The following is a 57,457-nucleotide window of genomic DNA, read 5'->3' on the forward strand; positions in this document are numbered from 1 at the left end:
GTTGACTACTCGGCCTGGTTCTGGGTCGGAGGCTGCTAGTACTGCTCGTAAGAGCGTGGAACGCACGATCTCCGGACAGAGGCTGGTCGGGCACGCTGTTGGGTATCTGAGGGTTCGGCCGCGAGGTCGCCTTCAGTGCCGGCCCCGGTAAAAATCTGCTTCGGTGGGTTGTGACGGGTGGTTGGTCGTTGTTTGAGAACTGCACAGTGGACGCGAGCATCTGTGGCCAAGTTTTTAAGGGCGCACGGTGGATGCCTTGGCACCAGGAACCGATGAAGGACGTGGGAGGCCGCGATAGTCCCCGGGGAGTCGTCAACCAGGCTTTGATCCGGGGGTTTCCGAATGGGGAAACCCGGCAGTCGTCATGGGCTGTCACCCACTGCTGAACACATAGGCAGTGTGGAGGGAACGAGGGGAAGTGAAACATCTCAGTACCCTCAGGAAGAGAAAACAACCGTGATTCCGGGAGTAGTGGCGAGCGAAACCGGATGAGGCCAAACCGTATGCGTGTGAGACCCGGCAGGGGTTGCGCATGCGGGGTTGTGGGATCTCTCTTCTGTCGTCTGCCGGCGACAGGACGAGTCAGAAACCGTTGATGTAGGCGAAGGACATGCGAAAGGTCCGGCGTAGAGGGTAAGACCCCCGTAGTCGAAACGTCAGCGGCTCGTTTGAGAGACACCCAAGTAGCACGGGGCCCGAGAAATCCCGTGTGAATCTGGCGGGACCACCCGCTAAGCCTAAATATTCCCTGGTGACCGATAGCGGATAGTACCGTGAGGGAATGGTGAAAAGTACCCCGGGAGGGGAGTGAAATAGTACCTGAAACCGTGTGCCTACAAGCCGTGGGAGCGTCGGACATCAGCTTGCTGGTGTCTCGTGACTGCGTGCCTTTTGAAGAATGAGCCTGCGAGTTTGCGGTGTGTTGCGAGGTTAACCCGGGTGGGGAAGCCGTAGCGAAAGCGAGTCCGAACAGGGCGATTTTAGTAGCACGCTCAAGACCCGAAGCGGAGTGATCTAGCCATGGGCAGGTTGAAGCGGAGGTAAGACTTCGTGGAGGACCGAACCCACCAGGGTTGAAAACCTGGGGGATGACCTGTGGTTAGGGGTGAAAGGCCAATCAAACTCCGTGATAGCTGGTTCTCCCCGAAATGCATTTAGGTGCAGCGTCGTGTGTTTCTTGCCGGAGGTAGAGCACTGGATAGGCGATGGGCCCTACCGGGTTACTGACCTTAGCCAAACTCCGAATGCCGGTAAGTGAGAGCGCGGCAGTGAGACTGTGGGGGATAAGCTCCATGGTCGAGAGGGAAACAGCCCAGAGCATCGACTAAGGCCCCTAAGCGTACGCTAAGTGGGAAAGGATGTGGAGTCGCACAGACAACCAGGAGGTTGGCTTAGAAGCAGCCACCCTTGAAAGAGTGCGTAATAGCTCACTGGTCTAGTGATTCCGCGCCGACAATGTAGCGGGGCTCAAGCGTACCGCCGAAGTCGTGTCATTGCAGCATTAAGGGCCAACGCCTGCTGTGATGGGTAGGGGAGCGTCGTCTGCCGGGTGAAGCGGCACCGGAAGGTAGTCGTGGACGGTTGACGAGTGAGAATGCAGGCATGAGTAGCGATACAAACGTGAGAAACGTTTGCGCCGATTGACTAAGGGTTCCTGGGTCAAGCTGATCTGCCCAGGGTAAGTCGGGACCTAAGGCGAGGCCGACAGGCGTAGTCGATGGATAACCGGTTGATATTCCGGTACCCGCTGTGAAGCGTCAAACATCGAATCCAGTGATGCTAAGCCCGTGAAGCCGCCCCGGATCCTTCGGGTGAAGGGGAGTGGTGGAGCCGGTGACCCGAGCTGGTAGTAGGTGAGTGATGGGGTGACGCAGGAAGGTAGTCCATCCCGGGCGGTGGTTGTCCCGGGGTAAGGGTGTAGGACGGTGTGTAGGCAAATCCGCACACCATGTGTCTGAGACCTGATGCCGAGCCGATTGTGGTGAAGTGGATGATCCTATGCTGTCGAGAAAAGCCTCTAGCGAGTTTCATGGCGGCCCGTACCCTAAACCGACTCAGGTGGTCAGGTAGAGAATACCGAGGCGTTCGGGTGAACTATGGTTAAGGAACTCGGCAAAATGCCCCCGTAACTTCGGGAGAAGGGGGGCCATTCCTGGTGATCGGATTTACTCCGTGAGCTGGGGGTGGCCGCAGAGACCAGCGAGAAGCGACTGTTTACTAAAAACACAGGTCCGTGCGAAGCCGTAAGGCGATGTATACGGACTGACGCCTGCCCGGTGCTGGAACGTTAAGGGGACCGGTTAGCTCACTTTCGGGTGGGCGAAGCTGAGAACTTAAGCGCCAGTAAACGGCGGTGGTAACTATAACCATCCTAAGGTAGCGAAATTCCTTGTCGGGTAAGTTCCGACCTGCACGAATGGCGTAACGACTTCTCGACTGTCTCAACCATAGGCCCGGTGAAATTGCACTACGAGTAAAGATGCTCGTTTCGCGCAGCAGGACGGAAAGACCCCGGGACCTTTACTACAGTTTGATATTGGTGTTCGGTTCGGCTTGTGTAGGATAGCTGGGAGACTGTGAAGCTTGGACGCCAGTTCAGGTGGAGTCGTCGTTGAAATACCAGTCTGGTCGTGCTGGATGTCTAACCTGGGTCCGTGATCCGGATCAGGGACAGTGTCTGATGGGTAGTTTAACTGGGGCGGTTGCCTCCCAAAGGGTAACGGAGGCGCCCAAAGGTTCCCTCAGCCTGGTTGGCAATCAGGTGTTGAGTGTAAGTGCACAAGGGAGCTTGACTGTGAGACCGACGGGTCGAGCAGGGACGAAAGTCGGGACTAGTGATCCGGCGGTGGCTTGTGGAAGCGCCGTCGCTCAACGGATAAAAGGTACCCCGGGGATAACAGGCTGATCTTCCCCAAGAGTCCATATCGACGGGATGGTTTGGCACCTCGATGTCGGCTCGTCGCATCCTGGGGCTGGAGTCGGTCCCAAGGGTTGGGCTGTTCGCCCATTAAAGCGGTACGCGAGCTGGGTTTAGAACGTCGTGAGACAGTTCGGTCCCTATCCGCTGTGCGCGTAGGAGTCTTGAGAAGGGCTGTCCCTAGTACGAGAGGACCGGGACGGACGAACCTCTGGTGTGCCAGTTGTTCTGCCAAGGGCATGGCTGGTTGGCTACGTTCGGGAGGGATAACCGCTGAAAGCATCTAAGCGGGAAGCCTGCTTCGAGATGAGGACTCCCACCCACTTGATGGGGTAAGGCTCCCAGTAGACGACTGGGTTGATAGGCCGGATATGGAAGCACGGTAACGTGTGGAGTTGACCGGTACTAATAGGCCGAGGGCTTGTCCTCAGTTGCTCGCGTCCACTGTGTTGGTTCTGAAACCACGAACAACCGTTGTAGTCATGGCTACGGCTCCGGTTGACAGTTTCATAGTGTTTCGGTGGTCATAGCGTAGGGGAAACGCCCGGTTACATTCCGAACCCGGAAGCTAAGCCTTACAGCGCCGATGGTACTGCAGGGGGGACCCTGTGGGAGAGTAGGACGCCGCCGAACAATTATTACAAGGGTTGGACCTGGAACTTCTGTTCCGGGTCCAACCCTTTTTTGTTGCGCGTCACTTGACGTTCACGTTGCGCGCTCAGCATCCCACTCATGGGTACTGCTGCGATGCTCAGGGCCGCCGGTGTCGGACTCGGTGACGAGGTGATCGTGCCGGCCTTCGGGAATGTCGAGGTCGCGGAGGCCGTGACACTGGCCGGAGGGCTTCCGGTGTTCGCGGACATAGATCCGGTGACGTACTGCCTCGATCCGGTGGCTGTCGAGGCGGCGGTCACGTCGCGGACCGCGGCCGTGGTGGTCGTCCATCGGTTCGGGCGGCCCGCGGATGTCGCGGGACTGCACGCCGTGGCGCAGCAGCGGGGGCTGCTGGTGCTGCAGGAGGGCGAGTCGGAGGCACCGTACGACGAGATCGCGCAGCGCCGGCAGCGTGCTGCGTACCTCGACGAGCGGTTGAAGGGCGTGGTCACGCCGGAGAGTTCGGTGGGGCACACCTATCAGCAGTACGTCGTCCGGGTGCCGGGGAATGGGCGGCCCGACCGGGATGCGTTCGCTCGTGCCGTGCGCGGCAAGGGAATTGACTGCCGGGTACCGGTGAAGACGCCTGTGCATCGGCTTCCTGAGTTCCGGCGGTGTGTGTCTTTGCCGGAGACGGAGAGGGCGGCCGACGAGACGTTGGCGCTGCCGGTGGACGCGTCGTTGACCAAGCGGGACATGCAGCGGATCGTGGCGGCCTGCAATGCGCTCGGGGGGCTGCTCCAGCCGGCTGTCTGAACGAGTTTGGGAGTTCGGCTTCGTTCGGGGTATGATCTATTCAGTTGCTGCGGGGGAAACCCCGAGAAAAAGCGACCGGCCCCTATAGCTCAGTCGGCAGAGCGTCTCCATGGTAAGGAGAAGGTCAACGGTTCGATTCCGTTTGGGGGCTCAGAAGAAACGGCCTCCGCCCTTGTGGGCGGGGGCCTTTCGCATGTCCGGGGTGTGTTCTGGAGTTTGTTCCGGGAAAAGCCCCGGGCCGGTCCGGCCCGGGGCATCGGCTCAGGTGTTGTGCAGACCGGGGACGCGCATGGCCAGGATCGCCATGTCGTCGGAGGGGGCGTCGGAGGCGAAGCGTTCCACGGCGCGCATGATCCGGGCGGCCACCGCGCCGGCCGTGAGGCCCGTGCAGGTCGTCAGGACGTCGGCGAGGCCGTCGTCGCCCAGCATGCGGCTGCCCTCCCGGCGTTCGGTGACACCGTCGGTGACGCAGAGCAGGACGTCGCCGGGGTCGAGGGTGACCGTCTGCTCGTAGAGCTCCAGGTCCTCCAGGACGCCCAGCAGAGGCTGGGGTTCGGCGGCGGCCTCGACCGTGCCGTCCTGGCGCAGGCGCAGCGGGAGGGGGTGGCCGGCGCAGACGACCTTCAGCTCGGCGCTGCCGTCGGGCTGCGGGCGCAGCTCCCCGTAGAGGAGGGTGAGGAAGCGGCTGCGGGCTCCCTCGTCGAGGATCGCGGAGTTGAGCCGCTCCAGCACGGCCGGGCCGCTGAGGCCCTCGCGGGCCAGGAGGCGCAGGGCGTGCCGGGCGAGGCCCGTGACGGCCGCCGCGTTGGGTCCCGTACCGCAGACGTCGCCGATGGCGAAGCCGTAGGCGCCGTCGCTGATGGGGAAGACGTCGTAGAAGTCGCCGCCGACCTCGTTGCCCTCGCCGGCCGCGCGGTAGATGACCTCGACCTCGACGCCGTCGATCTGCGGGAGTTCGGGCGGCAGGAGGCTGCGCTGGAGGGACTGGCTGATGGCGGTGCGCTCGGAGTAGAGGCGGGCGTTGTCCAGGGCGAGGGCGGCCCGGCGGGACAGGTCCTCCGCCAACTCCAGGATCTCTTGGCGGAAGTGTTCGTCGGTGGGCTTGCCGAGGGTCAGCATGCCGATGACGCGGTTGCGGGCGACCAGGGGCAGGACGACCGTCTCGCCGCCGACCGCTCCGGCGGTGGCGAGGGTGGTGCCGATGCCGGAGCTGACGGTGGCCGGTTCGCCGAGGCCGAGGCTGCGCATGGAGGTGCGCAGGGCGGCCTGGTGGGCGACTTCGGCGGGGGCCGTCCAGACGCGGGCGCCGGGGGTGGGGACCGGGTCCGGCGGGGGGATCTTCGAGAGCAACGACTTGATGCCGTCGATGAGTTCCTCGTCCTCGTGCAGGACGTACGACAGATACGGCTCCGATGCCTGGTCGGCGATGGTGTAGACGGCGCACCAGGTGGCCAGGGTGGGGACCGTCATCTGGGCCATCAGGGCCAGGGTCTGGTCGCGGTCGAGGGTGCCGGCGAGGAGGTCGGACGCCTCGACGAGGAAGCTGAGGGAGCCGCGGCGCAGGCGTTCGAGTTCGCCGAGGCGGGCGGACTCGACGGCGAGGGCGATGCGGTCGGCGGCGAACTGGAGGCGGAGGGCCTCTTCGTTGCTGTAGCGGCCGGGGGACTCGGCGGCGACGCCGAGGGAGCCGGTGAGGCGGCCCTCGACCTTGAGGGGCACGGTGACGACGGAGCGCATGCCGGTGCCGTCCAGCAGGGGCACGGCGCCGGGGACCGCGGTGAGGTCGTCGTGGACGGCGGGCATGCGGGCGGAGCCGTAGCGGCCGGGGCCTGCCTCGACGGGGACGCGGGCGAAGCGCTGGCGGGCGGAGGGCAGGCCGGTGGAGGCGCGGACCTCCAGTTCCGTCTCGTCGTCGGTGGCGAGGAGGAGGAAGGCGGAGTCGCCGTCGAGCATGTCGCGGGCGCGTTCCACCGTGCGCTGGAGGAGGCCGTCGAGGTCGTCGGGGGCGGGGGAGCCGATGAACACCTCGAAGGGGTCGGCGTTCTGGCCCTCGCCGGAGGGGGTGGAGTCGCTGGAGCCGCCGCGCAGCGGGGTCTGCAGGACGGCGCGTTCGTGGTCGCGTACGAGAAGGCAGACCGTGGAGGGTTCGCCGCCGGTGTCACGGACGCGCAGGTGGGAGGCGTAGACGGAGACGACCCGGCCGGCGGCGTCGCGGATGCCGTAGCTGCCCTCCCAGCGGGAGAGCTGGAGCGCCTCGGCGACGCCGGTGCCGGTGCCCGGGGTGTGCGGCCAGGCGGTGAGGTCGGTGAGGGGTTTGCCGCTGACCTGGTCGGCCTTGTGGCCGAAGAGTTCCTCGGCGTCCTCGTTCCAGGCGGTGATGGCGCCGGTGCGGTCGATCTGGACGACGGCGACGCGGACGCGGCCGTCGGCGAGCGGCAGCAGGTCGGCCGGCAGGGAGGGGCCGGCGGCGCGGGTGCCGACATGGCGTCCGGGCAGGACGAGCTGGAACCAGACCGTCTTGTGCGTGGGCGTGTACTCCACGCCCCAGCGGCCGGCGAGGGCCGCGCAGAGCTGGAGGCCGCGGCCGCCCTCGCGGTCGGGGCTGCCCATGGAGACGGCGGCGCCCTGGAGCGGGATCTCCCGCTCGGGATAGCGGTCGGCGACCTCGATGCGTACGCCGTCGTCGGTCCGCAGGCACAGGACGTCCGCGGCGGTGCCCGCGTGGACGACGGCGTTGGTGACCAGCTCGCTGGTGAGGACCACGGCGTCGTCGACGATGTCGGCGAAGCCCCAGCCCTGGAGGGTGTCGCGGACGAAGGAGCGGGCGGAGGCGACCGAGCGCCCGACGGGCTCGAAGCTGGCAGCCGCGCGCGCGGTGATCACGGAACTCCTCGGCCGGTCGTCGTCGGTGTGCTGGGCTGCCCGGTCGGCGGGCTCGTGGCGCGTCTGTGCGGGCAGAGCGCTTGCCGGCCGGGGTTCCGGGGGTTGCGCCCCCGGGATCAGTCCGGTGGTCATGTGTGCGGCCGCCCCTCCGATGCCCGCTCGTCTCCGTGCCACCGCCCAGGCCGGACGGACCGGCGCGGCTGGACAGCCGCATGCAAGGTTACTTACCTTCCCCGTCCATGCGGATGCCGGTCGCCGGTGTTTTACGTCCGGAGGGTGTGCGGACGGTGTGCGAAGCTGCCGAACTGTTATGGCCTGGTTCGGGCGGGGTGAAACACTGGGCAGGCTTGTGGAGGAAGTCCGGACGGCCGGAGTGGCGTCCGGATTCGGCGGGCAGTGGTTCTTGATGGGCTCGTTCGCCGACCGGTGACTGTCCGTGACAAACAGCACTTGGTCAGCACCGGAGCACAGCAGTGACGGTCGACCCCTGCGGGAGGGACACAGTGGAGTCTGGCGCAGCGACGCGGGGCACGAAGACGCGCGATCCGCGCAAGGCACGCGGTGGGACCACCGCGGTGGACACGGCTGCCCTGAACCGGCTGCTGGCTGCTCTGGTGGCGATGCGGGACGGGAACTTCCGCAGGCGGCTGACGGTGTCCGGCGACGGTGTGATGTCGGAGATCGCCGCGGTCTTCAACGAGGTGGCCGACCGCAATCTGCATCTGACCGGTGAGCTGTCGCGGGTGCGGCGCGTGGTGGGACGTGAGGGAAAGCTCACGGAGCGGCTGGAGACGGGGGCGTGTGAGGGGTCGTGGGCGACCGCGATCGACGCCTCGAACGCGCTGGTCGACGAGCTGGTCTGGCCCGTCTCCGAGGTGGGGCGGGTGCTGTCGGCGGTGGCCGAGGGCGATCTGTCGCCGCGGATGGAGCTGCGGACGCAGGGGCCGGACGGCAGCGGGCATCCGCTGCGCGGGGAGTTCCTGAAGGTCGGGCGGACCGTGAACAACCTGGTCGACCAGCTGTCGACGTTCACCGACGAGGTCACGCGGGTGGCCAGCGAGGTGGGCACCGAGGGCAAGCTCGGCGGTCAGGCGCAGGTGCGCGGTATGTCGGGTTCGTGGAAGGACCTGACGGAGTCGGTCAACACCATGGCGGACCGGTTGACCGCGCAGGTGCGGGACATCGCGCTGGTGACGACGGCGGTCGCCAAGGGCGATCTGTCACGCAAGGTGACCGTGCATGTGGCCGGCGAGATGCTGGAGCTGAAGGAGACCGTCAACACGATGGTCGACCGGCTCTCGGCGTTCTCCTCGGAGGTGACGCGGGTCGCCCGTGAGGTGGGCACCGACGGCATCCTGGGCGGGCAGGCGCAGGTGCCGGGCGTGGACGGGGTGTGGAAGGAACTCACCGACTCGGTGAACACCATGGCCGGCAATCTGACGGCCCAGGTGCGCGGGATCGCCGAGGTGACCACGGCGGTGGCCAACGGTGATCTGTCGCGGAAGGTGACCGTCCCGGCGCGGGGCGAGGTCGCGCAGCTCGCCGAGACGATCAACCAGATGACCGAGACGCTGCGGATCTTCGCGGACGAGGTCACGCGGGTGGCCAACGAGGTCGGTTCCGAGGGGCGGCTCGGCGGTCAGGCGAATGTGCCCGGTGCCGCGGGGACCTGGAAGGACCTCACCGACTCCGTCAACACGGTGTTCCGGAACCTGACGATCCAGGTGCGGGACATCGCGGCGGTGACGACGGCGGTGGCCAACGGTGATCTGTCGCAGAAGGTCACGGTGGACGTGGCCGGCGAGATGCTGGAGCTGAAGAACACCGTCAACGGCATGGTGGACCAGCTCTCGGCGTTCGGTGCCGAGGTGACGCGGGTCGCGCGGGAGATCGGCGTCGAGGGTGAGCTGGGCGGTCAGGCGCAGGTGCCGGGGGCCGCGGGGACGTGGAAGGACCTCACGGACAGCGTCAACACGGCGTTCCGGAATCTCACCGGACAGGTGAGGAACATCGCCCAGGTGACGACGGCGGTGGCCAACGGTGATCTGTCGCAGAAGGTCACCGTGGACGTCTCCGGTGAGATGCTCCAGCTGAAGAACACCGTGAACACGATGGTGGACCAGCTGTCGAGCTTCGCCGACCAGGTCACGCGGATGGCGCGGGAGGTCGGCACCGAGGGCCGGCTGGGCGGGCAGGCGCGGGTCGACGGGGTGTCGGGCACCTGGAAGGAGCTGACGGACTCCGTCAACTCCATCACCGGCAATCTGACCGCTCAGGTGCGGCAGATCGCTCAGGTGACGACGGCCGTGGCGCGCGGTGATCTCTCGCAGAAGATCACGATCGACGCGCGCGGCGAGATCCTGGAGCTGAAGAACACCATCAACACGATGGTCGACCAGTTGTCGAGCTTCGCCGACCAGGTGACCCGAGTGGCCCGCGAGGTGGGTACGGAGGGCCGGCTCGGCGGTCAGGCGCAGGTGCCCGGCGTGGCCGGTGTGTGGCGTGACCTGACCGACTCGGTGAACGGCATGGCCGGCAATCTGACGGCCCAGGTGCGGCAGATCGCTCAGGTCGCCACCGCGGTGGCCCGCGGTGACCTGTCCCAGAAGATCACCGTCGACGCGCGCGGCGAGATCCTGGAGCTGAAGAACACCCTGAACACCATGGTCGACCAGCTGTCCTCCTTCGCGGAGGAGGTCACCAGGGTGGCCCGCGAGGTGGGCACCGAGGGCAAGCTGGGCGGTCAGGCCGAGGTGCAGGGCGTCGCCGGCACCTGGAAGGACCTGACGCAGTCGGTGAACTTCATGGCGAACAACCTCACCGTGCAGGTGCGGTCGATCGCCGACGTCACGACCGCGGTCGCCAAGGGCGACCTGTCGAAGAAGATCACCGTCGACGCCAAGGGCGAGATCCTTGAGCTGGTGACCACCGTCAACACGATGGTGGACCAGCTGTCGTCGTTCGCCGAGCAGGTGACGCGCGTGGCCCGCGAGGTGGGTACCGAGGGCATCCTGGGCGGCCAGGCGCACGTACCGGGTGTCACGGGCATCTGGGAGGACCTCAGCGACAACGTGAACCTGATGGCCAAGAACCTGACCATGCAGGTGCGCAACATCTCCCAGGTCGCGGCCGCGGTCGCCAACGGTGACCTGACGCGGACGGTGACGATCGAGGCGCGCGGTGAGGTCGCGCAGCTCGCGGACACCTTCAACACCATGGTGAAGACGCTGAGTTCGTTCGCCGAGCAGGTCACCAAGGTGGCCCGTGAGGTGGGTACGGACGGCATCCTGGGCGGTCAGGCGCATGTGCCGGGTGTGGCGGGGACGTGGAAGGACCTCACCGAGTCGGTGAACCAGATGGCGTCCAACCTGACCGGCCAGGTGCGCAACATCGCGATGGTCACGACGGCCATCGCCAAGGGTGACCTGACGAAGAAGATCGACATCGACGCCCGCGGTGAGATCCTCGAGTTGAAGACGACGATCAACACGATGGTCGACCAGCTGTCCAGCTTCGCCGAGGAGGTCACGCGGGTGGCCCGCGAGGTGGGCACCGAGGGGCAGCTCGGCGGTCAGGCACGCGTGCGTGACGTGGACGGCACCTGGCGGGACCTGACGGAGTCCGTGAACGAGATGGCCGGGAACCTGACCCGGCAGGTGCGTGCCATCGCGCGCGTGGCGACCGCGGTGACCCGCGGCGACCTGAACCTCAAGATCGACGTGGACGCGTCCGGCGAGATCCAGGAACTCCAGGACTACATCAACAAGATGATCGCCAACCTGCGCGACACCACGATCGCCAACAAGGAGCAGGACTGGCTCAAGGGCAACCTCGCCCGGATCTCCGCGCTGATGCAGGGCCGCCGTGATCTGCAGGACGTCGCCTCGCTGATCATGAGCGAGCTGACGCCGGTGGTCTCCGCGCAGCACGGGGCGTTCTTCCTGGCGATGCCGCTGGCCGACGAGCAGGACCTGAGCGCGGAGAACGAGGACCAGTACGAGCTGCGGATGCTCGGCAGCTACGGCTACTCGATGGGCTCGATGCCGACCTCGTTCCGGCCCGGCGAGGCGCTGGTGGGCACGGCGGCCCTGGAGAAGCGCACGATCCTGGTGGAGAACGCCCCCAGCGGCTATCTGAAGATCTCCTCCGGGCTGGGCGAGGCCCCGCCGGCGCAGGTCATCGTGCTGCCGGTGCTCTTCGAGGGCAAGGTGCTCGGCGTGATCGAGCTGGCCTCCTTCACGCCGTTCACGCAGATCCAGAAGGACTTCCTCAACCAGATCGCGGAGATGATCGCCACCAGCGTCAACACCATCTCCGTCAACACCAAGACCGAGGTCCTGCTCAAGCAGTCGCAGGAGCTGACCGAGCAACTGCGCGAGCGGTCCGCGGAGTTGGAGAACCGGCAGAAGGCGCTCCAGGCGTCCAACGCCGAACTGGAGGAGAAGGCCGAGCTGCTGGCGCGGCAGAACCGCGACATCGAAGTGAAGAACACCGAGATCGAGGAGGCGCGGCAGGTCCTGGAGGAGCGCGCCGAGCAACTGGCCGTCTCCATGCGCTACAAGAGCGAGTTCCTGGCCAACATGTCGCACGAGCTGCGCACCCCGCTGAACTCGCTGCTGATCCTGGCCAAGCTGCTCGCCGACAACGCCGAGGGCAACCTCACCCCGAAGCAGGTGGAGTTCGCCGAGACGATCCACGGGGCGGGCTCCGACCTGCTCCAGCTGATCAACGACATCCTGGACCTGTCGAAGGTCGAGGCGGGCAAGATGGACGTCTCCCCGACGCGTATCGCGCTCGTCCAGCTCGTCGACTACGTGGAGGCCACCTTCCGGCCGCTGACCGCGGAGAAGGGTCTGGACCTGTCGGTGCGGGTCTCGCCCGAGCTGCCGGCCACCCTGCACACCGACGAGCAGCGGCTGCTGCAGGTGCTGCGCAATCTGCTGTCCAACGCGGTGAAGTTCACCGACTCCGGGTCGGTGGAGCTGGTGATCCGGCCGGCGAGCGCGGATGTGCCGGTGGCGATCAGGGAGCAGCTGCTGGAGGCGGGGTCGCTGACCGATCCGGACGCGCCGCTGATCGCGTTCTCGGTGACGGACACCGGCATCGGCATCGCGGCCAGCAAGATGCGGGTGATCTTCGAGGCGTTCAAGCAGGCCGACGGCACGACCAGCCGCAAGTACGGCGGCACCGGGCTCGGCCTGTCGATCTCGCGGGAGATCGCCCAGCTGCTCGGCGGCGAGATCCACGCGCAGAGCGAGCCGGGCCGCGGCTCGACGTTCACCCTGTACCTGCCGCTGCACCCGGCCGAGCTGCCCCCGCACGGCTACCAGCAGGCGGCCCTTCCGCCGGGGGAGTCGGCGGGCGAGCAGGAGCTGCTGCCCGAGCAGGCGATCGAGACGCCGGCCGAGGTGAAGTCGTACCACGAGACGCAGAACGGTGCCGCCGCGCTGTTCCGGCGCCGGCGCCGGGCCTCCGCGAACGGGCACGGCGGGGAGCAGGGCGAGCGCTGGTCGGCGGCCGATCAGGAATCGGCGCCGCAGCCGCGCGGTGGCATCCGGTTCGCCGGCGAGAAGGTCCTCATCGTCGACGACGACATCCGCAACGTCTTCGCGCTGACCAGCGTCCTGGAGCAGCACGGCCTGTCGGTGCTGTACGCCGAGAACGGCCGTGAGGGCATCGAGGTGCTGGAGCAGCACGACGATGTCGCGGTCGTGCTGATGGACATCATGATGCCGGAGATGGACGGCTACGCCACGACGACCGCGATCCGCCGGATGCCGCAGTTCGCGGGGCTGCCGATCGTGGCGCTGACGGCGAAGGCGATGAAGGGCGACCGGGAGAAGGCCATCGAGTCGGGCGCCTCCGACTATGTGACCAAGCCGGTCGACCCCGATCACCTGCTGTCGGTGATGCAGCAGTGGATGCGAGGCGAGTGAAGGGCCCCGATGCGGCCGCGTGAAGGGGCCGATGGGATCGCGTGAGGGGGCCGGTGGGATCGCGTGAGGGGCCGGTGGGACCGCGTGAGGGGCCCCGCCGGGGTGTCCGGCGGGAACCCGGCACGTTCACGCGGAGTTGCTGACGGAGTGTGCCCGGCGCCGTGTAGAAGTGCGGGATTCGGGGAACCTTCTGGTCTCACGCTGCGTTTCTGCTACGTACACAGTGACATCGCGGTGACAGGGTGTGGCGATGGGTGGGGTGCGGCTACCATGACCGGCACGAGGACGGGCGGCGAAAGGGAGTCGTCCCCTGGGGCGGCGCCGACCGGTGTCACCCCGAGTCCTGAGGACAGGGGAGGCCCCACGCCGGGGCGAGGAGGGCGGGCCATGGTGCAGAAGGCCAAGATCCTCCTGGTCGATGACCGGCCGGAGAATCTGCTGGCGCTGGAGGCGATCCTCTCGGCGCTCGATCAGACGCTGGTTCGGGCATCGTCCGGGGAGGAAGCGCTCAAAGCACTGCTCACGGACGACTTCGCGGTCATCCTGCTGGATGTCCAGATGCCGGGGATGGACGGCTTCGAGACGGCCGCGCACATCAAGCGCCGCGAGCGCACCAGGGACATCCCGATCATCTTCCTCACGGCCATCAACCACGGCCCGCACCACACCTTCCGCGGCTACGCGGCCGGTGCGGTCGACTACATCTCCAAGCCGTTCGACCCGTGGGTGCTGCGGGCGAAGGTGTCGGTGTTCGTCGAGCTGTACATGAAGAACTGCCAGCTGCGTGAGCAGGCGGCGCTGCTGCGGCTGCAGTTGGAGGGCGGCGGCAAGAGCGGCGCGGCCGTCCCCGGCAAGGAGTCGGCGGGGCTGCTGGCCGAGCTGTCGGCGCGGCTCGCGGCGGTCGAGGAGCAGGCCGAGGCGCTGTCCAAGCAGCTGGAGGGCGACTCCGCGGACGCCGCGGCGGTGGCCACGGCCGCCCATCTGGAGCGCAAACTCACCGGACTGCGGCGGGCGCTGGACGCGCTGGAGCCCGGTGCGGGCGGTTCGCCCACGCTGCCCTCGCAGAACTGACGCCCGGCAAGGGCTTCTTGGCCGGACGTCAGTTCCGGGTGTCCGCAGGAGCGACACGAACGGGTGAAGCACCGGGCACACGTGTCCGCTGTCGCCTCCGCAGGTAACCTCACACCTATGGCCTCACGTCCCTCCGCAGCCAAGAAGCAGCCCGCCAAGAAGGCGGCCGCTCCCGCGAAGGCTCCGGCGAGGAAGGCCGCTGCGAAGAAAGCCCCCGCGAAGAAGGCCGCGGCGAAGAAGGCACCGGCCAAGAAGGCGGCGGCGAAGAAGCCGGCCCCGGCACCGGCGCCGAGCCCCACCGGGGGCCTCTACCGGCTGGTGCGCGCGATCTGGCTCGGTCTCGCGCACGCGGTCGGCGCGGTGTTCCGCGGCATAGGGCAGGGCGCCAAGAACCTCGACCCGGCCCACCGCAAGGACGGCGTCGCCCTGCTGCTGCTCGGGCTCGCCCTGATCGTCGCCGCGGGCACCTGGTCGAATCTGCGCGGACCCGTCGGCGATCTGGTCGAGATACTGGTGACCGGTGCCTTCGGCCGCCTCGACCTGCTGGTGCCGATCCTGCTCGCCGTCATCGCCGTGCGGTTCATCCGGCACCCGGAGAAGCCGGAGGCCAACGGCCGGATCGTGATCGGGCTGTCAGCCCTGGTCATCGGCGTGCTCGGGCAGGTGCACATCGCCTGCGGCTCACCCGCGCGCGAGCACGGCATGCAGGGGATAAGGGACGCCGGCGGTCTGATCGGCTGGGGCGCGGCCACACCGCTGACCTTCACCGTGACCGAAGTGCTCGCCGTACCGCTGCTGGTGCTGCTGACGATCTTCGGGCTGCTGGTGGTCACCGCCACCCCGGTCAACGCCGTCCCCCAGCGGCTGCGGCAGCTCGGGGTGAGACTGGGCGTGCTGCACGACCCGGAGCAGGACGAGTTCATCGAGTACGGCGACGACGACGCGCGCTACGACGAGCAGTGGCGCGAGGCCCTGCCCGCGCGCCCCCGCCGCCGCGGACCCGCACCCGAGACGTACGACCCCGATGCCGCGGAGGAGCAGGCGCTCTCCCGGCGCCGCGGCCGTCCCCGGCGATCCTCGGTGCCGCAGCCCGCGATGGACCGGCGGCCCGACCCCGTGGACCTGGCGGCGGCCGCCGCGGCGGACCTGGACGGGGCCGTGCTGCACGGCATGCCGCCCTCGCCGCTGGTCGCCGACCTCACCCAGGGCGTCAGCGTGGCCGACCGCGAGGACACCGCGCCGACCCCGGTCCCGGCCCCGGCCTCCCGGCGACAGGACAAGCCCGGGGCCGGGACCGTGCCCGACCTCACCAAGGCGCCGCCGGAGGAGACCCGCGACCTGCCGCCGCGCGCCGAGCAGCTCCAGCTCTCCGGCGACATCACCTACGCGCTGCCCTCGCTGGACCTGCTCACCCGCGGCGGCCCCGGCAAGGCGCGCAGCGCGGCCAACGACGCCGTCGTCGCCTCGCTGACCACCGTCTTCTCCGAGTTCAAGGTCGACGCCGCCGTCACCGGCTTCACCCGCGGCCCCACGGTCACGCGCTACGAGGTGGAGCTCGGCCCGGCCGTCAAGGTCGAGCGGATCACCGCGCTCACCAAGAACATCGCGTACGCCGTCGCCAGCCCGGACGTGCGGATCATCAGTCCGATCCCCGGCAAGTCGGCGGTCGGCATCGAGATCCCGAACACCGACCGGGAGATGGTCAACCTCGGCGACGTGCTGCGGCTCGCGGAGTCCGCCGAGGACGACGACCCGATGCTGGTCGCCTTCGGCAAGGACGTCGAGGGCGGCTACGTCATGCACTCGCTGGCGAAGATGCCGCACATGCTGGTCGCCGGCGCCACCGGCTCCGGCAAGTCGTCCTGCATCAACTGCCTGATCACCTCGATCATGATGCGGGCGACCCCGGAGGACGTGCGGATGATCCTGGTCGACCCCAAGCGGGTCGAGCTGACCGCCTACGAGGGCATCCCGCACCTGATCACGCCGATCATCACCAACCCCAAGCGGGCCGCCGAGGCGCTGCAGTGGGTCGTCCGCGAGATGGACCTGCGCTACGACGACCTGGCCGCGTACGGCTACCGGCACATCGACGACTTCAACAAGGCCGTGCGCGAGGGCACCGTCAAGCCGCCCGAGGGCAGCGAGCGCGAGCTCCAGCCGTATCCGTATCTGCTGGTGATCGTCGACGAGCTGGCCGACCTGATGATGGTGGCGCCGCGGGACGTCGAGGACGCGATCGTGCGGATCACGCAGCTCGCGCGTGCGGCCGGCATCCACCTGGTGCTGGCCACGCAGCGGCCGTCGGTCGATGTCGTCACCGGTCTGATCAAGGCGAACGTGCCCTCGCGGCTCGCGTTCGCCACCTCCTCGCTCGCCGACTCGCGGGTCATCCTCGACCAGCCCGGTGCCGAGAAGCTGATCGGCAAGGGCGACGGGCTGTTCCTGCCGATGGGCGCGAACAAGCCGACCCGTATGCAGGGCGCGTTCGTCACCGAGGCCGAGGTCGCGGCCGTCGTGCAGCACTGCAAGGATCAGATGGCGCCGGTCTTCCGGGACGACGTCACCGTGGGCACCAAGCAGAAGAAGGAGATCGACGAGGACATCGGCGACGACCTCGACCTGCTGTGTCAGGCGGCCGAGCTGGTGGTCTCCACGCAGTTCGGGTCGACGTCCATGCTCCAGCGCAAGCTGCGGGTGGGCTTCGCCAAGGCGGGGCGGCTGATGGACCTGATGGAGTCGCGGAACATCGTGGGGCCGAGCGAGGGGTCCAAGGCTCGTGACGTTCTTGTGAAGCCTGACGAGCTGGACGGAGTGCTGGCGCTGATCCGTGGGGAGTCTGACGGGTAGGGAAAAACGAGACCCGCGCGGGAGGCTGTTGTGGATCCGAGACCGTGCGGGTGTTCGATCGTGACTCACCCGTAAGGGATCATTGGGCAACCGTTTCCCTTCGCCGTACGTCAAGTTGAGCGAAGCGACAAAGAGGTACCCGACCATCGGCATGACCGGCCATTCCGATGGCGTACAAAGTCCCACCGCCCGGTTGCCCCAGCCCTTTTGCACCCCCCTAGACTGAACCTCCAGCACAGGCGGCTACACGCTCGAAAGGCGCCCCCGTGTCCATCGGCAACTCCCCTGAAGACGAGCGTCCGTTCGAAGACGTTTCCGAGGAAGCCCGCCCCTCCATCGGCCGTGCGCTGCGCGAGGCGCGGATCGCGGCCGGGATGACCGTCGACGACGTCAGTACCGCCACCCGGGTCCGTATCGCCATCGTGCACGCGATCGAGGCGGACGACTTCGCGCCCTGTGGTGGCGACGTGTACGCCCGCGGTCACATCAAGACCCTCGCCCGTGCCGTCCACCTCGACCCGGCGCCGCTGCTCGAGCAGTACGACGCCGCCCACGGCGGCCGGCCGGCGCCGACCCCCGCCGCGCCCCTGTTCGAGGCGGAACGCATCCGCCCCGAGCGGCGCGGACCCAACTGGACCGCCGCCATGGTCGCCGCGATCGTCGTGGTGATCGGCTTCGTCGGCTTCACCGTCGTCAACGGCGGCTCCGACACCCCCGCCGACAACGTGGCCGAGGGCGCCACGCCGACCACCACGAAGACCGCCGCGCCCTCCGCCGGCGGCAAGAAGCCCGCCGATCCCAAGCCCGACCCGACCGAGAGCGCCATCGCGGCCGCCCCCCAGGACAAGGTCACCGTCCGGATCAGCGCCGCCGACGGACGCAGCTGGGTCGCGGTGAAGGACCACAACGGCCGCATGCTGTTCGACGGACTGCTCGAACAGGGCGAGTCCAAGACCTTCCAGGACAGCTCCAAGATCAACCTGGTCCTCGGCGACGCCGGGGCCGTCCAGCTCTACGTCAACGGCAAGAAGATCGACGACGACTTCCAGCCGGGTGCCGTGGAGCGGCTGACCTACACCAAGGGCGACCCGCAGGTCGGCTGAGCGGAGCCCTGGGGACGGTTGCGGACGGGGTTGGCCAAGATCGGCCAACCCCGTCGACGTGGGGTGTCGGTGGGACGAAGTACTCTTGAGTCCATGCCTGAACGCCGTACCGTCGCACTCGTCACACTTGGCTGCGCCCGTAACGAGGTGGACTCGGAGGAACTCGCGGGCCGTTTGGAGGCGGACGGCTGGCAGCTCGTGGAGGACGCCGCGGACGCGGACGTCGCCGTCGTCAACACCTGCGGATTCGTCGACGCCGCCAAGAAGGACTCTGTCGACGCCCTGCTGGAGGCCAACGACCTCAAGAACCACGGCCGCACTCAAGCCGTGGTCGCGGTCGGCTGCATGGCCGAGCGGTACGGCAAGGAGCTCGCCGAGGCCCTCCCGGAGGCCGACGGTGTGCTCGGCTTCGACGACTACACCGACATCTCCGACCGCCTGCAGACCATCCTGTCCGGCGGCATCCACGCCGCGCACACCCCGCGCGACCGGCGCAAGCTGCTGCCGATCAGCCCGGCCGAGCGCCAGTCCGCGACGGACGTGGCGCTGCCGGGCCACGGCGCGCCCGCGGACCTTCCCGAGGGCCTGGCGCCCGAGTCCGGCCCCCGCGCCCCGCTGCGCCGCCGCCTCGACGGCTCCCCGGTCGCCTCGGTGAAGCTCGCCTCCGGCTGCGACCGGCGCTGCACCTTCTGCGCCATCCCGTCCTTCCGCGGCTCCTTCATCTCCCGCCGGCCGAGCGATGTGCTGAACGAGACGCGCTGGCTGGCCGAGCAGGGCGTCAAGGAGATCATGCTGGTCTCCGAGAACAACACCTCCTACGGCAAGGACCTGGGCGACATCCGCCTGCTGGAGTCCCTGCTGCCCGAGCTGGCCGACGTCGACGGCATCGAGCGGGTGCGGGTCAGCTACCTCCAGCCCGCCGAGATGCGCCCCGGCCTGATCGACGTGCTGACCGGCACGCCGAAGGTCGCCCCCTACTTCGACCTGTCCTTCCAGCACTCCGCACCCGACGTGCTGCGGTCGATGCGCCGCTTCGGTGACACCGACCGGTTCCTGGAGCTGCTCGACACCATCCGGAGCAAGGCGCCCCAGGCGGGTGTGCGCTCCAACTTCATCGTGGGCTTCCCCGGCGAGAGCGAGGCCGACCTGGCCGAGCTGGAGCGCTTCCTCAACGGCGCGCGCCTGGACGCCATCGGCGTCTTCGGCTACTCCGACGAGGAGGGCACCGAGGCGGCCACGTACGACAACAAGCTGGACGAGGACGTCGTCGCCGACCGGCTGGCGCGCGTCTCGAGGCTCGCCGAGGAGCTCGTCTCGCAGCGTGCCGAGGAGCGCGTCGGCGAGACCGTGCAGGTGCTCGTGGAGTCGGTGGACGAGGAGGACGGCGTCTTCGGCCGCGCGGCCCACCAGGCGCCCGAAACGGACGGCCAGGTGCTGCTCACGAGCGGCGAGGGTCTCGCCGTGGGTCGTATGGTCGAGGCGAAGGTGGTCGGCACCGAGGGGGTCGACCTGGTCGCCGAGCCGTTGCTGGGCTCGTGTACTGAGGAGGCGGGCAGATGACCGGAGTCCCGGCATCCGCCGCGGGCGGCTCCTCCCAGGCGGGCCCGTCGCAGGCCGGTGCGGCCAAGGCGGGGGCTTCCGCGTCCACGGGGGCGGCCACGGGTGGTGTGTCCGGGGCGGCCGGGGCCGGGGGTGACTCCGGGGCGGTCGGTGCCGAGGGTGGCGTGGCCGGGACGGTCGGTGCCGAAGGTGGCGTGGCCGGGACGGCCGGTGCTGCGGGCGGCGCGTCGGTCGGTGCCGAGGGCGGTGCATCGGGGGCGGCCGGGGCCGAGGCTGGTGGGAAAGGGCCGCGCGGCGGGAAGCTGGCGGCGGCGGCCGTCAACCAGGCCAGCCTCTGGAACATCGCCAATCTGCTGACGATGCTGCGGCTGCTGCTCGTGCCCGCCTTCGTGGTGCTGATGCTGGCCGACGGCGGATACGACCCCGCCTGGCGCTCGTTCGCCTGGGCGGCCTTCGCCATCGCCATGATCACCGATCTGTTCGACGGGCACCTGGCGCGCACGTACAACCTGGTCACCGACTTCGGGAAGATCGCCGACCCCATCGCCGACAAGGCGATCATGGGGGCGGCGCTGATCTGTCTGTCCTCACTCGGGGATCTGCCGTGGTGGGTGACCGGTGTGATCCTCGGCCGGGAACTCGGGATCACGCTCCTGCGTTTTCTGGTCATTCGGTACGGCGTCATCCCGGCGAGCCGCGGCGGCAAACTCAAGACGCTCACCCAGGGCGTGGCCGTCGGGATGTACATCCTGGCGCTGACGGGGTGGCTGGCCACGCTGCGGTGGTGGGTGATGGCGGCCGCGGTCGTTCTGACCGTTGCGACCGGGTTGGACTATGTAAGACAGGCCATTGTGCTGCGCAGGCGCGGAATGGCCGAACGCGACAAGGCGTCGGAGGAGACGGAAGCGTGAGTTCCACGGCCGCCGACGTGGTGCGACTACTGACGGTGAGGGGCGAGACGCTCGCCGTCGCCGAGTCGCTGACCGGCGGACTGGTGTCCTCCGAGCTGACGGCGGTGCCCGGCGCCTCCCGCGCCTTCCGCGGGGCGGTGACGGCGTACGCCACCCCCCTCAAGCATGAGCTGCTCGGTGTCGACGCGGCCCTGCTGGAGGAGCGCGGGGCGGTGGATCCGCAGGTCGCGCTGGAGATGGCGGCCGGTGTGCGCAAGGCGCTGGGCGCCGACTGGGGCATCGCGACGACCGGTGTCGCCGGGCCCGAGCCCCAGGACGGGCAGCCCGTCGGCACGGTTTTCATCGCCGTGGACGGGCCCCGTACCGTGGATTCCGGTTCCGCCGCTGGCGGAAAAGTGCGGGCGCTGCGGTTGAACGGCGATCGTGCGGAAATTCGTATGGAGAGTGTACGGAGCGTACTCGCCCTGCTTCTGAGGGAGCTCACGGGCGAACAGTCTGGGAATGAGCGGGCACAGGATACGGAACAGAACGGGGGGTTTTGATGTTTGCAGCCCTGAGTGAACACGACATCGCTCCCCGCACGGCCGCGGCGCGAGGCGGTACGGTGGGGCGTGAAGGATGCGGTTACGCGGTCCGAGGAGGGAGCCACCGATGATTCTGCTCCGTCGCCTGCTGGGTGACGTGCTGCGTCGGCAGCGCCAGCGCCAGGGCCGTACTCTGCGCGAAGTCTCCTCGTCCGCCCGAGTCTCACTCGGCTATCTCTCCGAGGTGGAGCGGGGGCAGAAGGAGGCTTCCTCCGAACTGCTCGCCGCCATCTGCGACGCGCTGGACGTACGGATGTCCGAGCTCATGCGAGAAGTGAGCGACGAGCTCGCCCTCGCCGAGCTGGCCCAGTCCGCAGCGGCCACTCCCAGTGAGCCTGTACGCACGCCGGTGCGTCCGATGCTGGGTTCCGTTTCGGTGACCGGTGTGCCACCGGAACGGGTGACCATCAAGGCACCCGCCGAAGCGGTGGACGTCGTCGCCGCGTGAGTGTGTGAGCCGGCCCGCCCTGTGCGGCGTGCCGGTGTGAGGCCCCGGCCGGGGCTTCTCCGGATGAACCGGAGGGGCTCGGGCGGGGGCTTTCGCGCGTTCGGGGGCGGATGCGGGCGGGGGAGTGCGGTGGGGGTGGTGAGGTGTGATGCGGCCGGGTGGGGTGGTTTGGTCCGTTTGCCGGTATTCCGTGGGGCGGTCATGGTGGAGGGACGTGTTCCGTCGCGATCCACGGAGTTGTGCATGTACGTCGTGAAGAGCCCGCTGTCCGACGCCGATCTGAAGACCGTGTCCGAGGCGCTGCAGGGTGCCCTCGTCGATCTGGTGGACCTTTCCCTGGTGGCCAAGCAGGTCCACTGGAATGTGGTCGGGCCGCGTTTCCGGTCCGTGCACCTTCAGCTCGACGAGGTCGTCGACACCGCCCGGACCCACTCCGACACGGTCGCCGAACGGGCCTCGGCGCTCGGTGTCTCGCCCGACGGCCGTGCCGCGACCGTCGCGAGCGGCAGCGGCATCGGGTCGGTGCCCGGCGGGTGGGTGAAGGACGCCGACGCGGTGGGAGTGCTCGTGGACGCGTTGGCGGCGGTGATCGGGCGGATGCGGGAGCGGGTGACGGCGACCGCGGAGGCGGATCCGGTGTCGCAGGACATCTTCATCGGGATCACCGCGGATCTTGAAAAGCATCACTGGATGTTTCAAGCCGAGAACGGGTGACGTCGGGGCCGGCGGTTCCCTTGGGGGCCGCCGGTGCTGCATCTGTGTGCCGGGGGTGCGCCCTGCTTGGGTGGGGTGGGCGGTGCCTAGCGTCGTTCGGCGGATGGGCCGGAGGGGCGGCCGGTGGCCGGGGGTGACGGGAGGTCGGCGGCGGGGCTCGGCTCGTGGTGGTGGTCGGGCTCCGGTGGTGGTCGGGCTCCGGTGGAGGTCGGGCTCCGGTGGACGGCTGTGTCGGGTGTTCGGGCTGGAGGTGGCGCGATGGCGGGGCGGATAGCGCGCTGGGGGGTCGGGCTCGGGCTCGGGGCGGTGTGGTGGTGGGCCGTGGTGCGGCTGGCGGTCGCGCCGGACGCGGGCGTGCTGGAGGGTGCGGTGGCGGCGGGAGGGTGGGGGCTGAGTCTGCTGCCGGTGCACTGCGTGCCCAAGGGGCGGGCTGAGGGGGCCTTGGGGGAGGGGCGGTGGGTTCGGGCTTGGCGTGGGGGTGTGTGAGGTTCTTGGGGGTGCGTGAGGTTCTTGGGCGGGGGTGGGGTGGGGTGGGCTGGGTGTGAGGCTTGGGTGGTGGGGCGGGTTCAGTGTGGGGCGGGCTCGGCGTGGGTCTGGAGTGGTGGGGAGGGCTCCGGCGTGAGGCTCGGGTGGTGGGGGAGTGTCACCACGGCATCGCGACGCCGCCGTTCGGGCGGAGGATCTGGCCGGTCATGAAGGCCGAGGCGTCCGAGGCCAGGTACAGGACGGCGTGGGCCACGTCCTCCGGTTCACCCACTCGGCCCAGGGGTGATCTGCGGGCCATGAGGGCCTCGATGCGGTCCTGCGCCCCGGCTTCGTGACGGTCGGTCATGGGCGTGCGGATCCAGCCCGGTGCGACGGCGTTGACACGGATGCCGTGCGGGCCGACCTCCGTCGCGAGGGTCTTGGTCAGCTGGACGACGGCCGCCTTGGCGGCGCCGTAGCAGAGCAGGCCGGGGCCGCCGGTGTCGACGGCGCCGGAGGCCATCGTGACGATGCTGCCCCTGATCCGGTGCGCGAGCATCAGACGGGCGGCCTCCTGGCAGGCGTACAGGACGCCCTTGAAGTTGACGTCGAGTACGCGGTCCAGGTCCTCGTCCCGTGTCTCCAGGACCGGGCTGCTGTGCATGATCCCGGCGATCGCGGCCATGATGTGCGGTCGCTCGCACGCTTCGACGGCCTTGCGCAGCCCGGTGCGATCGGTGACGTCGACGTGGTGCGGGACGGCTGTACCGCCTTCGGCTCTGATCTGGGCGGCTGTCTCGTCGAGGCCCGGTAGGTCGAGGTCGGCGCAGTGCACGGTGGCGCCCGCGCGGGCGAGCAGGAGCGCGCAGGCACGGCCGATGCCGCTCGCGGCGCCGGTGACGAAGGCGGTGCGTGCGGTGAGGTCGTACGCGTCGACGGCCATGAGGGGAACGTACGAACGTATCTGACGGACCGTCAATTGGTGGGGTGGGTTTTCCTCGGACCGTGGGGGAGCTGTCGGGCCGGAGCGGGGCCGGGCTGGCAGGTGGGGCACCAGTACGTGGGGCGTTCGCGGGACCCGTCACCCAGGTCGGCGAGGCGGATCGGGGTGCCGCAGCGCAGGCAGGGGCGGGCGGCGCGGCCGTACACGAACAGGTCCTGGCCGCGCCGGCCGGTCGTGGCGCGGATCGGGCGGTCGCGGTTGACCTCCAGCAGCCGCTTGGCGAGGCCGGGGAGCGCGGCCGCGCGGTCGGCGGGGAGAGCGCCGACCGGGAGCCAGGGCGTGACGCCGAGCAGGAAGCACAGCTCGCTCTTGTAGACATTGCCGATGCCCGCCAGATTGCGCTGGTCGAGCAGGGCTTCGCCGAGCGGGCGGGCGGGATCGCCGAGGAGATTGGCCAGGGCCTTGTCCGGGTCCCAGTCGGGGCCCAGCAGATCAGGACCCAGATGGCCGACGACCCGCTCCTCCTCCGTGGTCCGCAGCAGCTCCAGGACCGGGAGCCGGTAGCCGACGGCCGTGTGGTGGGCGGTGCCCAGGACGGCTCGGATCTGGTGCCCGGGGCCGCCGCTCCAGCGCTGTCCGGCCTCGTACACCTTCCAGGAGCCGTCCATCCGCAGGTGCGAGTGCAGGGTCACACCGCCCTCGATGCGGGTGAGCAGGTGTTTTCCGCGCGGGGTGACGTCCAGGACGGTACGGCCGGTGAGGTCGGCCGTGGCGTACTTCGGCACCCTGAGGTCGGAGCGGGTCAGCACGTTGCCCGCGAGGGCGTGGTGCAGCCTCTTCGCGGTCTGCCAGACGGTGTCGCCTTCGGGCATGGGTCAAGGGTGGCACGGGTGGGCGGGGATGGTGGGTGGGGATGGCGGGGTGGGGATGGCAGGTGGGCGGAGCGCGGCGTTCTGGGGCTGCTAGGCCCGCAGGCGCAGGCCGCGTGGGGTCGCGATGAAGCCGGCTCCTTCCAGGAGGGTGCCGAGGGGGGACGTCAGGGCGGAGGTGCCGTTGATGCGCTCCACCGTGACGGTGCCGAGGGAACCCGCGCGGGCGGCTGCCGCCAGTGCCTCGGCGGCCTCGTGCAGCCGGGGGTCGTCGGCGACGGAGTCGGCGCCGCCGTCCGGGTCGGCGAGCCAGGCCAGCAGGGTCTTGCCGCCGCGCTCCATGTAGAGCGTCAGCTCGCCGTCGACCAGGACCACGAGCGAGCCCGCCTTGCGGCCCGGCTTGTGCCCGGCGCCGGTCGGCGGCTCCGGCCAGGGGAGGGCGGCGCCGTAGGCGTTGGCGGGGTCGGCTGCGGCCAGGACGACGGCTCGTGAGGCGGGGGAGGGGCGTCGGCCGTGGCCCGGGCGGGAGGTGCCGGGGCCGGTGCCTCGCCAGGAGGGGCTGGAGGAGGGGGCGAGGTCGCGCGGGGAGATCCAGTCGCCGGGGGCCCTGGGGGTTTCCGAGGGGAGGCCACCGGGGGCGGTCGGGTCGCCCGGGAAGGAGAAGGTGTCGTCGGCGAAGGGCGGGGTCGTGCCGAAGGAGGGCGCGGTGTCGAAGGGGGATGCCGTGTCGAAGCGGGACGCGGTGCCGAAGGAGGCCGGGTCGTCGGCGGCGGCCGGGTTGTCGAAGGGCGATGCCGTGTCGCCGCCGGGTGGCGTGGCGAACGGGGGCGTGGTGCCGAAGGCCGACGCGGAGGGGTCCTGGCCGTTGGTGAACGCCGGACCGGTCAGGCCCTCGCGGGCGTTGGCCACCGCGCGGAGGCGGTCCACCGCGCCGTCCATCGCGAACTGGGCGGCGCCCAGGCCCTCCACCACATAACCGCGGCGGGCCTGGCCGCTCTCCTCGAAGGCGGACAGCACACGGTAGATCGCCGAGAAGCCGCCCTCGACGCCCTCGGAGCCGACCGCGCCACGGGTCACGACGCCGTGCCGGTCGAGGAGGACGCGGCCGAGGGCGTGGGCGCGCACGGTGGTGTCGGCGTCGCGCTGCGGGAGCAGGGACCAGCGGCCGGCGACGGTCGGGGGGCCGGTGCGGGAGGCCGGGCGGGCGGCGGCCGTCAGGGAGCCGTAGCGGCCGCGCGGGACGGTGCGCTTGGCGCGGTGGGCGGTGGAACCGGCGGTGCGGCCGGAACCCAGCAGGGCGCGCATCGGGGCCAGCGTGTCGTTGGTGAGCCGGCCGGACCAGGCCAGGTCCCAGATCGCGTCGGCCAGTTGGGGGTCGGTGGCCTCGGGGTGCGTGGTGGCGCGGACCTGGTCGGCGATCTGACGGAAGAACAGGCCGTAGCCGCCGGAGAGGGCGTCCAGGACGGACTGGTGCAGTGCCGTCAGCTCCAGCGGGTGGGGCGCCGGGAGGAGCAGCGGGGCCGCGTCGGCCATGTACAGCGAGACCCAGCCGTCCTTTCCGGGCAGCGAACCCGCGCCGGCCCACACCACCTCGCCGGCCGCGGTGAGCTCGTCGAGCATCGCCGGGCTGAAGTCGGTGACACGGGAGGGCAGGACCAGCTTCTCCAGGGCGGACGCGGGGACGGACGCGCCCTGCAACTGCTCGATGGCCCGCACCAGCCCGTCGATGCCCCGCAGCCCGTGCCCCCTGCCGATGTGCTGCCACTGCGGGAGGAACTGGGCGAGCGCGGCCGGAGGCACCGGCTCCAGCTCGTGCCGGAGCGCGGCCAGCGAACGGCGGCGCAGTCGGCGCAGGACCGCCGCGTCGCACCACTCCTGGCCGATCCCGGCCGGATGGAACTCGCCCTGGACGACCCGCCCGGCCGCGGCCAGCCGGTGCAGGGCGCCGTCGGTGACCGCGACACCCAGGCCGAACCGGGCGGCGGCCGTGGCCGAGGTGAACGGACCGTGGGTGCGGGCATAGCGCGCGAGGAGGTCGCCCAGGGGGTCCTTCACCGGCTCGGTGAATGCCTCCGGGACACCGACCGGCAGCGCGGTGCCGAGCGCGTCGCGCAGCCGTCCGGCGTCCTCGATCGCCGCCCAGTGGTCGGCGCCGGCGATACGCACCCGGATCGCGCGGCGTGCCGACGCCAGCTCCTGTGCCCAGTGCGGTTCGGCACCGCGCTCGGTGAGTTCGGCGTCGGTGAGCGGGCCGAGGACGCGGAGCACGTCGGCGACGCCTTCGACGTCCTTCACCCGCCGGTCCTCGGTGAGCCACTGCAGCTCCCGCTCCAGCTCGGCCAGCACCTCGGCGTCGAGCAGTTCGCGCAGCTCCGCCTGACCGAGCAGCTCGGCCAGCAGCCGCGAGTCCAGCGACAGCGCGGCCGCGCGGCGCTCGGCGAGCGGCGAGTCGCCCTCGTACAGGAACTGGGCGACGTAGCCGAACAGGAGCGAGCGCGCGAACGGGGACGGCTCGGGGGTGGTGACCTCGACGAGGCGCACCTTGCGGGACTCCAGGTCGCCCATGAGCTCGACCAGGCCGGGGACGTCGAAGACGTCCTGGAGGCATTCGCGGACCGCTTCCAGGACGATCGGGAACGAGCCGAACTCGCTGGCCACCTCCAGCAGTTGCGCGGCACGCTGGCGCTGCTGCCACAGCGGGGTGCGCTTGCCGGGGTTGCGGCGCGGCAGCAGCAGCGCGCGGGCGGCGCATTCGCGGAACCGGGACGCGAACAGCGCGGAGCCGCCGACCTGGTCGGTGACGATCTGGTCGACCTCGCCCTTGTCGAAGACGACGTCCGCCGCGCCGACGGGTGCCTGCTCGGCGTCGTACTCCGTGCCGGCCTTCATGGGCTCCTGGTCGAGCAGGTCCAGGCCCATCAGGTCGGCGTCGGGCAGGCGCAGCACGATGCCGTCGTCGGCGTGCATCACCTGGGCGTCCATGCCGTACCGCTCGGAGAGTTTGGCGCCGAGGGCGAGGGCCCAGGGGGCGTGGACCTGGGCGCCGAAGGGGGAGTGGACGACGACCCGCCAGTCGCCCAGCTCGTCCCGGAACCGTTCGACGACGATCGTGCGGTCGTCGGGGACATGGCCGCACGCCTCGCGCTGCTCGTCCAGGTACGACAGCACATTGTCCGCGGCCCAGGCGTCCAGGCCCGCGGCGAGGAGGCGCAGGCGGGCGTCCTCCTTGCTCAGGGAGCCGACCTCGCGCAGGAACGCGCCGACCGCGCGGCCCAGTTCGAGCGGGCGGCCCAGCTGGTCGCCCTTCCAGAAGGGCAGCCGGCCGGGGACACCGGGTGCGGGGGAGACGAGGACGCGGTCGCGGGTGATGTCCTCGATGCGCCAGGAGCTGGTGCCCAGCGTGAACACATCGCCCACACGGGACTCGTAGACCATCTCCTCGTCCAGCTCGCCGACCCGGCCGCCGCCCTTCTTGGGGTCGGCCCCGGCGAGGAAGACCCCGAACAGGCCGCGGTCCGGGATCGTGCCGCCGGAGGTGACGGCGAGGCGCTGGGCGCCGGGGCGGCCCGTGATGGTGCCGGCGACGCGGTCCCACACCACGCGCGGGCGCAGTTCCGCGAAGGCGTCGGACGGGTAGCGGCCCGCGAGCATGTCGAGGACGGCCGTGAACGCGGACTCGGGCAGCGAGGCGAAGGGCGCGGCGCGGCGGACGGCGGCGAGCAGGTCGTCGAACTGCCAGGTGTCCATGGCCGTCATGGCCACCACTTGCTGGGCCAGGACGTCCAGCGGGTTGGCGGGGACCTTCAGCGACTCGATGGAGCCGGTGCGCATGCGTTCGGTGACCACGGCCGCCTGGACGAGGTCGCCGCGGTACTTGGGGAAGACCACGCCGGTGGAGACCGCGCCCACCTGGTGTCCGGCGCGGCCCACCCGCTGGAGTCCGGAGGCCACGGACGGCGGGGACTCCACCTGCACGACGAGGTCCACCGCGCCCATGTCGATGCCCAGTTCGAGGCTGGAGGTGGCGACCACCGCGGGCAGGCGGCCCGCCTTGAGGTCCTCCTCGACCAGGGAGCGCTGCTCCTTGGAGACCGAGCCGTGGTGGGCGCGCGCGATGACCGGCGGGGCGCCCTGGGCCGCGCCCGAGCCGCCCATCAGCTCGGCGGGGGCGTGGTGCTCGTCCAGGGTCTCGCCGGTGGCCCGCTCGTAGGCGATCTCGTTGAGCCGGTTGCACAGGCGCTCGGCCAGGCGGCGGGAGTTGGCGAAGACGATCGTGGAGCGGTGGGACTGGACCAGGTCGGTGATGCGCTCCTCGACATGCGGCCAGATCGAGGGGCGCTCCGCCCCTGAGTCGCCGTCCGCGGCCGGGGAGGCCCCCAGCTCGCCGAGGTCCTCCACCGGGACGACGACGGACAGGTCGAACTCCTTGCCCGACGCGGGCTGGACGATCTCGACCTTGCGGCGCGGGGACAGATAGCGGGCGACCTCGTCGACGGGGCGCACGGTCGCCGACAGGCCGATGCGGCGGGCGGGCCTCGGCAGCAGCTCGTCCAGCCGCTCCAGGGACAGGGCGAGATGCGCTCCGCGCTTGGTGCCGGCGACCGCGTGCACCTCGTCCAGGATGACCGTCTCGACGCCGGTCAGCGCATCGCGCGTGGCCGACGTCAGCATCAGGAACAGGGACTCCGGGGTGGTGATCAGGATGTCCGGGGGGCGGGTGGACAGCGCGCGGCGCTCGGCGGCCGGGGTGTCGCCCGAGCGGATGCCCACCTTCACCTCGGGCTCGGGTAGGCCCAGGCGCACGGACTCCTGGCGGATGCCGGTCAGGGGGCTGCGCAGATTGCGCTCGACGTCCACGGCGAGGGCCTTGAGCGGTGAGACGTACAGGACGCGGCAGCGCTTCTTGGGGTCGGCGGGCGGGGGTGTGGAGGCGAGCTGGTCCAGGGCGGCGAGGAAGGCGGCCAGGGTCTTGCCGGAGCCGGTGGGGGCGACCACCAGCACGTCCGACCCCTCACGGATGGCCTGCCACGCGCCCGCCTGAGCCGCGGTGGGCGCGGAGAAGGCCCCCGTGAACCAGCCGCGGGTCGCGGGGGAGAAGCCGTCGAGGGCCTGGTGGGCGGAGCTGACCATGCGTCCATCCTGCACCCCGCCACTGACAATGGGGCTGAGCTGCGGGTTTGCGTCGGTCGGAGACGTGCGCCCGGCGGCGCTGGGCTGGGAGTGGGGCTGGGGCTGGGGGTCGGGCTGCGGGTGGGGGTCGGGCGATGGCCGTGCGCCGGCAGGTGGTCGGGGCCGTGTCGTCTCCGTACATCATCCGACTGGCCGACAATGGACACATGGCAGGTTCCGGGGAGCGGGCGCGGCACTGGCGGTACGCCGACTTGCCCGGCGTCGATCTGCTGCGGGCCCGGTACATCCGCAAGACGTTCGTGCGCCACACGCACGAGAGCTTCGTGATCGCCGCCATCGCCGACGGTGTGGAGATCTTCCACCACGGCAGCGGCGACCAGTACGCGGGCGCCGGGGCGCTCGCCCTGGTCAACCCGGACACCCCGCACACCGGGCGGGCCGGGGTGCCCGAGGGCTGGCGGTACGGGGCGATCTACCCGTCGCCCGAGGTCGTGGCCGGCATCGCGGCCGAGACGACGTCGATCCGCGGCACCCCCGGCTTCGTCAGTCCCGTCCTCGACGATCCCCACACCGTCGCCCTGGTCCACCAGGTGCTGCGCGCCACCGACGAGGGCAACGCGCTCGCCGCCGACACCCTGCTGCGCGTGGCCGTGACGCGGCTGCTCCGGCTCAACGGCGGGCCGCTGCCGCAGCGGGCCGTGCGGACGGCGGGGGCACGCGTCGCCGCACGCGCGCGTGCCGTGCTGGAGGAGCGGATGGCCGAGCCGCCGACGCTGGAACGGCTCGCCGCGGACCTCGGGACCAGCCCCTTCGCCCTGCTGCGGGCCTTCCGGGACGCCTACGGAATGCCGCCCCACGCCTGGCTGACCGACGCCAGAGTGCGGCGCGCCCGGCGGCTGCTGGACGCCGGCACCGCGCCCGCCGAGGTGGCCGTGACCGTGGGCTTCACCGACCAGCCGCACCTGAACCGGCACTTCAGCCGCATCGTCGGCGTACCGCCGGGGGCGTACCAGCGGGAACGCAAGAACGTACAAGACCGGCCGGGAGGGCTCCTCCTACCGTCCGACACGTGGCAGAACAGACAGCACTCACAGCAGGCAGCGCGGCCGACGGCGCAGGAGGGCCGCCCGGCACCGGCGGACCGGCGAAGTCCGACGGGGCCGTCGTACGGGACGCCCTCGGGGTCGGGATCGCGGTAGGACTGTCCGGCTTCGCGTTCGGGGTGACCTCGGCGGGCAGCGGGCTCACCGTCCTGCAGACCTGTGCGCTCAGCCTGCTGGTCTTCACCGGCGCGTCCCAGTTCGCGCTGGTGGGGGCGCTGGCCGCCGGAGGGAACCCGTTCACGGCCGCGGCGGGTGCCTTCTTCCTGGGGGTGCGCAACGCCTTCTACGGGCTGCGCCTGTCGCAGTTGCTGGCCCTCCCGCGCGCGGTGCGCCCGTTCGCCGCGCAGTGGGTCATCGACGAGACCACGGCGGTGGCGCTCGCCCAGCCCACGCGGCGCGCCGCGCGGATCGGCTTCACCGTGACCGGGCTCAGCCTCTACCTGCTGTGGAACCTCACCACGCTGGTCGGGGCGCTGGGCGCGGAGGCCATCGGCGACACGGACGCGTGGGGCCTGGACGCCGCCGGTCCGGCCGTCTTCCTGGCCCTGCTGGCCCCCATGCTGACCAGCACCACCGAACGGGCGGTGGCCGGGCTCGCCGTCGTCCTCGGCCTCGGCCTGCTGCCGGTGCTGCCCGCGGGCGTACCGGTCCTGCTGGCCGCCCTCGCGGCACCGGCCGTCCTGTGGGTGCGGGGACGCCGTGACGGCGGTACGCGGGAGGGCGACCGATGAACTTCTGGATCGCGATCGCCGTCACCGCCGTCGGCTGCTACGCCGTCAAGCTCGCCGGACTGCTCGTCCCCGCCGGGGCGCTGGAGCGGCCCGTCGTCCGACGGCTGGCCGCACTGCTCCCGGTCGCCCTGCTCGCCGCCCTCACAGCGCAGCAGACGTTCGCCGACGGACAGGCACTGGTGCTGGACGCGCGCGTGGCGGGCGTCGCCGCGGCCGCCGTGGCGCTGGTGCTGCGCGCTCCCTTCCTGATCGTCGTGGCCGCCGCCGTCGTGGTGACGGCGGCGGTGCGGGCGCTCGGCGGCTGAGGAGCCACCGCCCCTTCAGCCGATGAAGCGGCCGTACGCCCTGAGGGTGCGCAGTGCCTCGATCGTCACCATGGGGCGGGCCTCCAGGGCGGTGCCCGGGGCCCACTGGCGCCAGCGGACCGGCCAGCCGCCGTCCTCCGCCTGCTCCGCGGCGAGGTGGTCCAGCGAGCGGGACATCTCCTCGTCCGTGAACCACGCGCGCGCGAGGGACCGCGGTGTCCGGGCGAAGTCGTGCGGGAAGTGGTGCTCGCCGGGGGCGTAGCCGGGAGCCACCGGGTAGGCGTCCAGGCGCTCCGGGTCGAGTGCCACCAGGCGCTGCTCGCGCACCAGCCGGCCCAGCCGGTCGGCGGCCGCCTCCGCGCGCGGGCGGTCGGGCGCGGAGTCCAGGAAGGCGACGGCCGCATGGACCTCGTAGGGATGGGAGCTCTTCAGCCCCTCGATCGCCTGCCAGCAGAAGTCGGTGGCGCGGAACAGCCACGCGTGCCACACCTCGTTGCGATGCAGCAGGCCCACGACCGGCCCGGTGGTCAGGAGCTCGCCGGGCGGCTCGTCGACGATCGGGACGAACGGGGCCGCCGGGTAGCCGCGCTGGCTGGGATGCACCACCGGAAGGGCACCTTCCGGTGTGGAGACGCGGGTCAGATAGCGGCACATGCGTTCCACACGCTGCCCGCCGCAGCGCCCGACGGAGTCCAGCACGCGCAGCGCGTGCGCGGTGTGCAGCGGCTGGGAGACGGGGCCGCGCAGATCGGGCTCCAGCGCGTGCCCGTACCCGCCGTCGTCGTTGCGGTAGGCGTCCAGCGCGGTCTCCACCGGGTCGGCGGGTCCGTCCAGGAAGTGGTACGCGAACAGCCGCTGCTCCAGCACGCGCGCGGTGAGCCAGACGAAGTGCTCGGCGCGGAAGAGCGGGGAGTGCGCCGGGGGCGTCGGGGGGAGTGGGGATGCTCCTGTTTCGGCCATGGTCAGACCGTAGGGCCGAAAACCGTCCCGGCAAGCCGTCCGGGCCAGGGCCCACTCGCATAGGCGGGATACTGGTGTCATGCGGTTGACGGTCTTCTGGGAGCGGATGGCGGAGCACTTCGGTGCGGGATACGCCGAAACCTTCGCGCGCGATCACGTGATGTCGGAGCTCGGCGGGCGCACGGTCCACGAGGCTCTGGACTCCGGCTGGGAGGCCAAGGACGTGTGGCGTGTGGTCTGCACCGTCATGAACGTGCCGCAGGAGCGGCGCTGACGGGCACGATGCCCGCCGGACGACCCACGGCTGTCAGCGCCGTGGGCCAGACTTGACCCGTGGCACCCACCGACGAGACCGGGCAGACCGCCCCGCAGGCATCCCCGACCGGCACGACACCGCCCACCCGGCCGCCCGCCGGCGGGGCCGTCGAGCCGGGCGTCCGCATGCCGCGCTGGCTGCCGCGCGCCATGGTGCTCGCGCTGGCCCTCTACGCCTGCTTCCAGCTCGGCAGCTGGGCCTTCCACCAGCTCACCGGCCTGCTGATCAACATCCTCATCGCGTTCTTCCTGGCGCTCGCCATCGAGCCCGCGGTGAGCTGGATGGCCTCCCGCGGGATGCGCCGGGGGCTGGCCACGGGCCTGGTCTTCCTGATGGTGATCGTCCTGTCCGCGGGCTTCGTCACCTTGATGGGCTCCATGCTCGCGGGCCAGATCATCAAGATGGTCGAGGGCTTCCCCGACTATCTCGACTCCGTCATCAACTGGATCAACACACACTTCAACACCGACCTGAAGCGCGTCGACGTCCAAGAGGGCCTGCTGCGCTCCGACTGGCTGCGCGACTACGTCCAGAACAGCGCGACCGGCGTGCTGGACATCTCGGCGCAGGTGCTCGGCGGGCTCTTCCAGCTGCTGACGATCACCCTGTTCTCGTTCTACTTCGCCGCCGACGGGCCACGGCTGCGCCGCGCGCTGTGCTCCGTCCTGCCGCCGTCCAAGCAGGCCGAGGTGCTGCGCGCCTGGGAGATCGCCGTCAACAAGACCGGCGGCTATCTGTACTCGCGCGGCCTGATGGCGCTGATCTCGGGCGTGGCCCACTACGTCCTGCTCCAGGTGCTGGGTGTGCCCTACGCGCCCGTGCTCGCGGTGTGGGTGGGCCTGGTGTCGCAGTTCATCCCGACCATCGGCACCTATCTCGCGGGCGCCCTGCCCATGCTGATCGCCTTCACGGTCGATCCCTGGTACGCGCTGTGGGTGCTGATCTTCGTCGTGGTCTATCAGCAGTTCGAGAACTATGTGCTCCAGCCGAAGCTGACCTCCAAGACCGTCGACATCCACCCCGCCGTCGCCTTCGGCTCCGTCATCGCGGGAACCGCGCTGCTCGGCGCGGTCGGCGCGCTGATCGCCATCCCGGCGATCGCCACGCTCCAGGCTTTCCTGGGGGCGTACGTCAAGCGCTACGCCGTCACGGACGACCCGCGCGTGCACGGGCACCGACGCCGGGGCGGGGGCGGTCAGGGGCCGTTCCTGCGCGGCGGGCAGATATGGCGGCGGTGGCGGCTCGGCGCGGGGGCGCCGGGGGACGGCACGCGGGAGGCTGGGGCGCAGGAGGACGGCGGCTCGCGGGAGGGGCGCGGTCCGCAGGAAGGCTGAGGCGGGCGGCAGGCCGCGGTGCTGGGCGCTCAGGCTCGGGGCAGTACGCGGTAGGTCACGTGGGTCACCGAGTTCGCCGCCCGTGACTCCACCTGCTCAAGATTCAGGGGCGGGACGCCGTCGAACAGGCGGGTGCCGGCGCCGAGGGTGAACGGCACGATGTGCAGCCGTAGCTCGTCGATCAGGCCCGCGGCGAGGTACTGGTTGATGGTGGTCGCGCCTCCGTGGATCGACACGTCCCGGTCCCCGGCCGCCTCGCGAGCCTGCCGCAGCGCGGATTCGATGCCGTCGGTGACGAAGTGGAACGTGGTGCCGCCGTCCATCGGCTGCGGGTCGCGTGGGTGGTGGGTGAGCACGAAGACCAGTGCGTGGTACGGCGGCTCGTCGCCCCACCAGCCCTTCCACTGCCGGTCCCATGGACCGCGCACGGGGCCGAACATGTTCCGCCCCATGATGAAGGCGCCGAACCGCGCCAGCCGGTCGAGCTCGGCCTGCCGCTGCTGTGGGGTTTCGAACATCCAGGCGTGCAGCCTGCTGCCCCAGCCATCACCGGCGTCGTCGCCGAACGGGCGTTGCTCGGTCTGGTTGAGCCCGGCCGAGTACCCGTCGGCGGAGATCGAGAGGTCGCAGGTCACCCTGCTCGTACGTGCGGTCACTGCACTGTCCTCCTGGTGGCGGCCCCTTCGGCCCCTCGGCCCCCTATGCCCCTACGGCCCCTCGGCCCCCTGGCCCGGCACCTTCGGCCCCTTCGGTCCCTTCACGCTCCATCGGCCCTTCGCAGGGTGCTGCCGGACCCGTTTCGTCACCAGGTAGACCGTTCGGGCCCCGCAGACTCATCGGCGGCACGAGCTGTCATGCGTCCCCGGTGCCGCGCGCGTGGTGCGCTTGACACGAAAATCGAACATCCATTCTTATGGGAGCTCCGGCGAGGTTCTCGGTGGGTGATTTCGCCCTGCTTTGTATGGAGAAGTGCCCGAGTTATCCACAGGCCGGACCCGCGTCGGGGCGCATTGTCAGTGGCAGGCGTTAGCGTCTTTGACGTGAAGCGATCGACTCAAGCAAACCGGGTGGAACCCATGGCAGGAACCGACCGCGAGAAGGCCCTGGACGCCGCACTCGCACAGATTGAACGGCAATTCGGCAAGGGCGCGGTCATGCGCATGGGCGAGCGGTCGAAGGAGCCCATCGAGGTCATCCCGACCGGGTCGACCGCGCTCGACGTGGCCCTCGGCGTCGGCGGTCTGCCGCGCGGCCGCGTCGTGGAGATCTACGGACCGGAGTCCTCCGGTAAGACCACGCTGACCCTGCACGCCGTGGCCAACGCGCAGAAGGCCGGCGGTCAGGTCGCCTTCGTGGACGCGGAGCACGCCCTCGACCCCGAGTACGCGCGCAAGCTCGGCGTCGACATCGACAACCTGATCCTCTCCCAGCCCGACAACGGCGAGCAGGCCCTGGAGATCGTGGACATGCTGGTCCGCTCCGGCGCCCTCGACCTCATCGTCATCGACTCCGTCGCCGCGCTCGTCCCGCGCGCGGAGATCGAGGGCGAGATGGGCGACAGCCACGTCGGTCTGCAGGCCCGCCTGATGAGCCAGGCCCTGCGGAAGATCACCAGCGCGCTCAACCAGTCCAAGACCACCGCGATCTTCATCAACCAGCTCCGCGAGAAGATCGGCGTGATGTTCGGCTCCCCGGAGACCACGACCGGTGGCCGGGCGCTGAAGTTCTACGCCTCGGTGCGTATCGACATCCGCCGCATCGAGACCCTGAAGGACGGCACGGAGGCGGTCGGCAACCGCACCCGCTGCAAGGTCGTCAAGAACAAGGTCGCCCCGCCCTTCAAGCAGGCCGAGTTCGACATCCTCTACGGCCAGGGCATCAGCCGCGAGGGCGGTCTGATCGACATGGGCGTGGAGCACGGCTTCGTCCGCAAGGCCGGCGCCTGGTACACGTACGAGGGCGACCAGCTCGGCCAGGGCAAGGAGAACGCGCGCAACTTCCTGAAGGACAACCCCGACCTGGCCAACGAGATCGAGAAGAAGATCAAGGAGAAGCTCGGCGTCGGCGTGCGTCCCGAGGAGCCCGCCGCGGAGCCGGGCGCGGACGCCGTGGTCTCCACCGGCGCGGACGACGCGAAGTCGGTCCCGGCCCCGGCGGCCAAGGCCACCAAGCCCAAGGCCGCGGCCACCAAGAGCTGACGACGTGACACGGCGAACCGACTGGGCCGAGTACGCCCACCCCGGCACCTTCCGGGAGCCGGGGCGGCAGGGCGACACGCGCTTCGCCGGGCACGACGGCGGCGAACGGCCGGACGACACCCCGTACGCCGAGGGCCACCCGGAAGCCGAGGGCGGCGCGTACACCGGGGGCGACGCGTACACCGAGGGCGGCGACGGCCGTCACGGCGGGCGCGGACGGCGCGGAGAGGGCGGCTCACGCACGGGGCGTGGTCGCCGTCGGCGCGCCGGACGGGAGTCGTCCGGTGAAGACGGAGGCACCTCCACCTCGTCGAGGGCCGAGAAGGGGGAGCCCCCAGGGGACCCGGTGGAGCGGGCACGGGCGATCTGCCTGCGCCTGCTCACCGGGACCCCGCGCACCCGGAAACAGCTCGCGGACGCCCTGCGCAAGCGGGAGATCCCCGAGGACGTCGCCGAGGCGGTGCTGTCCCGCTTCGAGGAGGTCGGTCTGATCGACGACGGGGCCTTCGCCGACGCCTGGGTGGAGTCCCGGCACCACGGCAGAGGACTGGCCCGCCGTGCGCTCGCCCAGGAGCTGCGCACCAAGGGCGTCGACCCCACGCTGATCGACTCGGCCGTCGCCCAGCTCGACTCCGAGCAGGAGGAGGCGACCGCGCGCGAGCTCGTGGCCCGCAAGCTGCGCGCCACCCGTGGCCTGGAACGCGACAAACGGCTCCGCCGGCTCGCGGGCATGCTCGCCCGCAAGGGCTACCCCGAGGGCCTGGCCCTGCGCGTGGTCCGGCAGGCCCTGGAGGAGGAGGGGGAGGAGACGGATTTCCTGGGGGACGAGGGATTCTGACGTCCTCGGAAGGCCACGGGGCTGACATCCCCGTGACGTGTCACGCCCCGGATGCCGTCCCCGGTGCGGGTGCGGGTGCGGGTGCGGGTGCCGATGCCGGTGCGGATGCCGACGCCGGTGCCGAAGCCGGTGTCGTGACCGGGAGCCCCGCTCGCCTCCATGCCTGGAAGCCGCCCGTCAGGTCCGTGGCGCGGTGCAGGCCGAGGCGGTGGAGGGAGTCGGCGGCCAGGGTCGATGCGTAGCCCTCGTTGCAGATGATCACGGCGCGCAGGTCGTGGCCCGTGGCTTCGGGGAGGCGATGGCTGCCGTGCGGGTCGAGGCGCCACTCCAGTTCGTTGCGCTCGACGACGAGGGCGCCGGGGATCAGGCCGTCGCGCTCGCGCAGGGCGGCATAGCGGATGTCCACCAGGAGTGCCTGTCCCGCGCGGGCGGCGGCGTGGGCCTCATGGGGCCCGATCCGCTCGTAGCCCGAGCGCAGGCGCTCCAGCAACTCGTCGATGCCGACCGGTTGTTGACGCTCGACGCTCACCGTGGGACCTCCATCGCCTGGTAGTCGTGGGCTGTGCACCGGGGCGCCGTCGCCCCTTCGCCGCCCACGAAGCCTCCGTCTCGTCGTCGCTCCCCGCCGGCCCTCACTGCCAGTCCTCCGGGCGCTCGACCTGTTCCAGGCGCAGCACCTGACCGGCGCGGCTGTAGCGGCGGATGCGGGGCAGGGGCGGGTAGTAGGCGTGGACGGAGATCGCATGGTGCTCGGTGGACTCGTTGAGGACCTCATGGACGTGGTGCCGGCCGAACGCGCGGCCCTGACCGGCCGGCAGGCGGCGGGTGCGGTCCACGCCCTCGGTCAGTTCCAGGGTCTTCCAGCCGTCGGTGGGCAGCCGGGCGGCGAGCGAGTTCTCCGTCAGCTCGCCGCGGGCGGTGAGGAAGGCGCCGACCGAGTCGGCGTGGTCGTGCCAGCCGGTACCCGTGCCGGGCGGCCACCCGATCAGCCATGCCTCGCTGCCGCCGGGGCCCTCAAGGCGCACCCAGGTGCGCCCCTCGGGGTCCAGCGGCAAGGAGGCGATCAGCCGGGCGTCGGCGGCGGTACGCCGTACGAAGTCGAGGAGGTCCGCCTGGGTCGGCACATGGGCGGGCGCGGACGTGGAGAGGGCAGGGGAGGAGGACAACGGACACCGTCCTGAGGTGAAGTCGCGAACGCGCGCGCGACGACGTGGAGGTGCGCGCGCGGGGAGAGGGGGATGCGAGTTCAGCAGGACGGACGACACACGCAGCCCGCGTAACGGACGAGATCCATATGGACCCTCCGCCACAGGCGCACATCGGTGTCGGTCACGATCCGGAGTACACCATGTGGGCCCGGACCGGTCAACTCACCGTCACCCTGCGGACGCAGGGCGACGGTGAGCCGGCGAGGCCGCGCGACGGCCGGCGGTCACTGACCGGATGCGGCGGACGCGGCGGACGCGGTGGCCCCGGCGGAAGCCGTCGCCTCCGCCACCCGCGGCCCCCCGATCGCCGCCTCCGCGGCCGCGTACAGGTCGGCCGGGCGGACGCCGTTCAGGGCCGTGACGAGATGGCCGTCGGGCCGTACGAGCAGGACGGTGTGGGCGGCCGCGCCCGGGTAGCTCTCGGCGACCAGCAACTCCGCCGGGTGCGGCAGCGCGGCCACCGCGGCCGCCAGCCGGGGCATGACCCCCGCGGACATCCAGTGCCTGCGCTCCCACACGCCCGTGCCCGGCGCGACCAGCACGACCAGCAGCGCACCGCGGCCGAGCCGGGACCGCAGCCCCACGAAGGTGCCGTCCTCCGCCGTGACCCGCACATCGGCGACCGGCGCGCCCAGGGGCGTGTCGACGGGGACCTCCGCCTCGATGTGCCGCGGGGCGAGCGGGGAGTCGGCGTAGGCGCCCGGCGCGCCGACCGGGCCCTGACCGAGGTGACCGTCCGTGAGCAGCGCGTCGTGCCCCCGGGCGGCGCCGGGGACGTACGCGCGCAGCCCCTTGCCGCCGCGCAGCAGCGGCAGCACCTGGTCGGCAGCGCGCAGCCGGGCGGCGACGACCGCGCGCCGCTCGGCCTGGTAGCTGTCCAGCAGCGCCTCGTGCGGCCCGTGATGCCAGGCGAGCGCCAGCTTCCAGGCCAGGTTGTCGGCGTCCCGCAGGCCCTCGTCCAACCCTTGGGTGCCGAGCGCGCCGAGCAGATGCGCCGCGTCCCCGGCGAGGAAGACGCGGCCCACCCGCCAGCGGCGGGCCAGCCGGTGGTGCACGGTGTGCACGCCGGTGTCCAGCAGTTCGTACGACGGTGACGCGCCGTCGGTCCAGCCCGTCAGCGTCTCGCGGACGCGGGCCACCAGCAGCTCGGGGGTGACCAGGTCCTTGCCCGGCGGCAGCAGCCAGTCCAGCCGCCAGACGCCCTCCGGCAGCGGACGCGCGGTCACCTCCCCGGCCGAGGGTCCCGACGTCCGCCACGGCGGTGTCCGATGGAGCAACGCGCGACCGGCCCACGGAAGTTCCGTGCGCAGCGCGGCCACGGCGTGTCGCTCCACCGCCGTACGGCCGGGGAAGCGGATGTCCTGGAGTTTGCGCACGGTGGAGCGGGGGCCGTCGCAGCCGACCAGATAGCTGCCGCGCCACCAGGTGCCCTGGGCGCCGCGGGTGTGCGCGGTGACACCGGAGGGCTCCTGCTCCAGGCCGTCGAGCCGGCTGTCCACGGCGATCTTGACGAGCCGTTCGCGGGCGAGGGCCGCGCGCAGCGCCCAGGTGAGGACGTGCTGGGCGACGTGGAACGGGGCGGCGGGCACGGGTGCGGTCGGCGGCGCCGTCTCGACACCGGCTTCGCCGGCGTCCGGGGCGTCGAAGTCGACCTCGCGCATGATCTGCCTGCGCCGCATCGACCGCCATCCGGACCAGCGGACGCCGGCCTCGGTGAGCGGCAGTCCGGTCAGCCGCTCCATCAGGGCGGCGGTGTCCTCACGCAGCACGACGGTGCGGGCCAGGCGCGGCTCGTCCTTGCCGGGCCCCTCGTCCAGGACCACGGACGGCACCTCCTGGCGGGCGAGCGCCAGGGCGAGCGTGAGCCCGACGGGCCCCGCTCCGACGATGATCACCGGGTCCACGGCGCGGCGCTCCCTGCTCGTGGCGGTGTCTCAGGAGACGGGTGTGAACAGGAGGTTTGAGCAGGGTGCACGATCACAGAACGTATGCAACCTATTGCCGGTGCTTGCGTCAAGTGACGAAGGCAGTGGCGCCGTCACGCCACTGCCTCCGTAGGGTCACATCACTTGATCACTCGTCAGGCGCTGGCTCCTGTGCCGAAGGTGCCGCCGACCTCGGCCGCGTTCATCTCCTCGACGTCGTCCTTGCCGAGCACCGCACCGGTGGTGCGCTTGCTGCGCCTGAGCCGGCCCTCCAGCCAGCTCGCGAAGGTGGTGAGGGCGAAGTTCAGGGCCACGAAGATCACCGCGACGACCGTGAAACAGGCGATGGTGTTCGCGCCGTAGAAGGCGCTCATCGGCCGGACGGCCGCCAGCAGCTCGGAGAAGTTGAGCATCGCGCCGCCGAGCGCGGTGTCCTTCACGATGACGACCAGCTGGCTGACGATGGCCGGGAGCATCGCGGTGACCGACTGCGGAAGCAGCACGCTCCGCATGGTCTGTCCCTTGCGCAGACCGATGGCCATCGCCGCCTCGGACTGCCCCTTGGGCAGCGCGAGGATGCCGGCCCGGACGATCTCGGCGAGCACCGAGGCGTTGTACAGCACAAGACCGGTGATGACCGCGTACATCGGGCGGTCGTCGGTGCTGACGTCCGTGAACTCGGAGTAGGCCGCGTTCGCGAACAGCATCAGGATCAGGACCGGGATCGCGCGGAAGAACTCGACCACGGCTCCGGACGCCCAGCGCACCGGCAGGTGGTCCGACAGACGCGCGATGCCGAACACAGCGCCCAGCGGCAGTGCGATGACCATGGCGAGGGCCGCCGCGATGAGCGTGTTCTCCAGGCCCGGCCAGATGTACGTGGTCCACACCCGGGAGTCGGTGAAGAACGGCTTCCACTTGTCCCAGTCGAGCTGGTTCTTCTCGTCGAGCTTGGCGATCACCCACCACACAGCGGCGGCGAAGACGACGAGGAACAGCACCGAGAGGAGGACGTTGCGCCGCTTGGCCTTGGGCCCCGGCGTGTCGTACAGGACCGAGCTCATCGCTTCACCGCCACCTTCTTGCTCACCCAGCCGAGGATCAGACCGGTCGGGAGGGTGAGGCAGACGAACCCGAACGCGAAGACGGCGGAGATCAGAAGGAGCTGAGCCTCGTTCTCGATCATCTCCCTCATCAGCAGCGCGGCCTCTGTCACACCGATCGCCGCGGCCACCGTCGTGTTCTTGGTCAGCGCGATCAGCACATTGGCCAGCGGTCCGACGACCGAGCGGAACGCCTGGGGAAGAACGATGAGGGTGAGCACCTGGCTGAAGTTCAGACCGATGGCCCGGGCGGCCTCGGCCTGTCCCACCGGGACCGTGTTGATGCCGGAACGCAGGGCCTCGCAGACGAACGCAGAGGTGTAGGCGATCAGGCCCAGCACGGCGAGCCGGAAGTTGATGGTCTTGAACTCGTCGGCGCCCAGGGTGATGCTGAGTGTCTGGAAGAGGCCCAGCGAGGTGAAGACGATGATGATCGTCAGGGGGATGTTCCGGACCACGTTCACATAGACGGTCCCGAAACCGCGCATCAGGGGGACAGGGCTGACACGCATCGCCGCCAGCAGGGTTCCCCAGATCAGGGACCCGATGGCCGAGTAGACGGTGAGCTGTACTGTCGTCCAGAACGCCCCGAGCAGGTCGTAGCCTTCAAGAAAGTCGAACACGATCTCCCGCGCTTCCGCACGTGGGGGAGGGTAGGCACGCCCGAGGCGCACCTACCCTGCCACCCTGCTTCACTTGACGATGACGCCGATCTTCGGGGCGGGCTCGTACTTGTAGTTGGCGGGACCGAAGTTCTTCTTCACGTACTCTTCCCACGAGCCGTCGGAGACCATCTTCTCGAGGGCGGTGTTGATCTTCGCCTTGAGGTCGCTGCCCTCCTTGACGCCGATGCCGTAGTTCTCGTTGCTCAGCTTCAGGCCGGCGAGCTTGAACTTGCCCTTGAACTGCTCCTGCGACGCGTAGCCGGCGAGGATCGAGTCGTCGGTGGTCAGCGCGTCGACAGCCTTGTTCTCCAGGCCCGTCAGGCACTCGGAGTAACCGCCGTACTCCTGCAGCTGGGCCTTGGGGGCGATCTTCTCCTTGACGTTCTGGGCCGAGGTGGACCCGGTCACGGAGCAGAGCTTCTTGCCGTTCAGGTCCGTGCCCTTGGCGATGTTGTCGTCGGCACGGATCAGCAGGTCCTGGTGGGCGAGCAGGTAGGGACCGGCGAAGTCGACCTTCTTCTCACGCTCGTCGTTGATCGAGTACGAGGCGGCGATGAAGTCGACGTCGCCACGCTCGAGCATCGTCTCGCGGTCGGCGCTCTTCGCTTCCTTCCACTCGATGTCGGCGGCGTCGTAGCCGAGCTCCTTGGCCACATAGGTCGCCACATCGACGTCGAAGCCCTCGTACGTGCCGTCGGCCGTCTTCTGGCCGATGCCCGGCTGGTCGATCTTGATACCGATGGTGATCTTGTCGCCGCCACCGGACCCCGGCTCGCTGTCCTTGTCGTCGTCGCCCCCGCACGCCGTCGCGGTCAGGGAGAGGACGAGCGCAGCCGCGGCCGCGGCGGAGACCTTGCGGAGCTTCATGGTGAACATCCTTCGTGTGATGAGGAGATGCCGTGTTGCTGGGGTGACGCGAGTCGTCGCCGGAGCGACGGGGCGTCAGTGGTGCAGGATCTTCGACAGGAAGTCCTTGGCGCGGTCGCTGCGCGGGTTGCTGAAGAACTGGTCGGGCGCAGCCTCTTCGACGATGCGGCCGTCCGCCATGAACACCACGCGGTTTGCGGCCGATCGTGCGAATCCCATCTCATGGGTGACCACGATCATGGTCATACCTTCGCGGGCCAGCTGCTGCATGACCTCCAGGACCTCGTTGATCATCTCCGGGTCGAGCGCCGAGGTGGGCTCGTCGAAGAGCATGACCTTGGGGTCCATGGCCAGCGCGCGGGCGATGGCCACACGCTGCTGCTGACCGCCGGAGAGCTGTGCCGGGTACTTGTCCGCCTGAGTGGCCACGCCGACCCGGTCCAGCAGGGCGCGTGCCTTCTCCTCGGCCTGCTTCTTGTCCGCCTTGCGGACCTTCATCTGGCCGAGCATGACGTTCTCGAGCACGGTCTTGTGCGCGAAGAGGTTGAAGGACTGGAACACCATGCCGACGTCCGCCCGCAGCCGCGCGAGGGCCTTGCCCTCGGCCGGCAGCGGCTTGCCGTCGATCGTGATCGTGCCGGAGTCGATCGTCTCCAGCCGGTTGATGGTGCGGCACAGGGTGGACTTCCCGGACCCGGAGGGTCCGATGACCACGACGACCTCGCCGCGCGCGATCGTCAGATCGATGTCCTGGAGTACGTGCAACGCGCCGAAGTGCTTGTTGACGCTCTTCAGGACGACCAGTTCGCCGTTCGCGGCCACATCTTCCTTGGCCACCGATACTTCGGTCATCGCTCTCTGGCTCCGTCCTCCTCGGTTTCGGAGGACAGTAATAACCCTACGCGACCAGCGTCATTACATCTGAGGGGAATCTGAGCATCACGATCCGATAGCAATCGGACACGTGTCGTAGCACTTGTGACCTGGGCGCGTATCGGCCGGATAACGGAAGCCGAGCGCAACCGGAACCCTCTTGACGCCGTCCTCGTCCATCGGCGTGACTGCCTTGATGCACGCACGCGCGTGCACACGTTTGTAGACGACGACCCCGTACGCGCGATGAACCGAAGGAGGCCGGGATGAGACTGCTCCTCGTCGAGGACGACAACCATGTCGCCGCCGCTCTGTCCGCGGTGCTGGCGCGGCACGGCTTCGACGTCACCCACGCGCGCAGCGGCGAGGAGGCACTGCAGGCGCTGGTCCCCGGCGGTCCGGGCTTCGGCGTCGTCCTGCTCGACCTCGGCCTGCCCGATCAGGACGGCTACGAGGTCTGCGGAAAGATCCGCAAGCGCACCAGCACCCCCGTCATCATGGTCACCGCGCGTTCCGACGTCCGCTCCCGCATCCATGGCCTCAACCTGGGTGCCGACGACTACGTAGTCAAGCCGTACGACACGGGAGAACTCCTCGCCCGCATCCACGCCGTCAGCCGCCGCACCGTGCAGGAGGACGCCGCCGGGAGCGCGGAGGCCGTGCTGCGTCTGGGCTCCGTCCACATCGAGCTGCCCACCCGCAGGGTCAGCGTGGACGGTTCGGTCGTCCAACTGACCCGCAAGGAGTTCGATCTGCTCGCCCTTCTGGCCCAACGCCCCGGCGTCGTCTTCCGTCGGGAGCAGATCATCAGCGAGGTGTGGCGCACCAGCTGGGAGGGGACCGGGCGCACCCTGGAGGTGCATGTGGCGTCCCTGCGCGCCAAGCTGCGCATGCCCGCCCTGATCGAGACCGTCCGCGGCGTCGGCTACCGGCTCGTCGCCCCCGCCGCCTAGCGGGCCAGGGTGCGCACTCGACTCCTGCCGCTGCTCATCGTCCTGATGGCGGCCGTGCTCCTCGCGCTCGGCGTGCCGCTGGCGGTCAGCGCGGCCTCGGGGGAGCAGCAGCGCGTCATCGTCGACCGGATCGACGACACGGCCCGCTTCGCCGCCCTCGCGCAGAATGTCACGCCCGCCACGACCGGCCCCGGCGCCACGTCCCCCGACGAACGCACCCTCAGCCAGGAGCTGGCCAGCTACCACGACGTCTACGGCATTCGGGCCGGTGTCTTCTACCGCAACGGCACCCCCATGGCCCAGGCACCCGGCGACTGGCTGCTCCCCGAGGAGGGGGAGGTGCGCCGCGCATTCGCCGAGGCGCTGCTCAGCCGGCGCAGCCAGGACCCCGAGCAGATCTGGCCCTGGCAGCGCCGCAGCCTGGTGGTCGCCTCGCCGGTCATCCGCGACGGCGACGTCGTCGCGGTCGTGGTCACCGACTCGCCCACCGGCCCGATGCGGTCGCGGATCCTGCGCGGCTGGCTGCTCGTCGCCGCGGGCGAGTTCGCCGCGATGCTCCTCGCCGTCGGCGCGGCCCTGCGGCTGACCGGGTGGGTGCTGCGGCCCGTACGGGTCCTGGACGCCACCACGCACGCCATCGCGAGCGGCCGGCTCAAGACCCGGGTCGCGGCGGCCGGCGGCCCACCGGAACTCAGGCGGCTGGCCCGGTCGTTCAACGAGATGGCGGACAACGTCGAGGATGTGCTGGAGCAGCAGCGCGCCTTCGTCGCCGACGCCTCGCACCAGCTGCGCAACCCCCTCGCCGCCCTGCTGCTGCGTATCGAACTGCTCGCCCTCGAACTGCCCGAGGGCAACGAGGAGATCGCCTCCGTCCAGGCCGAGGGCCGCCGCCTCGCCCAGGTCCTGGACGACCTGCTCGACCTGGCGCTGGCCGAGCACGCCGAGGCCGACCTCGCCCTGACCGACATCGGCGCGCTCACCGCCGAGCGCGTCGCGGCCTGGGCGCCCACGGCCGAGGCCAAGGGCGTACGACTGGAGGGCGACTGCCCGCCCACCACCGCCTGGGCCGACCCGGTCGCCCTGTCCAGCGCGCTGGACGCGGTGATCGACAACGCGGTGAAGTTCACCCCGGCGGACGAATGCGTACGCGTCCGGGTCGCGGCCGACGGCGACACCTCGACCATCGTGGTCGCCGACCGGGGCCCCGGCCTGACCGACGAGGAACTCACGCGCGTGGGCGACCGCTTCTGGCGCAGCGGACGGCACCAGAACATCAAGGGCTCGGGGCTCGGCCTGTCCATCTCGCGGGCCCTGCTGGCGGCCGGCGGCGGCTCCCTCGCGTACGACCACCACGAACCGCACGGCCTGCGCGTGACGGTGAGGCTGCCGCGGACGGGTCCCGTCCAGTAGGCCGGTCCGGGCCGGACAGCTTCGGGCCGGCGGGCCGGTCCCGCAGCAGGGCTCCGTCGGTTACGGCCAGCGGCGTGCCGTCGGCTACGGCCCGCAGGGCTCCGGCGGCTACGGCTTGACCGAGCGGTAGTAGCGCCGGGCGCCCTCGTGCAGCGGTACGGGGTCGGTGTAGATCGCCGTGCGCAGGTCCACCAGCTGGGCCGAGTGGACGTCCGCGCCGATGCGGTCGCGGCTCCTGATCACGGTCCGGGTGAGCCACTCGGTGAGCTCGGCGTCGGTGTCCGCGCGCGTGACGAGCAGGTTGGACACCGCCATGGTGGGCACCGGCGTGCCGTGCTGGACGGCGGGATAGGCGGACTCCGGCATGACGGTGGGCCGGTAGTAACGGGTGGCGCCGCCCCTGCTCTGCAGTTTGGCCACGAAGTCGGCGTCCAGCGGGACGAAACGCAGCGCGAAGTCGTCGGCCAGCCTGGTGATGCCGTCCGTGGGCAGCCCGCCGGACCAGAAGAAGGCGTCGATCGCGCCGCTCCTGAGCCCGTCGGGGCCGGTGTCGATGCCGTCGGACAGCGGGGTGATGTCCGTCTGCGGATCGATGCCGGCGGTCTGGAGCACCTGGGTGGCGATCAGCCGTACGCCGGAGTCGGGCAGCCCTATGGCGACCCGCTTGCCCTTGAGGTCCTCGACGGACTCCACCTGCGAGTCGCGCGGGACGACGAGGTGCACATAGTCGTCGTACAGGCGCGCGACTCCGCGCAGCTGCTCGGCGCCCGGGCCGCCGTCCTCGCGGTACGTCTCCACCGCGTCGGCCGCGGCGATGGTGAAGTCGGCGGTCCCGGTCGCCACCCGAGCCACGTTCTTCTGCGAGCCGTCGCTGAGCTGGAGCCGCACCTCCAGATCCGGCATGTTCCGCTTGAACGCCTGTTGCAGGAGGCTGCCGTACTTCTGGTAGACGCCCTGCGGCGTCCCCGTGCTGAACGTGATCGACCCGCTCGGCGGCTCCTCGCCCAGCGGCAGCAGCCACCACAGCAGCAGCCCGAGCGCCACGAACGCGGCACCCGCGCCCTGCAGGGCACGGCGCCCGCCGATCCGGGAGAGAAGCTTGACCATGGGCCGGATCCTGCCAGCCGGAACACGGTACTGACCAGGGGCGGTGCCCGAGACGGGGCGCAGGCCGGTGCCACCGGGGGCGTGCCGGGGGAGGGCCGCTCCGGGGACCGGGGGACTGTCAGTGGCGGCCGTTAGAGTCGCCGTATGAGCTCTTCCGCCGTCGACCTCGACCCTTCCGGCCCCACCGTCCCGGCCCGCACCTCGCCCGCCGCGCTGGTCCGTGAGTTCCACCTGGCCTTCGGCCTGGACGCCCGCAGCACGCCCACCGAGATCGCGCCCGAGCTCGCCGCGCACCGCGGTGAGCTGCTCGCCGAGGAGGCCGCCGAGGTCGCGGAGGTCTCGGTGTCCGGCCCGCTGGACAAGCTCGCGCACGAGCTGGCCGACGTGGTGTACGTGGCGTACGGCACCGCGCTGGTCCACGGCATCGACCTCGACGCGGTGATCGCCGAGATCCACCGCTCCAACATGACCAAGCTCGGCCCCGACGGCCAGGTGGCCCGCCGCGCCGACGGCAAGGTCCTCAAGGGCGAGCACTACGAGGCCCCGGACGTCGCGGCCGTCCTGCGCCGGCAGGGCTGGACGCCCGGCGACGGGGCCTGAGCCGCCCGCGGGCGCACGCCGGGACACGGCTCTCCGCGGACCGCCTACCCTTGAACGCATGACCAGCAGCAGCGACCGGAGCCCGGCAGTGGACGTTCCAGGACCCAAGACCTACGAAGTACGCACCTACGGGTGCCAGATGAACGTCCACGACTCCGAGCGCCTGTCCGGGCTGCTCGAAGAGGCCGGCTACGTCCGCGCACCCGAGGGCTCGGACGGCGACGCCGACGTCGTGGTCTTCAACACGTGCGCCGTGCGCGAGAACGCCGACAACAAGCTGTACGGCAACCTCGGCCACCTGGCCCCGAAGAAGGCCAGGCGCCCCGGTATGCAGATCGCGGTCGGCGGCTGCCTGGCGCAGAAGGACCGCGACACCATCGTCAAGCGGGCGCCCTGGGTCGACGTCGTCTTCGGCACGCACAACATCGGCAAGCTGCCGGTGCTGCTGGAGCGCGCCCGCGTCCAGGAGGAGGCGCAGGTCGAGATCGCCGAGTCGCTGGAGGCGTTCCCGTCCACGCTGCCGACCCGCCGCGAGAGCGCGTACGCCGCCTGGGTGTCCATCTCCGTCGGCTGCAACAACACCTGCACCTTCTGCATCGTCCCGGCGCTGCGCGGCAAGGAGGAGGACCGTCGTCCCGGCGACATCCTCGCGGAGATCGAGGCGCTGGTCGGCGAGGGTGTCTCCGAGATCACCCTGCTCGGGCAGAACGTCAACGCCTACGGCTCCGACCTGGGCGACCGCGAGGCGTTCAGCAAGCTGCTGCGCGCCTGCGGTGAGATCGAGGGCCTGGAGCGGGTCCGCTTCACCTCGCCCCACCCGCGCGACTTCACCGACGACGTGATCGCCGCCATGGCCGAGACGCCGAACGTGATGCCGCAGCTGCACATGCCGCTGCAGTCCGGCTCCGACGCGATCCTGAAGGCCATGCGCCGCTCCTACCGGCAGGAGCGGTTCCTCGGGATCATCCGCAAGGTCCGCGAGGCCATCCCGCACGCCGCGATCTCCACCGACATCATCGTGGGCTTCCCCGGCGAGACCGAGGAGGACTTCGAGCAGACGATGCACGTGGTCCGCGAGGCGCGGTTCGCCAACGCCTTCACCTTCCAGTACTCCAAGCGCCCCGGCACCCCGGCCGCCACCATGGACAACCAGATCCCCAAGGAGGTCGTCCAGGCGCGCTACGAGCGTCTTGTCGCCCTCCAGGAGGAGATCTCCTGGGAGGAGAACAAGAAGCAGATCGGCCGGACCCTCGACGTCATGGTCGCCGAGGGCGAGGGCCGCAAGGACGGCACCACCCACCGGCTGTCCGGCCGCGCCCCCGACAACCGCCTGGTCCACTTCACCAAGCCGGAGCAGGAGGTGCGCCCCGGCGACGTGGTCACCGTCGAGGTGACCTACGCCGCCCCGCACCACCTCCTCGCCGAGGGCCCCGCGCTGAAGGTGCGCCCCACGCGCGCGGGTGACGCCTGGGCCAAGCGCAACGCCCAGGAGCAGGAGAAGAAGCAGGGCGTCATGCTCGGGCTGCCCAAGATCGGCGCTCCGGCCCCGATGCCGGTGACCAGCGGAAGCGGCTGCGGCTGCGACTGACCGCCTGGCACCCTACGGGTGGGAGGGAGCGCCCTATGCTGCCGTACGCCGTCGCCTTCACCGAAGAGGCCGCCCAGGTCCGGGACAGCCTGTCCGCCGACCGGCGGGATGTGCTGGAACGCGGCCTGGCGATACTGGTGACCGATCCGCGGCACAAGCTGTCCCGATCGGTCCGCGGCGACGAGTCCACGCGCGAGATCGCCCTCTCCCGCAACCTGTTCATCGAGTACGTGATCAGTGACGGCAAGCTGGTCGTGCTGGTCGTCACGGTGATCGACCTGACGGACGTGCTGATCGAGGAGTGACGCCCCCGGCGGGCGGGGGCGTTACGCTGCCGATCATGCTTGTCGCCGCCGCAGTCTGCCCCTGCCCTCCGCTGCTGGTCCCCGACGTCGCCGCGGGCGCCGCTCCCGAACTGGACGCCGCGCGGGCCGCGTGCGCCGACACCCTGGGGCTGCTCGGGGCGGCCAGGCCCGAGCTGCTGGTGGTCGTCGGACCGGTCGACGAGGCCGGACCGACGTGGTATCCGCAGGGGACGCCCGGTTCGTTCCGGGGCTTCGGGGTCGGCCGCGAGGTCACGCTGGGCCGGGCCGCGGGGGACGGGGCCGGGTCCGGCGTACTGCCGCCGTCGCTGGCCGTCGCCGGATGGCTGCTGGAGCGAGTGGACTGGGCGGACGCGCCGATCGAGGGAGTCGGTGTGGGGGAACCGCTCGCGGCCGAGCGGTGTATCCAGATCGGAAGCGACATCGCCGCGCGGGCCGAGCGGGTGGCGCTGCTGGTGATGGGTGACGCCAGCGCGTGCCGGACGGTCAAGGCGCCCGGCTACCTCGACGAACGGGCCGAGCCGTTCGACGCGGAGGTCGCCCGGGCGCTGGGGGCGGCCGACCTCGGCGCTCTGAAGCGGCTGGACGCCGGACTGGCCCGCGAGCTGAAGGTGTCCGGACGGGCCCCCTGGCAGGTCCTCGCGGGCGCGGCCGAGGGCGCGGGCCTCACGGGCACCTTGCTGTACGAGGACGCGCCCTACGGGGTGGGGTATCTGGTGGCGGCCTGGTCCTAGTCCGAGCTGTTCCCCGGGCGCGCGGGAACGGCGGACGGCCGCGGAGGCGGGCTCCGCGGCCGTCCGCCGTGCGACGCGTCGGTCAGGACGCCGGCGGGGCGGCCGGCGGCGGGGCGGCCGGCGGCGGGGAGGCCGGCGGCGGTGAGTCCGGCGGCGCGGCGGGGCGGTCGGCGGCCCCGGTGCCGTCCTTGTGCGCGAGTCGGTCCATGGCGTCCTTGGCCTTGCCCGTCCCCGTGTGGATCTTGTCGTGGTACTTGCCCTTGGTCTTCTTGTCGACGGCCTGAGCCGCCTTGTCCAGCCCGTGCTGGATCTTGTCCCCGTGCTGCTGCGCGAGGCCCGAGACCTTGTCCTTCGCCGGGGAGAGCTTGGCCTTCAAGTTGTTCAGGAGACCCATGGTCCACCTTCCGTCGCGGGGCGGATTACGTGTGGGCGCCCTCGCCGGCCTCGTTGTCGGCCGCCTCCTCCGCGGACTGCTGCTTGGGGATGCCGACCGTGTCGGCGTCCGCGCCGGACTCCTTCGCCGACGACTCCGTCACCGCCCCGGCGACGGCCTCGGCCGGCTCCGGCGCCGTCTTCGACGTCCCGGAAGCCGCATCCGCCTCGGCCGCTTCGGCTCCGGTCGCCGGCTCGGCGGCCGGTGCCTCGGCGGTCGACGTCTCCTCCGTGGCCTTGGACCTTCGGAGAAGTCGCGCAAAAACGCCCATATCCACTCCATACGTTACTCGTGCGGGGGAAATCCCGCGTTGCCCGGAGCGTCCGATTGCGTCGCCCGGGTCACCGCCTCTCGCGCATGGGCGGCGAGAACCTCGCATCGGGCAACGAGGCCGCGAGGCCACCGTCACGTAACTCGTTCGGGGTCATCGCCCGAGGTTTGCGAAACTGGTGCGGTGAGCAGCGCAGCCCCCGCCCCCCGAGTCATCGCCGTCGTCGGACCCACGGCCGCCGGAAAGTCAGATCTGGGCGTCTTCCTCGCCCGGCAACTCGGCGGCGAGGTCGTCAACGCCGACTCCATGCAGCTGTACCGGGGGATGGACATCGGTACCGCCAAGCTGACGCCCGAGGAGCGGGGCGGGGTGCCGCACCACCTCCTGGACATCTGGGACGTGACCGTCACCGCCTCCGTCGCCGAGTACCAGCGGCTCGCGCGCGAGCGCATCGACGCCCTGCTGGCCGAAGGGCGCTGGCCGATCCTGGTCGGCGGCTCCGGCCTCTACATCCGGGGGGCCGTCGACAACCTGGAGTTCCCCGGCACCGACCCCGAGGTCAGGGCCCGGCTGGAGGACGAGCTCACCCTGCGCGGCTCCGGCGCGCTGCACGCCCGGCTCGCCGCCGCCGACCCCGAGGCCGCGCGGGCGATCCTGCCGAGCAACGGACGCCGCATCGTCCGCGCCCTGGAGGTGATCGAGATCACCGGCCAGCCCTTCACCGCCAACCTCCCCGGCCATGACTCCGTCTACGACACCGTTCAGATCGGCGTCGACGTGGCCCGCCCGGAGCTCGACGAGCGCATCGCGCGCCGGGTCGACCGGATGTGGGAGGCCGGCCTGGTCGAGGAGGTGCGGGAGCTGGAGGCGCAGGGGTTGCGAGAGGGGCGTACGGCCTCGCGCGCGCTCGGCTACCAGCAGGTCCTCGCCGCTCTCGCGGGCGACTGCACGCTGGAGGAGGCGCGTCTGGAGACCATCCGTGCCACCAAGCGCTTCGCGCGCCGCCAGGATTCATGGTTCAGGCGGGACCCGCGGGTGCATTGGCTCAGTGGGGCCGCGGCGGATCTCACGGAACTTCCGCTCCGGGCACTGACGTTGGTCGAACGACCGGTTACAGCCTGATCACGTCATGGCATCGGGACGCCCCGGCCGTCATCGGGGCCTCCGACGCCGTGCCATCATCGAGCTTCGATCGACCAAGTGGAGTCCGAGTTGGGAGGGCGCGTGGCGATGGAGGCCGGCCCTCGCGACACCGCACAAGACACCGAATCCGTCCGGGACGCCGAGTCCCTGGAGGGCACCGAGCCCGTGGGGCACGGCGAGTCCGTGGCGAACGGCGAGCCCGTCGCCGTCGACGGCGCGGACGCCGAGGAGCAGCGGCTGAACTCCGACGGGCCGGACGAGACGCCGGACGGCGTGACCGACGACGGTCCGGAGCCCGAGGAGATGTTCGCGGGCGGCCCCGAGGTCGAGGTCGAGCTGCGCCCCCAGCGCAGGCTGCGGCTGTGGCAGCTGGCGCCCATCGTGGGGCTGGCCGCGCTCGGCTCCCTGATGTTCGCCTTCCCGCTCGCCTTCGACTTCGGCGACAGCGGTGCCGTGATCGCCATGCTGGGGCTGCTGATCTCGTCCTGCGCCGCGGGCTGGGGCATGATGGCCGCCCGCCGCGTCGGCTACACCTGGCCCGGCCTGCCCCAGCGCGGCTCCGGCCGGCGGCCCGACTGGCGGGTGGTCCTCGCCTACGTGGTCGTGGTCGTGGCCGTGGTCGTCCTCGCCGTGTGGCGGGTCGCCCGACTGCGCTGACGGCACGCGGATCAGCGGGCGCCGCGGTGGCGGTCGCCGGGTGACCGGGGGCGCCGGGTGATACGCGGCGCCGGGTGATGCGGGGTGCCAGGTGATACGGGTGCCAGGTGATACGGGGCGCCGGAGTGTCGTACCCACCCCGTACGATCGAGGAATGAGCACGCGGATCGCCTTCCTGAAGGGCCACGGCACCGAGAACGACTTCGTGATCGTGCCGGACCCCGACAACGCCCTCGACCTGTCCCCGGCCGCCGTGGCCGCCCTGTGCGACCGGCGCGCGGGCATCGGCGGTGACGGGCTGCTGCACGTCGTGCGGTCCGCCGCGCACCCCGAGGCGCGGGAGATGGCCGGCGAGGCCGAGTGGTTCATGGACTACCGCAACAGCGACGGCTCGATCGCGGAGATGTGCGGCAACGGAGTGCGTGTGTTCGCGCGCTATCTCCAGCGCGCCGGTCATGTGGCCGAGGGAGATGTCGCGGTCGCCACGCGTGGGGGCGTGAAGAGCGTGCACCTCGCCAAGGACGGTGATGTCACCGTCGGCATGGGCAAGGCACGGCTCCCGGAGGGGGACGTCACGGTGAGCGTGGGCGAGCGCAGCTGGCCCGCGCGGAACGTGAACATGGGCAACCCGCACGCGGTCGCCTTCGTCGACGACCTCGCCGACGCGGGGACGCTGTACGAGGCGCCGCCGTTCAGCCCCGCCTCCGCCTACCCGGACGGGGTCAACGTCGAGTTCGTCGTCGACCGCGGGCCCCGGCATGTGGCGATGCGGGTGCACGAGCGCGGCTCCGGCGAGACCCGTTCCTGCGGCACGGGCGCGTGCGCGGTCGCCGTCGCCACCGCCCGCCGCGACGGCGCCGACCCGGCGGTCACCGGCACCCCGGTGACGTACACGGTGGACGTGCTCGGCGGCCGCCTCGTGATCACCGAGCACCCCGACGGATCCGTCGAGATGACCGGTCCCGCGGTGATCGTCGCCGAGGGCGAGATCGACGCGGACTGGCTGGCGGGTCTACGGGGCTGATCCGGCGCCCGGTGCCCGGTGCCCGGTGACCGGCGGCCGACGGGCCGGGGACGGCGACACGCCCGCCGCCAGGCGAGTGACCGGACGCCGGTTCGACGCCGCAGGCTCCTGCGCTTACGCGGTTCCCAAACCGTAAACCTCCTTCGCTTCGCTCGAATGGGTGATCCGTTTCACGCTCGGCGAGAGGCGGTCAGCCGGGCGTGATGGGCTCGGTAGCATCAAGCACCGGCCCGGACGGGGACGGTCGCCTTTTCCCTGAGCCGTGTACGCCACGGGGCACCCCGTCCGCCGGTCCACGCAGCCGGAGGTGCCCATGAGTGCGGAGGCCACGAACCCCGCGACCCCAGGCCCGGTGGCCGGCGCCCTGACCGGGCTGCCGACGACCCCGTCGGCGCCCCGCAAGAGGGCCCGCCCCCGGATCGACCTGCGGCGCCTGGGCCGGGCCGCGCTGCTCGGCCCCGCCACCCGCGACCGGCTGCCGGACGCGATCGGCCACGTCGTCGACGCGCACCGCGCCCACCACCCCGACGCCGACATCGAACCGCTGCGCCGCGCCTACGTCCTCGCCGAGTCCTCGCACCGCGGCCAGATGCGCAAGAGCGGCGAGCCCTACATCACCCACCCCCTCGCGGTCACCCTCATCCTCGCCGAACTCGGCGCCGAGACCACGACGTTGACCGCCTCCCTGCTGCACGACACCGTCGAGGACACCGAGGTGACCCTCGATCAGGTCGGCGAGGAGTTCGGCGAGGAGGTGCGCTATCTCGTCGACGGTGTCACCAAGTTGGAGAAGGTCGACTACGGCGCCGCCGCCGAGCCCGAGACCTTCCGCAAGATGCTCGTCGCCACCGGCAACGACGTCCGCGTGATGTCGATCAAACTCGCCGACCGGCTGCACAACATGCGCACCCTCGGGGTGATGCGCCCCGAGAAACAGGCGCGCATCGCCAAGGTGACGCGGGACGTGCTCATCCCGCTCGCCGAACGCCTCGGCGTCCAGGCGCTCAAGACCGAGCTGGAGGACCTGGTCTTCGCGATCCTGCACCCCGAGGAGTACGAGCACACGCGGGAGTTGATCGTCGAGAACACCGCGCGCGCGGACGACCCGCTCGCCGAGATCGCCGACGAGATGCGCACCGTCCTGCGCGAGGCCGACATCGCCGCCGAAGTCCTCATCCGACCCCGGCACTTCGTCTCCGTCCACCGTGTCGCCCGCAAGCGGGGGCAGCTGCGGGGCGCGGACTTCGGCCGGCTGCTGGTGCTGGTGAACGAGGACGCCGACTGCTACGGGGTCCTGGGCGAGCTGCACACCTGTATGACGCCCGTCGTCTCGGAGTTCAAGGACTTCATCGCCGTACCCAAGTTCAACCTCTACCAGTCGCTGCACACGGCCGTGGCCCGCCCCGACGGCCAGGTCGCCGAAGTCCTCATCCGCACCCACCAGATGCACAAGGTCGCCGAGGCAGGGGTCGTCGCCCTCGGCAACCCGTACGCGCCCGCGTCCGACGACCCCGCCGAGGGCGAGCGCGCCGACCCGACCCGGCCCGGCTGGCTCTCCCGCCTTCTGGACTGGCAGCGGGCCGCCCCCGACCCGGACACCTTCTGGTCCACCCTGCGCGAGGACCTCGCCCAGGACCGCGAGATCACCGTCTTCCGCCCGGACGGCGGCACCCTCGGCCTGCCCGAGGGCGCGACCTGTGTGGACGCGGCCTACGCCCAGTACGGCGAGGACGCGCACGCGTGCATCGGCGCCCGCGTCAACGGCCGGCTGGCCACGCTCAGCACGGTGCTGCGCGACGGTGACACCGTGCAGCTGCTCATGGGCCAGGACCCGGCCTCCGAGCCGTCACGGGAGTGGCTCGACCATGCCCACACGCCGGCCGCCCGGATCGCCATCCAGCGCTGGATCGCCACGCACACGGCGACCGCCGAGCCGGGGGAGCAGTCCGCGGTGCTGCCCGAGACGGAGAAGGGTGCGCAGGTCGGCACGCGGGCCGTCGTACCGGTGCCGGCGCCGCCGGAGCGACCGTATCGGAGCGGGTCGGGGAGCACCGACGGGGCGAGCGGGTCCGGGAGCGCCGACGGAGCCACTGGGCCAGGTAGGGCCAGTGGGGCCAGCGGGGCGGAGGGCGCTGACGCGGCTAGTGGGTCCGGTAGCGCGTACGGCAAGGACGCGGCCGGGACCGCCGGTCGCAGGACCGGGGCGGGGCGCGACGGCTCGGTCACCGGAGCGGAGGCCGCCGACGGGACGACCGGGCCGGAGGCCGCCGGCGACAGAAGTGCCGCCCGTGCCCCCGGTGCCAGGGGTGCCGCCCGTGCCCCTGGTGCCACGGGAGGCACCGGTGCCCTCGTGGTCGACCGCCCCACCGCCACCGTGCGCCTCGCCCGGTGCTGTACCCCCGTACCGCCCGACGAGGTCACCGGATTCCCCGTGCGCGGAGGCGTGGTGACCGTGCACCGCGTGGAGTGCCCGGCGGTGGCGCGTATGGCGGACGCGGGGCGCGCGGAGGTCGCTGTGCGCTGGGGGGACGGCGCCCAGTGCCGGGTCACCCTGTTCGCCGAATCGTTCGTCCGGCCGCATCTGCTGGCCGACCTCACCGAGGCCATGGCCCTCCAAGGCGCCGAGATCGTCTCGGCGAGCGTGGAACCGCCGAGCCAGCAGCGGGTGCGGCACACGTACACCCTCACCCTCCCGGACGCCGCCCGGCTGCCCGCGCTGATGCGGGCCATGCGGGACGTGCCCGGCGTGTACGACGTGAGCCGTGCGCAGGCGGACGGCACCTGACACCCCCCGTCCACCAAAAGACCCCGTTCGAGTGGGCCCCACGCGCGTCGTCGCCGCCCGGCAGGTCCGCGCTGGTAGCCGTGGTGCATGCTGCTCACTTCCCGTGTCACGCCACGCCGCGACCCGAGCGCGGGGCCCGGTCGCCCAGGTGCCCGCTCCCGTCGGCTGAGGGCCGCCCTGCTGGCGTCAGCCGTCTCCGTCTGCCTCGT

45 protein-coding genes, 1 tRNA gene, 2 rRNA genes and 1 pseudogene (1 of these 49 only partly in view) are annotated in these 57,457 nt (G+C 70.8%); 32 read left to right on the plus strand and 17 right to left on the minus strand.

Annotated features, from left to right (window positions below; all coding sequences use genetic code 11):
- Positions 1 to 224 precede the first annotated feature (224 nt).
- The 4 genes from ACSU6M_RS25135 (at position 225) to ACSU6M_RS25150 (ending at position 4,478) form a co-directional block, all read left to right on the plus strand.
- Positions 225 to 3,346 (plus strand): 23S ribosomal RNA (locus tag ACSU6M_RS25135).
- Between the two features lie 87 nt (positions 3,347 to 3,433).
- Positions 3,434 to 3,550, plus strand: a 5S ribosomal RNA gene (gene rrf, locus ACSU6M_RS25140).
- Positions 3,551 to 3,664: 114 nt separating this feature from the next.
- Positions 3,665 to 4,327, plus strand: coding sequence for a DegT/DnrJ/EryC1/StrS family aminotransferase (locus tag ACSU6M_RS25145; protein ID WP_437072494.1), 663 nt, complete (start codon positions 3,665 to 3,667; stop codon positions 4,325 to 4,327).
- Between the two features lie 78 nt (positions 4,328 to 4,405).
- Positions 4,406 to 4,478, plus strand: a tRNA-Thr gene (locus ACSU6M_RS25150).
- Between the two features lie 110 nt (positions 4,479 to 4,588).
- Here ACSU6M_RS25150 and ACSU6M_RS25155 read toward each other — a convergent pair.
- A complete protein-coding gene (locus ACSU6M_RS25155; RefSeq protein WP_437072495.1) occupies positions 4,589 to 7,342 on the minus strand; it encodes a SpoIIE family protein phosphatase in 2,754 nt (917 codons plus the stop codon).
- Positions 7,343 to 7,713: 371 nt separating this feature from the next.
- Here ACSU6M_RS25155 and ACSU6M_RS25160 point away from each other — a divergent pair, with 371 nt between their 5' ends.
- The 10 genes from ACSU6M_RS25160 to ACSU6M_RS25205 all read left to right on the plus strand — a co-directional run bounded on the left by ACSU6M_RS25160 (position 7,714) and on the right by ACSU6M_RS25205 (position 22,873).
- Entirely contained in the window at positions 7,714 to 13,146 is a 5,433-nt protein-coding gene (locus ACSU6M_RS25160) for a HAMP domain-containing protein (RefSeq protein ID WP_437072497.1), read from the plus strand.
- A 387-nt stretch (positions 13,147 to 13,533) separates the two neighbouring features.
- On the plus strand, positions 13,534 to 14,217 hold the full coding sequence (locus ACSU6M_RS25165; RefSeq protein ID WP_437072498.1) for a response regulator: 684 nt from the start codon (positions 13,534 to 13,536) through the stop codon (positions 14,215 to 14,217).
- Positions 14,218 to 14,334: 117 nt separating this feature from the next.
- On the plus strand, positions 14,335 to 17,067 hold the full coding sequence (locus tag ACSU6M_RS25170; RefSeq protein ID WP_437072499.1) for a DNA translocase FtsK: 2,733 nt from the start codon (positions 14,335 to 14,337) through the stop codon (positions 17,065 to 17,067).
- A 266-nt stretch (positions 17,068 to 17,333) separates the two neighbouring features.
- Entirely contained in the window at positions 17,334 to 18,170 is an 837-nt protein-coding gene (locus ACSU6M_RS25175) for a helix-turn-helix domain-containing protein (RefSeq protein WP_437072500.1), read from the plus strand.
- A gap of 93 nt (positions 18,171 to 18,263) precedes the next feature.
- A complete protein-coding gene (rimO, locus tag ACSU6M_RS25180) occupies positions 18,264 to 19,730 on the plus strand; it encodes a 30S ribosomal protein S12 methylthiotransferase RimO (protein WP_437072501.1) in 1,467 nt (488 codons plus the stop codon).
- Positions 19,727 to 20,641, plus strand: coding sequence for a CDP-diacylglycerol--glycerol-3-phosphate 3-phosphatidyltransferase (gene pgsA, locus ACSU6M_RS25185; RefSeq protein ID WP_437072503.1), 915 nt, complete (start codon positions 19,727 to 19,729; stop codon positions 20,639 to 20,641). The genes rimO and pgsA overlap by 4 nt, the downstream gene beginning before the upstream one ends.
- Entirely contained in the window at positions 20,638 to 21,183 is a 546-nt protein-coding gene (locus ACSU6M_RS25190) for a CinA family protein (RefSeq protein WP_437072504.1), read from the plus strand. Before pgsA ends, ACSU6M_RS25190 begins: the two co-directional genes overlap by 4 nt.
- Before the next feature lie 109 nt (positions 21,184 to 21,292).
- Positions 21,293 to 21,673, plus strand: coding sequence for a helix-turn-helix domain-containing protein (locus ACSU6M_RS25195; RefSeq protein ID WP_437072506.1), 381 nt, complete (start codon positions 21,293 to 21,295; stop codon positions 21,671 to 21,673).
- 243 nt (positions 21,674 to 21,916) lie between these two features.
- Positions 21,917 to 22,387 (plus strand): Dps family protein, encoded by a 471-nt coding sequence (locus ACSU6M_RS25200; RefSeq protein WP_437072508.1) that lies wholly within the window; start codon positions 21,917 to 21,919, stop codon positions 22,385 to 22,387.
- Between the two features lie 258 nt (positions 22,388 to 22,645).
- Positions 22,646 to 22,873, plus strand: a complete 228-nt coding sequence (locus ACSU6M_RS25205) for a hypothetical protein (protein WP_437072509.1) — start codon at positions 22,646 to 22,648, stop codon at positions 22,871 to 22,873.
- A 157-nt stretch (positions 22,874 to 23,030) separates the two neighbouring features.
- Here ACSU6M_RS25205 and ACSU6M_RS25210 read toward each other — a convergent pair whose 3' ends face one another.
- From ACSU6M_RS25210 to ACSU6M_RS25220, 3 genes are all read right to left on the minus strand, one after another.
- Complete coding sequence (locus tag ACSU6M_RS25210) at positions 23,031 to 23,795, minus strand: SDR family NAD(P)-dependent oxidoreductase (RefSeq protein WP_437072510.1); 765 nt, start codon at positions 23,793 to 23,795, stop codon at positions 23,031 to 23,033.
- A gap of 32 nt (positions 23,796 to 23,827) precedes the next feature.
- Positions 23,828 to 24,667, minus strand: coding sequence for an Fpg/Nei family DNA glycosylase (locus ACSU6M_RS25215; protein ID WP_437072512.1), 840 nt, complete (start codon positions 24,665 to 24,667; stop codon positions 23,828 to 23,830).
- Positions 24,668 to 24,757: 90 nt separating this feature from the next.
- The gene (locus ACSU6M_RS25220; RefSeq protein WP_437072514.1) at positions 24,758 to 29,794 is read right to left on the minus strand and encodes an ATP-dependent helicase; all 5,037 of its coding nucleotides are present in this window, start codon (positions 29,792 to 29,794) and stop codon (positions 24,758 to 24,760) included.
- A 206-nt stretch (positions 29,795 to 30,000) separates the two neighbouring features.
- Here ACSU6M_RS25220 and ACSU6M_RS25225 point away from each other — a divergent pair.
- The 3 genes and pseudogenes from ACSU6M_RS25225 to ACSU6M_RS25235 all read left to right on the plus strand — a co-directional run.
- A pseudogene (locus ACSU6M_RS25225) lies at positions 30,001 to 30,750 on the plus strand (AraC family ligand binding domain-containing protein); the annotation flags it as partial.
- A gap of 113 nt (positions 30,751 to 30,863) precedes the next feature.
- The gene (locus tag ACSU6M_RS25230; protein WP_437072515.1) at positions 30,864 to 31,628 is read left to right on the plus strand and encodes an AzlC family ABC transporter permease; all 765 of its coding nucleotides are present in this window, start codon (positions 30,864 to 30,866) and stop codon (positions 31,626 to 31,628) included.
- Positions 31,625 to 31,933: an AzlD domain-containing protein gene (locus ACSU6M_RS25235; protein WP_437072517.1), complete on the plus strand. Its 309-nt coding sequence runs from the start codon at positions 31,625 to 31,627 to the stop codon at positions 31,931 to 31,933. The genes ACSU6M_RS25230 and ACSU6M_RS25235 overlap by 4 nt, the downstream gene beginning before the upstream one ends.
- A 15-nt stretch (positions 31,934 to 31,948) precedes the next feature.
- On the opposite strand, the gene ACSU6M_RS25240 is transcribed toward ACSU6M_RS25235, so the two are convergent.
- Positions 31,949 to 32,893: a hypothetical protein gene (locus tag ACSU6M_RS25240; RefSeq protein ID WP_437072519.1), complete on the minus strand. Its 945-nt coding sequence runs from the start codon at positions 32,891 to 32,893 to the stop codon at positions 31,949 to 31,951.
- Between the two features lie 79 nt (positions 32,894 to 32,972).
- On the opposite strand from ACSU6M_RS25240, the gene ACSU6M_RS25245 reads away from it, so the two are divergent.
- Together ACSU6M_RS25245 and ACSU6M_RS25250 are read left to right on the plus strand one after the other, a co-directional pair.
- Positions 32,973 to 33,167 (plus strand): DUF3046 domain-containing protein, encoded by a 195-nt coding sequence (locus tag ACSU6M_RS25245; RefSeq protein ID WP_437072520.1) that lies wholly within the window; start codon positions 32,973 to 32,975, stop codon positions 33,165 to 33,167.
- 59 nt (positions 33,168 to 33,226) lie between these two features.
- Complete coding sequence (locus ACSU6M_RS25250; RefSeq protein WP_437072522.1) at positions 33,227 to 34,543, plus strand: AI-2E family transporter; 1,317 nt, start codon at positions 33,227 to 33,229, stop codon at positions 34,541 to 34,543.
- 29 nt (positions 34,544 to 34,572) lie between these two features.
- Here ACSU6M_RS25250 and ACSU6M_RS25255 read toward each other — a convergent pair whose 3' ends face one another.
- Positions 34,573 to 35,199 (minus strand): dihydrofolate reductase family protein, encoded by a 627-nt coding sequence (locus ACSU6M_RS25255; protein WP_437072524.1) that lies wholly within the window; start codon positions 35,197 to 35,199, stop codon positions 34,573 to 34,575.
- A 420-nt stretch (positions 35,200 to 35,619) separates the two neighbouring features.
- Between ACSU6M_RS25255 and recA the strand changes: the two genes are divergently transcribed.
- Together recA and recX are read left to right on the plus strand one after the other, a co-directional pair.
- Complete coding sequence (recA, locus tag ACSU6M_RS25260; RefSeq protein ID WP_437072526.1) at positions 35,620 to 36,741, plus strand: recombinase RecA; 1,122 nt, start codon at positions 35,620 to 35,622, stop codon at positions 36,739 to 36,741.
- Positions 36,742 to 36,745: 4 nt separating this feature from the next.
- Entirely contained in the window at positions 36,746 to 37,579 is an 834-nt protein-coding gene (recX, locus tag ACSU6M_RS25265; protein WP_437072527.1) for a recombination regulator RecX, read from the plus strand.
- Between the two features lie 40 nt (positions 37,580 to 37,619).
- Here recX and ACSU6M_RS25270 read toward each other — a convergent pair whose 3' ends face one another.
- From ACSU6M_RS25270 to ACSU6M_RS25305, 8 genes are all read right to left on the minus strand, one after another.
- The gene (locus ACSU6M_RS25270) at positions 37,620 to 38,147 is read right to left on the minus strand and encodes a rhodanese-like domain-containing protein (protein ID WP_437072529.1); all 528 of its coding nucleotides are present in this window, start codon (positions 38,145 to 38,147) and stop codon (positions 37,620 to 37,622) included.
- A 64-nt stretch (positions 38,148 to 38,211) separates the two neighbouring features.
- Complete coding sequence (locus tag ACSU6M_RS25275) at positions 38,212 to 38,745, minus strand: cysteine dioxygenase (protein ID WP_437072531.1); 534 nt, start codon at positions 38,743 to 38,745, stop codon at positions 38,212 to 38,214.
- Positions 38,746 to 38,825: 80 nt separating this feature from the next.
- The gene (locus ACSU6M_RS25280; protein ID WP_309506048.1) at positions 38,826 to 38,873 is read right to left on the minus strand and encodes a hypothetical protein; all 48 of its coding nucleotides are present in this window, start codon (positions 38,871 to 38,873) and stop codon (positions 38,826 to 38,828) included.
- A 138-nt stretch (positions 38,874 to 39,011) separates the two neighbouring features.
- Complete coding sequence (locus tag ACSU6M_RS25285) at positions 39,012 to 40,691, minus strand: FAD-dependent monooxygenase (protein ID WP_437072533.1); 1,680 nt, start codon at positions 40,689 to 40,691, stop codon at positions 39,012 to 39,014.
- A 176-nt stretch (positions 40,692 to 40,867) separates the two neighbouring features.
- Complete coding sequence (locus tag ACSU6M_RS25290) at positions 40,868 to 41,776, minus strand: amino acid ABC transporter permease (protein ID WP_437072535.1); 909 nt, start codon at positions 41,774 to 41,776, stop codon at positions 40,868 to 40,870.
- Complete coding sequence (locus ACSU6M_RS25295; RefSeq protein WP_437072537.1) at positions 41,773 to 42,438, minus strand: amino acid ABC transporter permease; 666 nt, start codon at positions 42,436 to 42,438, stop codon at positions 41,773 to 41,775. Before ACSU6M_RS25295 ends, ACSU6M_RS25290 begins: the two co-directional genes overlap by 4 nt.
- 69 nt (positions 42,439 to 42,507) lie before the next feature.
- Entirely contained in the window at positions 42,508 to 43,347 is an 840-nt protein-coding gene (locus ACSU6M_RS25300; protein ID WP_437072539.1) for a glutamate ABC transporter substrate-binding protein, read from the minus strand.
- 75 nt (positions 43,348 to 43,422) lie between these two features.
- On the minus strand, positions 43,423 to 44,199 hold the full coding sequence (locus ACSU6M_RS25305) for an amino acid ABC transporter ATP-binding protein (protein ID WP_437072541.1): 777 nt from the start codon (positions 44,197 to 44,199) through the stop codon (positions 43,423 to 43,425).
- Between the two features lie 287 nt (positions 44,200 to 44,486).
- Here ACSU6M_RS25305 and ACSU6M_RS25310 point away from each other — a divergent pair, with 287 nt between their 5' ends.
- Together ACSU6M_RS25310 and ACSU6M_RS25315 are read left to right on the plus strand one after the other, a co-directional pair.
- Positions 44,487 to 45,173, plus strand: a complete 687-nt coding sequence (locus ACSU6M_RS25310; protein ID WP_437072542.1) for a response regulator transcription factor — start codon at positions 44,487 to 44,489, stop codon at positions 45,171 to 45,173.
- Positions 45,174 to 45,182: 9 nt separating this feature from the next.
- On the plus strand, positions 45,183 to 46,583 hold the full coding sequence (locus tag ACSU6M_RS25315) for a sensor histidine kinase (RefSeq protein WP_437072544.1): 1,401 nt from the start codon (positions 45,183 to 45,185) through the stop codon (positions 46,581 to 46,583).
- A gap of 108 nt (positions 46,584 to 46,691) precedes the next feature.
- On the opposite strand, the gene ACSU6M_RS25320 is transcribed toward ACSU6M_RS25315, so the two are convergent.
- Positions 46,692 to 47,690, minus strand: coding sequence for a TAXI family TRAP transporter solute-binding subunit (locus tag ACSU6M_RS25320; protein ID WP_437072546.1), 999 nt, complete (start codon positions 47,688 to 47,690; stop codon positions 46,692 to 46,694).
- 144 nt (positions 47,691 to 47,834) lie between these two features.
- On the opposite strand from ACSU6M_RS25320, the gene ACSU6M_RS25325 reads away from it, so the two are divergent.
- From ACSU6M_RS25325 to ACSU6M_RS25340, 4 genes are read left to right on the plus strand one after another with little or no spacing between them, the layout of a single operon-like run.
- A complete protein-coding gene (locus ACSU6M_RS25325; RefSeq protein WP_437072548.1) occupies positions 47,835 to 48,290 on the plus strand; it encodes a MazG nucleotide pyrophosphohydrolase domain-containing protein in 456 nt (151 codons plus the stop codon).
- Between the two features lie 58 nt (positions 48,291 to 48,348).
- Positions 48,349 to 49,878 carry a tRNA (N6-isopentenyl adenosine(37)-C2)-methylthiotransferase MiaB gene (gene miaB / locus ACSU6M_RS25330; RefSeq protein WP_437072550.1) on the plus strand — a complete coding sequence of 510 codons (1,530 nt, stop codon included), beginning with the start codon at positions 48,349 to 48,351 and terminating at the stop codon, positions 49,876 to 49,878.
- A gap of 35 nt (positions 49,879 to 49,913) precedes the next feature.
- On the plus strand, positions 49,914 to 50,183 hold the full coding sequence (locus tag ACSU6M_RS25335; RefSeq protein ID WP_437072552.1) for a hypothetical protein: 270 nt from the start codon (positions 49,914 to 49,916) through the stop codon (positions 50,181 to 50,183).
- Positions 50,184 to 50,218: 35 nt separating this feature from the next.
- On the plus strand, positions 50,219 to 50,935 hold the full coding sequence (locus ACSU6M_RS25340; protein ID WP_437072554.1) for a class III extradiol dioxygenase subunit B-like domain-containing protein: 717 nt from the start codon (positions 50,219 to 50,221) through the stop codon (positions 50,933 to 50,935).
- Between the two features lie 82 nt (positions 50,936 to 51,017).
- Here the strand turns inward: ACSU6M_RS25340 and ACSU6M_RS25345 are convergent, their stop codons facing one another.
- Complete coding sequence (locus ACSU6M_RS25345) at positions 51,018 to 51,329, minus strand: antitoxin (RefSeq protein ID WP_437072555.1); 312 nt, start codon at positions 51,327 to 51,329, stop codon at positions 51,018 to 51,020.
- A gap of 25 nt (positions 51,330 to 51,354) precedes the next feature.
- A complete protein-coding gene (locus ACSU6M_RS25350; protein ID WP_437072556.1) occupies positions 51,355 to 51,639 on the minus strand; it encodes a hypothetical protein in 285 nt (94 codons plus the stop codon).
- A gap of 183 nt (positions 51,640 to 51,822) precedes the next feature.
- On the opposite strand from ACSU6M_RS25350, the gene miaA reads away from it, so the two are divergent.
- The 5 genes from miaA to ACSU6M_RS25375 all read left to right on the plus strand — a co-directional run.
- Positions 51,823 to 52,761 (plus strand): tRNA (adenosine(37)-N6)-dimethylallyltransferase MiaA, encoded by a 939-nt coding sequence (gene miaA / locus ACSU6M_RS25355; RefSeq protein ID WP_437072557.1) that lies wholly within the window; start codon positions 51,823 to 51,825, stop codon positions 52,759 to 52,761.
- Positions 52,762 to 52,869: 108 nt separating this feature from the next.
- The gene (locus tag ACSU6M_RS25360; RefSeq protein WP_437072558.1) at positions 52,870 to 53,439 is read left to right on the plus strand and encodes a hypothetical protein; all 570 of its coding nucleotides are present in this window, start codon (positions 52,870 to 52,872) and stop codon (positions 53,437 to 53,439) included.
- A 154-nt stretch (positions 53,440 to 53,593) separates the two neighbouring features.
- The gene (gene dapF / locus ACSU6M_RS25365; protein ID WP_437072560.1) at positions 53,594 to 54,463 is read left to right on the plus strand and encodes a diaminopimelate epimerase; all 870 of its coding nucleotides are present in this window, start codon (positions 53,594 to 53,596) and stop codon (positions 54,461 to 54,463) included.
- 313 nt (positions 54,464 to 54,776) lie between these two features.
- A complete protein-coding gene (locus tag ACSU6M_RS25370) occupies positions 54,777 to 57,248 on the plus strand; it encodes a RelA/SpoT family protein (RefSeq protein WP_437072561.1) in 2,472 nt (823 codons plus the stop codon).
- Between the two features lie 87 nt (positions 57,249 to 57,335).
- On the plus strand, positions 57,336 to 57,457 hold the start of the coding sequence (locus ACSU6M_RS25375) for a M1 family metallopeptidase (protein WP_437072562.1). The gene runs 1,396 nt beyond the window's last position; only the first 122 of its 1,518 coding nucleotides appear in the window; the start codon lies at positions 57,336 to 57,338; the stop codon falls past the right edge of the window.

Origin of the sequence: Streptomyces sp. enrichment culture (assembly GCF_964272895.1) — a bacterium.
In the GTDB taxonomy this organism is placed as follows: Bacteria; Actinomycetota; Actinomycetes; order Streptomycetales; family Streptomycetaceae; genus Streptomyces.

What these genes read in the sequence shown, in the direction of transcription:
- ACSU6M_RS25310 (WP_437072542.1), top strand. Translation starts at nt 44,487, where the DNA reads ATGAGACTGCTCCTCGTCGAGGACGACAACCATGTCGCCGCCGCTCTG.
- ACSU6M_RS25340 (WP_437072554.1), top strand. Translation starts at nt 50,219, where the DNA reads ATGCTTGTCGCCGCCGCAGTCTGCCCCTGCCCTCCGCTGCTGGTCCCC.
- ACSU6M_RS25205 (WP_437072509.1), top strand. Translation starts at nt 22,646, where the DNA reads ATGGCGGGGCGGATAGCGCGCTGGGGGGTCGGGCTCGGGCTCGGGGCG.
- ACSU6M_RS25235 (WP_437072517.1), top strand. Translation starts at nt 31,625, where the DNA reads ATGAACTTCTGGATCGCGATCGCCGTCACCGCCGTCGGCTGCTACGCC.
- ACSU6M_RS25370 (WP_437072561.1), top strand. Translation starts at nt 54,777, where the DNA reads ATGAGTGCGGAGGCCACGAACCCCGCGACCCCAGGCCCGGTGGCCGGC.
- ACSU6M_RS25290 (WP_437072535.1), bottom strand. Translation starts at nt 41,776, where the DNA reads ATGAGCTCGGTCCTGTACGACACGCCGGGGCCCAAGGCCAAGCGGCGC.
- rimO (WP_437072501.1), top strand. Translation starts at nt 18,264, where the DNA reads ATGCCTGAACGCCGTACCGTCGCACTCGTCACACTTGGCTGCGCCCGT.
- dapF (WP_437072560.1), top strand. Translation starts at nt 53,594, where the DNA reads ATGAGCACGCGGATCGCCTTCCTGAAGGGCCACGGCACCGAGAACGAC.
- ACSU6M_RS25170 (WP_437072499.1), top strand. Translation starts at nt 14,335, where the DNA reads ATGGCCTCACGTCCCTCCGCAGCCAAGAAGCAGCCCGCCAAGAAGGCG.
- pgsA (WP_437072503.1), top strand. Translation starts at nt 19,727, where the DNA reads ATGACCGGAGTCCCGGCATCCGCCGCGGGCGGCTCCTCCCAGGCGGGC.
- recA (WP_437072526.1), top strand. Translation starts at nt 35,620, where the DNA reads ATGGCAGGAACCGACCGCGAGAAGGCCCTGGACGCCGCACTCGCACAG.
- ACSU6M_RS25165 (WP_437072498.1), top strand. Translation starts at nt 13,534, where the DNA reads ATGGTGCAGAAGGCCAAGATCCTCCTGGTCGATGACCGGCCGGAGAAT.
- ACSU6M_RS25345 (WP_437072555.1), bottom strand. Translation starts at nt 51,329, where the DNA reads ATGGGTCTCCTGAACAACTTGAAGGCCAAGCTCTCCCCGGCGAAGGAC.
- ACSU6M_RS25195 (WP_437072506.1), top strand. Translation starts at nt 21,293, where the DNA reads ATGATTCTGCTCCGTCGCCTGCTGGGTGACGTGCTGCGTCGGCAGCGC.
- ACSU6M_RS25155 (WP_437072495.1), bottom strand. Translation starts at nt 7,342, where the DNA reads ATGACCACCGGACTGATCCCGGGGGCGCAACCCCCGGAACCCCGGCCG.
- miaB (WP_437072550.1), top strand. Translation starts at nt 48,349, where the DNA reads ATGACCAGCAGCAGCGACCGGAGCCCGGCAGTGGACGTTCCAGGACCC.
- ACSU6M_RS25335 (WP_437072552.1), top strand. Translation starts at nt 49,914, where the DNA reads ATGCTGCCGTACGCCGTCGCCTTCACCGAAGAGGCCGCCCAGGTCCGG.
- ACSU6M_RS25360 (WP_437072558.1), top strand. Translation starts at nt 52,870, where the DNA reads ATGGAGGCCGGCCCTCGCGACACCGCACAAGACACCGAATCCGTCCGG.
- ACSU6M_RS25220 (WP_437072514.1), bottom strand. Translation starts at nt 29,794, where the DNA reads ATGGTCAGCTCCGCCCACCAGGCCCTCGACGGCTTCTCCCCCGCGACC.
- ACSU6M_RS25305 (WP_437072541.1), bottom strand. Translation starts at nt 44,199, where the DNA reads ATGACCGAAGTATCGGTGGCCAAGGAAGATGTGGCCGCGAACGGCGAA.
- ACSU6M_RS25240 (WP_437072519.1), bottom strand. Translation starts at nt 32,893, where the DNA reads ATGGCCGAAACAGGAGCATCCCCACTCCCCCCGACGCCCCCGGCGCAC.
- ACSU6M_RS25350 (WP_437072556.1), bottom strand. Translation starts at nt 51,639, where the DNA reads ATGGGCGTTTTTGCGCGACTTCTCCGAAGGTCCAAGGCCACGGAGGAG.
- ACSU6M_RS25300 (WP_437072539.1), bottom strand. Translation starts at nt 43,347, where the DNA reads ATGAAGCTCCGCAAGGTCTCCGCCGCGGCCGCGGCTGCGCTCGTCCTC.
- ACSU6M_RS25325 (WP_437072548.1), top strand. Translation starts at nt 47,835, where the DNA reads ATGAGCTCTTCCGCCGTCGACCTCGACCCTTCCGGCCCCACCGTCCCG.
- ACSU6M_RS25145 (WP_437072494.1), top strand. Translation starts at nt 3,665, where the DNA reads ATGCTCAGGGCCGCCGGTGTCGGACTCGGTGACGAGGTGATCGTGCCG.
- ACSU6M_RS25210 (WP_437072510.1), bottom strand. Translation starts at nt 23,795, where the DNA reads ATGGCCGTCGACGCGTACGACCTCACCGCACGCACCGCCTTCGTCACC.
- ACSU6M_RS25245 (WP_437072520.1), top strand. Translation starts at nt 32,973, where the DNA reads ATGCGGTTGACGGTCTTCTGGGAGCGGATGGCGGAGCACTTCGGTGCG.
- ACSU6M_RS25320 (WP_437072546.1), bottom strand. Translation starts at nt 47,690, where the DNA reads ATGGTCAAGCTTCTCTCCCGGATCGGCGGGCGCCGTGCCCTGCAGGGC.
- ACSU6M_RS25215 (WP_437072512.1), bottom strand. Translation starts at nt 24,667, where the DNA reads ATGCCCGAAGGCGACACCGTCTGGCAGACCGCGAAGAGGCTGCACCAC.
- ACSU6M_RS25200 (WP_437072508.1), top strand. Translation starts at nt 21,917, where the DNA reads ATGTACGTCGTGAAGAGCCCGCTGTCCGACGCCGATCTGAAGACCGTG.